General features: G+C 32.3%; 53 protein-coding genes and 3 pseudogenes (2 of these 56 running past the window's edge). 25 read left to right on the forward strand and 31 right to left on the reverse strand.

Annotation, left to right across the window (positions count from 1 at the left end; all coding sequences use genetic code 11):
- A protein-coding gene (locus tag CSP5_RS04550) for a hypothetical protein (RefSeq protein ID WP_148689742.1) crosses the window boundary here: on the forward strand, positions 1-437 show its 3' portion. It extends 214 nt beyond the left edge of the window; the window shows 437 of its 651 coding nt (coding positions 215-651); the start codon falls outside the window, past its left edge; the stop codon is at positions 435-437.
- Between the two features lie 15 nt (positions 438-452).
- Here the strand turns inward: CSP5_RS04550 and CSP5_RS04555 are convergent, their stop codons facing one another.
- The 5 genes from CSP5_RS04555 to CSP5_RS04570 all read right to left on the reverse strand — a co-directional run bounded on the left by CSP5_RS04555 (position 453) and on the right by CSP5_RS04570 (position 3,667).
- The gene (locus tag CSP5_RS04555; RefSeq protein ID WP_148689743.1) at positions 453-869 is read right to left on the reverse strand and encodes a hypothetical protein; all 417 of its coding nucleotides are present in this window, start codon (positions 867-869) and stop codon (positions 453-455) included.
- A 2-nt stretch (positions 870-871) separates the two neighbouring features.
- Positions 872-1,096: a type II toxin-antitoxin system CcdA family antitoxin gene (locus CSP5_RS04560; RefSeq protein ID WP_148689744.1), complete on the reverse strand. Its 225-nt coding sequence runs from the start codon at positions 1,094-1,096 to the stop codon at positions 872-874.
- Between the two features lie 152 nt (positions 1,097-1,248).
- Positions 1,249-1,536, reverse strand: a complete 288-nt coding sequence (locus CSP5_RS09865; RefSeq protein ID WP_197685812.1) for a hypothetical protein — start codon at positions 1,534-1,536, stop codon at positions 1,249-1,251.
- Positions 1,537-1,608: 72 nt separating this feature from the next.
- Positions 1,609-2,484 (reverse strand): NRAMP family divalent metal transporter, encoded by an 876-nt coding sequence (locus CSP5_RS04565; RefSeq protein WP_197685813.1) that lies wholly within the window; start codon positions 2,482-2,484, stop codon positions 1,609-1,611.
- Between the two features lie 163 nt (positions 2,485-2,647).
- Complete coding sequence (locus tag CSP5_RS04570; RefSeq protein WP_148689745.1) at positions 2,648-3,667, reverse strand: SLAC1 family transporter; 1,020 nt, start codon at positions 3,665-3,667, stop codon at positions 2,648-2,650.
- A gap of 183 nt (positions 3,668-3,850) precedes the next feature.
- On the opposite strand from CSP5_RS04570, the gene CSP5_RS04575 reads away from it, so the two are divergent.
- From CSP5_RS04575 to CSP5_RS04590, 4 genes are all read left to right on the forward strand, one after another.
- Entirely contained in the window at positions 3,851-4,789 is a 939-nt protein-coding gene (locus tag CSP5_RS04575) for a hypothetical protein (RefSeq protein WP_148689746.1), read from the forward strand.
- A 40-nt stretch (positions 4,790-4,829) separates the two neighbouring features.
- Positions 4,830-5,768, forward strand: coding sequence for a hypothetical protein (locus CSP5_RS04580; RefSeq protein WP_148689747.1), 939 nt, complete (start codon positions 4,830-4,832; stop codon positions 5,766-5,768).
- 72 nt (positions 5,769-5,840) lie between these two features.
- Positions 5,841-6,779 (forward strand): hypothetical protein, encoded by a 939-nt coding sequence (locus CSP5_RS04585; RefSeq protein WP_148689748.1) that lies wholly within the window; start codon positions 5,841-5,843, stop codon positions 6,777-6,779.
- A gap of 84 nt (positions 6,780-6,863) precedes the next feature.
- Positions 6,864-8,645, forward strand: coding sequence for a DNA/RNA helicase domain-containing protein (locus CSP5_RS04590; protein ID WP_148689749.1), 1,782 nt, complete (start codon positions 6,864-6,866; stop codon positions 8,643-8,645).
- A 326-nt stretch (positions 8,646-8,971) separates the two neighbouring features.
- On the opposite strand, the gene CSP5_RS04595 is transcribed toward CSP5_RS04590, so the two are convergent.
- Both CSP5_RS04595 and CSP5_RS04600 read right to left on the reverse strand, forming a co-directional pair.
- The gene (locus CSP5_RS04595) at positions 8,972-9,484 is read right to left on the reverse strand and encodes a hypothetical protein (RefSeq protein ID WP_148689750.1); all 513 of its coding nucleotides are present in this window, start codon (positions 9,482-9,484) and stop codon (positions 8,972-8,974) included.
- 105 nt (positions 9,485-9,589) lie between these two features.
- Positions 9,590-11,254 carry an AAA family ATPase gene (locus CSP5_RS04600; protein WP_148689751.1) on the reverse strand — a complete coding sequence of 555 codons (1,665 nt, stop codon included), beginning with the start codon at positions 11,252-11,254 and terminating at the stop codon, positions 9,590-9,592.
- Positions 11,255-11,819: 565 nt separating this feature from the next.
- Between CSP5_RS04600 and CSP5_RS04605 the strand changes: the two genes are divergently transcribed.
- The gene (locus tag CSP5_RS04605) at positions 11,820-13,079 is read left to right on the forward strand and encodes an ATP-binding protein (RefSeq protein WP_148689752.1); all 1,260 of its coding nucleotides are present in this window, start codon (positions 11,820-11,822) and stop codon (positions 13,077-13,079) included.
- Between the two features lie 519 nt (positions 13,080-13,598).
- Here CSP5_RS04605 and CSP5_RS04610 read toward each other — a convergent pair.
- Complete coding sequence (locus tag CSP5_RS04610; RefSeq protein ID WP_148689753.1) at positions 13,599-13,790, reverse strand: hypothetical protein; 192 nt, start codon at positions 13,788-13,790, stop codon at positions 13,599-13,601.
- Between the two features lie 73 nt (positions 13,791-13,863).
- Between CSP5_RS04610 and CSP5_RS04615 the strand changes: the two genes are divergently transcribed.
- The 6 genes from CSP5_RS04615 (at position 13,864) to CSP5_RS04640 (ending at position 18,592) form a co-directional block, all read left to right on the forward strand.
- A complete protein-coding gene (locus CSP5_RS04615; RefSeq protein ID WP_148689754.1) occupies positions 13,864-14,361 on the forward strand; it encodes a zinc ribbon domain-containing protein in 498 nt (165 codons plus the stop codon).
- 95 nt (positions 14,362-14,456) lie between these two features.
- Positions 14,457-14,783, forward strand: a complete 327-nt coding sequence (locus tag CSP5_RS04620) for a hypothetical protein (protein WP_148689755.1) — start codon at positions 14,457-14,459, stop codon at positions 14,781-14,783.
- Between the two features lie 753 nt (positions 14,784-15,536).
- Positions 15,537-15,770, forward strand: a complete 234-nt coding sequence (locus CSP5_RS04625) for a hypothetical protein (RefSeq protein WP_148689756.1) — start codon at positions 15,537-15,539, stop codon at positions 15,768-15,770.
- A gap of 51 nt (positions 15,771-15,821) precedes the next feature.
- Positions 15,822-16,385, forward strand: a complete 564-nt coding sequence (locus tag CSP5_RS04630) for a hypothetical protein (protein WP_148689757.1) — start codon at positions 15,822-15,824, stop codon at positions 16,383-16,385.
- Positions 16,386-16,497: 112 nt separating this feature from the next.
- Positions 16,498-16,944, forward strand: coding sequence for an ATP-binding cassette domain-containing protein (locus CSP5_RS04635; RefSeq protein WP_277868678.1), 447 nt, complete (start codon positions 16,498-16,500; stop codon positions 16,942-16,944).
- Between the two features lie 442 nt (positions 16,945-17,386).
- Positions 17,387-18,592: an ATP-binding protein gene (locus CSP5_RS04640; protein ID WP_148689759.1), complete on the forward strand. Its 1,206-nt coding sequence runs from the start codon at positions 17,387-17,389 to the stop codon at positions 18,590-18,592.
- Between the two features lie 1,049 nt (positions 18,593-19,641).
- On the opposite strand, the gene CSP5_RS04645 is transcribed toward CSP5_RS04640, so the two are convergent.
- Entirely contained in the window at positions 19,642-20,514 is an 873-nt protein-coding gene (locus CSP5_RS04645) for an FkbM family methyltransferase (protein ID WP_083705274.1), read from the reverse strand.
- Between the two features lie 251 nt (positions 20,515-20,765).
- Positions 20,766-21,083, reverse strand: a pseudogene (locus CSP5_RS04650) (IS1634 family transposase); the annotation flags it as partial.
- A 127-nt stretch (positions 21,084-21,210) separates the two neighbouring features.
- Here CSP5_RS04650 and CSP5_RS04655 point away from each other — a divergent pair.
- On the forward strand, positions 21,211-21,483 hold the full coding sequence (locus CSP5_RS04655; RefSeq protein ID WP_077076246.1) for a transposase: 273 nt from the start codon (positions 21,211-21,213) through the stop codon (positions 21,481-21,483).
- 2 nt (positions 21,484-21,485) lie between these two features.
- Positions 21,486-22,286 carry an IS3 family transposase gene (locus CSP5_RS04660; protein WP_241810738.1) on the forward strand — a complete coding sequence of 267 codons (801 nt, stop codon included), beginning with the start codon at positions 21,486-21,488 and terminating at the stop codon, positions 22,284-22,286.
- A gap of 164 nt (positions 22,287-22,450) precedes the next feature.
- Here the strand turns inward: CSP5_RS04660 and CSP5_RS04665 are convergent.
- The 8 genes and pseudogenes from CSP5_RS04665 to CSP5_RS09730 all read right to left on the reverse strand — a co-directional run.
- A pseudogene (locus tag CSP5_RS04665) lies at positions 22,451-23,492 on the reverse strand (transposase); the annotation flags it as partial.
- A 269-nt stretch (positions 23,493-23,761) separates the two neighbouring features.
- The gene (locus tag CSP5_RS04670) at positions 23,762-24,577 is read right to left on the reverse strand and encodes a hypothetical protein (protein WP_145983950.1); all 816 of its coding nucleotides are present in this window, start codon (positions 24,575-24,577) and stop codon (positions 23,762-23,764) included.
- A 612-nt stretch (positions 24,578-25,189) separates the two neighbouring features.
- Positions 25,190-26,521, reverse strand: a complete 1,332-nt coding sequence (locus CSP5_RS04675; protein ID WP_145983951.1) for a hypothetical protein — start codon at positions 26,519-26,521, stop codon at positions 25,190-25,192.
- 422 nt (positions 26,522-26,943) lie between these two features.
- Complete coding sequence (locus tag CSP5_RS04680) at positions 26,944-28,968, reverse strand: DUF2079 domain-containing protein (protein ID WP_145983952.1); 2,025 nt, start codon at positions 28,966-28,968, stop codon at positions 26,944-26,946.
- Between the two features lie 70 nt (positions 28,969-29,038).
- Positions 29,039-30,073 carry a glycosyltransferase family 4 protein gene (locus tag CSP5_RS04685; protein ID WP_077076251.1) on the reverse strand — a complete coding sequence of 345 codons (1,035 nt, stop codon included), beginning with the start codon at positions 30,071-30,073 and terminating at the stop codon, positions 29,039-29,041.
- Positions 30,066-31,229 (reverse strand): glycosyltransferase family 4 protein, encoded by a 1,164-nt coding sequence (locus tag CSP5_RS04690; RefSeq protein WP_077076252.1) that lies wholly within the window; start codon positions 31,227-31,229, stop codon positions 30,066-30,068. The genes CSP5_RS04685 and CSP5_RS04690 overlap by 8 nt, the downstream gene beginning before the upstream one ends.
- 518 nt (positions 31,230-31,747) lie before the next feature.
- Positions 31,748-32,191 (reverse strand): transposase, encoded by a 444-nt coding sequence (locus CSP5_RS04695; protein ID WP_241810739.1) that lies wholly within the window; start codon positions 32,189-32,191, stop codon positions 31,748-31,750.
- Positions 32,181-32,375, reverse strand: coding sequence for a hypothetical protein (locus CSP5_RS09730; RefSeq protein ID WP_171970442.1), 195 nt, complete (start codon positions 32,373-32,375; stop codon positions 32,181-32,183). The genes CSP5_RS04695 and CSP5_RS09730 overlap by 11 nt, the downstream gene beginning before the upstream one ends.
- A 167-nt stretch (positions 32,376-32,542) precedes the next feature.
- Here CSP5_RS09730 and CSP5_RS04700 point away from each other — a divergent pair, with 167 nt between their 5' ends.
- Complete coding sequence (locus CSP5_RS04700) at positions 32,543-33,364, forward strand: glycosyltransferase family A protein (protein ID WP_077076254.1); 822 nt, start codon at positions 32,543-32,545, stop codon at positions 33,362-33,364.
- Positions 33,365-34,866: 1,502 nt separating this feature from the next.
- Here the strand turns inward: CSP5_RS04700 and CSP5_RS04705 are convergent.
- A complete protein-coding gene (locus CSP5_RS04705) occupies positions 34,867-35,631 on the reverse strand; it encodes an FkbM family methyltransferase (protein WP_077076255.1) in 765 nt (254 codons plus the stop codon).
- A 1,002-nt stretch (positions 35,632-36,633) separates the two neighbouring features.
- Here CSP5_RS04705 and CSP5_RS04710 point away from each other — a divergent pair.
- The gene (locus tag CSP5_RS04710; RefSeq protein ID WP_077076257.1) at positions 36,634-37,008 is read left to right on the forward strand and encodes a hypothetical protein; all 375 of its coding nucleotides are present in this window, start codon (positions 36,634-36,636) and stop codon (positions 37,006-37,008) included.
- A gap of 440 nt (positions 37,009-37,448) precedes the next feature.
- Positions 37,449-38,348, forward strand: a complete 900-nt coding sequence (locus CSP5_RS04715; RefSeq protein ID WP_077076258.1) for an NAD-dependent epimerase/dehydratase family protein — start codon at positions 37,449-37,451, stop codon at positions 38,346-38,348.
- A gap of 245 nt (positions 38,349-38,593) precedes the next feature.
- On the opposite strand, the gene CSP5_RS04720 is transcribed toward CSP5_RS04715, so the two are convergent.
- From CSP5_RS04720 to CSP5_RS04730, 3 genes are read right to left on the reverse strand one after another with little or no spacing between them, the layout of a single operon-like run.
- Positions 38,594-39,670, reverse strand: coding sequence for a glycosyltransferase family 4 protein (locus CSP5_RS04720; protein WP_077076259.1), 1,077 nt, complete (start codon positions 39,668-39,670; stop codon positions 38,594-38,596).
- Positions 39,671-39,720: 50 nt separating this feature from the next.
- Positions 39,721-40,722: a GHMP family kinase ATP-binding protein gene (locus CSP5_RS04725; protein ID WP_083705278.1), complete on the reverse strand. Its 1,002-nt coding sequence runs from the start codon at positions 40,720-40,722 to the stop codon at positions 39,721-39,723.
- 13 nt (positions 40,723-40,735) lie between these two features.
- Complete coding sequence (locus CSP5_RS04730; RefSeq protein WP_145983953.1) at positions 40,736-41,299, reverse strand: D-sedoheptulose-7-phosphate isomerase; 564 nt, start codon at positions 41,297-41,299, stop codon at positions 40,736-40,738.
- A 99-nt stretch (positions 41,300-41,398) separates the two neighbouring features.
- On the opposite strand from CSP5_RS04730, the gene CSP5_RS04735 reads away from it, so the two are divergent.
- On the forward strand, positions 41,399-41,845 hold the full coding sequence (locus CSP5_RS04735; RefSeq protein WP_077076260.1) for a D-glycero-alpha-D-manno-heptose-1,7-bisphosphate 7-phosphatase: 447 nt from the start codon (positions 41,399-41,401) through the stop codon (positions 41,843-41,845).
- Positions 41,846-42,105: 260 nt separating this feature from the next.
- On the opposite strand, the gene CSP5_RS04740 is transcribed toward CSP5_RS04735, so the two are convergent.
- From CSP5_RS04740 to CSP5_RS04760, 5 genes and pseudogenes are all read right to left on the reverse strand, one after another.
- Positions 42,106-42,387, reverse strand: coding sequence for a hypothetical protein (locus CSP5_RS04740; RefSeq protein ID WP_077076261.1), 282 nt, complete (start codon positions 42,385-42,387; stop codon positions 42,106-42,108).
- A 33-nt stretch (positions 42,388-42,420) separates the two neighbouring features.
- Positions 42,421-42,744, reverse strand: a complete 324-nt coding sequence (locus CSP5_RS04745) for a hypothetical protein (protein ID WP_077076262.1) — start codon at positions 42,742-42,744, stop codon at positions 42,421-42,423.
- Between the two features lie 60 nt (positions 42,745-42,804).
- A complete protein-coding gene (locus CSP5_RS09895) occupies positions 42,805-43,224 on the reverse strand; it encodes a hypothetical protein (RefSeq protein ID WP_077076263.1) in 420 nt (139 codons plus the stop codon).
- A 1,636-nt stretch (positions 43,225-44,860) separates the two neighbouring features.
- On the reverse strand, positions 44,861-45,721 hold the full coding sequence (locus tag CSP5_RS04755) for an FkbM family methyltransferase (RefSeq protein WP_077076264.1): 861 nt from the start codon (positions 45,719-45,721) through the stop codon (positions 44,861-44,863).
- 63 nt (positions 45,722-45,784) lie between these two features.
- Positions 45,785-46,907: pseudogene (locus CSP5_RS04760) on the reverse strand (IS256 family transposase).
- Positions 46,908-47,393: 486 nt separating this feature from the next.
- Between CSP5_RS04760 and CSP5_RS04765 the strand changes: the two are divergent.
- Complete coding sequence (locus CSP5_RS04765) at positions 47,394-47,699, forward strand: hypothetical protein (RefSeq protein ID WP_148689761.1); 306 nt, start codon at positions 47,394-47,396, stop codon at positions 47,697-47,699.
- Positions 47,700-47,809: 110 nt separating this feature from the next.
- On the opposite strand, the gene CSP5_RS04770 is transcribed toward CSP5_RS04765, so the two are convergent.
- Positions 47,810-48,643 carry a hypothetical protein gene (locus CSP5_RS04770; protein WP_077076266.1) on the reverse strand — a complete coding sequence of 278 codons (834 nt, stop codon included), beginning with the start codon at positions 48,641-48,643 and terminating at the stop codon, positions 47,810-47,812.
- A 517-nt stretch (positions 48,644-49,160) separates the two neighbouring features.
- On the opposite strand from CSP5_RS04770, the gene CSP5_RS09735 reads away from it, so the two are divergent.
- The 5 genes from CSP5_RS09735 to CSP5_RS04790 all read left to right on the forward strand — a co-directional run bounded on the left by CSP5_RS09735 (position 49,161) and on the right by CSP5_RS04790 (position 52,827).
- Entirely contained in the window at positions 49,161-49,331 is a 171-nt protein-coding gene (locus CSP5_RS09735; protein WP_206744746.1) for a hypothetical protein, read from the forward strand.
- The gene (locus CSP5_RS04775) at positions 49,321-49,734 is read left to right on the forward strand and encodes a transposase (RefSeq protein WP_077076267.1); all 414 of its coding nucleotides are present in this window, start codon (positions 49,321-49,323) and stop codon (positions 49,732-49,734) included. Before CSP5_RS09735 ends, CSP5_RS04775 begins: the two co-directional genes overlap by 11 nt.
- A 1,156-nt stretch (positions 49,735-50,890) precedes the next feature.
- Complete coding sequence (locus CSP5_RS04780) at positions 50,891-51,358, forward strand: helix-turn-helix domain-containing protein (protein ID WP_077076268.1); 468 nt, start codon at positions 50,891-50,893, stop codon at positions 51,356-51,358.
- Between the two features lie 87 nt (positions 51,359-51,445).
- Positions 51,446-52,012: a hypothetical protein gene (locus CSP5_RS04785; protein ID WP_145983955.1), complete on the forward strand. Its 567-nt coding sequence runs from the start codon at positions 51,446-51,448 to the stop codon at positions 52,010-52,012.
- A 302-nt stretch (positions 52,013-52,314) separates the two neighbouring features.
- The gene (locus tag CSP5_RS04790; protein ID WP_077076270.1) at positions 52,315-52,827 is read left to right on the forward strand and encodes a hypothetical protein; all 513 of its coding nucleotides are present in this window, start codon (positions 52,315-52,317) and stop codon (positions 52,825-52,827) included.
- Between the two features lie 334 nt (positions 52,828-53,161).
- Here the strand turns inward: CSP5_RS04790 and CSP5_RS09740 are convergent, their stop codons facing one another.
- Positions 53,162-53,335 (reverse strand): hypothetical protein, encoded by a 174-nt coding sequence (locus CSP5_RS09740; protein ID WP_171970444.1) that lies wholly within the window; start codon positions 53,333-53,335, stop codon positions 53,162-53,164.
- A 337-nt stretch (positions 53,336-53,672) separates the two neighbouring features.
- Positions 53,673-54,155, reverse strand: a complete 483-nt coding sequence (locus tag CSP5_RS04795; protein ID WP_077076271.1) for a hypothetical protein — start codon at positions 54,153-54,155, stop codon at positions 53,673-53,675.
- 312 nt (positions 54,156-54,467) lie between these two features.
- Between CSP5_RS04795 and CSP5_RS04800 the strand changes: the two genes are divergently transcribed.
- On the forward strand, positions 54,468-56,618 hold the full coding sequence (locus CSP5_RS04800; RefSeq protein WP_145983956.1) for a PKD domain-containing protein: 2,151 nt from the start codon (positions 54,468-54,470) through the stop codon (positions 56,616-56,618).
- A gap of 138 nt (positions 56,619-56,756) precedes the next feature.
- Here the strand turns inward: CSP5_RS04800 and CSP5_RS04805 are convergent, their stop codons facing one another.
- Positions 56,757-57,671 carry the 3' portion of a glycosyltransferase gene (locus tag CSP5_RS04805; protein ID WP_077076274.1) on the reverse strand. 153 nt of this gene lie beyond the right edge of the window, so only the last 915 of its 1,068 coding nucleotides appear in the window; the start codon falls outside the window, past its right edge — the gene reads right to left on this strand; its stop codon occupies positions 56,757-56,759.

The raw sequence follows: 57,671 nt of genomic DNA on the forward strand, positions 1-57,671 counted from the left end.
TATTTGGATTGAGTTTTTCTTCAGTTGGGCTGGTTTATATACATTCAGAATTGATGTTCAGTCAGAAATATGTTATTAATGCCTATGGACTTGGGCTGATACGTGGGGAAAAAATATATTATTATCATTCATTTAACCAGTTACAATCCTCAATTATCGTGCACACTGTGAAGGGGAATCTTGATTATTATTCTGTTTTCTTTTTGCCCATTGATTTGAAATTAAAATTACCAGGGAATTTAGATCAAATAAGTCTTGAAATGCTAAAGAATCTATTACATGAAGCACGAAAAAACAGTGATAATAGATTTACTTTGAAAACATTAAAGCGTTACTACACTTTTCCTTATCTAGATTTGAATTTGGCCATAGAAGTTAGGAAGTATTATATCAGGATGTATGAAGGCTGGTCAGTGCCTTACAAATATTTTACCTGAAATTGTATAACAAATTCAGATATCTTCAACGGTCTTAGCAGTTATATCCAGTTCAACAGCAGCCTTAGAAATCCTCTGGCTATCTGTAATTAGAATGAGCTTATTTTCCTTTGCAGCCCACAAATAACTTACTTCCTTAAAATTAAGTTTTTTGTAAATTGCAATGTTTAGCATTGTTTTAAAATCATCCCAGAGAACAGGGACGATTTCTACACTTTTGAGTATATCAATAAGGTCATCACCAAGAGATGTAATTCTTGCTTTTTCATCTTCCGCTTCTTCCATTGAGCACCTGTTAGAAATCAGATCTCCAATCTCACTGTAACATGACTCTATGATACAGGAATTTTCTATAAAATCAATTGCACTATCAGGCTTTATTAAAAAAATTTTAATAAGTGATGCCCCATCAATTAGGTATTTCTTTTCCATTCCTATTTATCCCTCTTTGCGTTTTTATTTACCATAAGGAAATCACTGGGTGACTCATTCCTGAACCTCTCTGACAGATCCCTTATTTTTTTGACCAGAATTTCTCTTTGGATACTTGATACCTCCTCTTCCAGGGATTTTCTTATAACTTCTGACAGGTTAACATTGAGCCTTTTTAATTCCTCATATAAGCTATCATCGATCCTAACACTTATAATTTGAGTCATCGTTTTTTGTATACGTAATACGTACTTTAACGTTGTTAAACGTCATTTCTTTGTTAATATTTTTAACAGATAACTAAAAACTGTTTCTAAGGCCTGATAATTTATGAAGAATCTAGTTAGTAATGGACTGGATATATGTTAGTTGTATGTGTCTATATAATTGCTATTATTCCAAAGATCGGGACGAAAATTAGACTTGACCAGTAGGCCATTTCTCTTATACCAGATGAAGAATATTCTCTCATGATGTTTCTGTTTCTTGCTATCATCCCCATTAGTACACCCGGACCTATAAGCACAAAGACAAATATCACGAGAAGATAAAGAACGCTACTAATTAGATAGGATTTTGGTAGAATCAGAGCTATAATTACAGCAGGCAGACTTTCCATAATATATATCAAGGATGATTTTTCCCTCCCTATTCCCAGTGCTTCCATGAACCCCCATGCACTGCCCATAGATATGACGACAAGAACTAAAAAAGCGGCTCCTATGAGACCAATACCAAATCAATAGGGTGAATATACGCCGGCAATGGCAGTTAAGCCACCAGCCAGCTGGGATATTGACGCAAAATTCATATTTGGGCCAATACCACTCATCACCATTTCCACTACTACCATTAACATTTCTGATACTACTGCTCCAAGAAGCGTTTCAAGTCTCATTGATTTCATAGCAGTTTTTGTAAATTTGTCTCTCACTATATTGCTATTGATTTCCGTGCTATTATTGATCTGAAACTTCTTCCTGGTGTGAATAACCTTTTCTGCTGTTGCTGATGCCTGAAAAAAGAGCATAAATGGCATTATGACTGCGTCAACATTTACAGCTAGCATAAATAGAAATGTTGGAGATGGGACAAAATACAGTGGACTATATGGCTCTATTCCTCGAACTGTAAGTGCAGCAATGAAGGCAACAATTAGCATACCTGAAATTACGAGAAGAATGGATTCAGTTAGTCCATACTTTCTGTGTATGACCACTGCTATATGAATCACATAAAAAACTGGCAGCGAAAACAGTATGGGGATATTGAATAGAGATAATCCTACTGCAATTCCAAGATATTCAATAACATACGTAACAATGTCGGTTAGGACCATTGGAACTGTTGCAATCAAGGTAAGTGAGTGCGAATAATTATTCCTGATTACCTCCCCTAACCCCATTTCAGTAGCAACTCCAATTCTGCCGGAACTTTCCTGGACTAAATAAAGTGGGATTACCAGAACAATAGTAAACCATATTAATCCGTACTTGAATAATGCACCCGTTTCAGCAGCTCCAAGCGTGCTGCTGGCATCCATGTCGGCTATCATAACCAGCCATGCTGGCCCAAAAAATTTAAAAATATTTCTTACTCTTATCATGTGACTCATTTTACCAGCCAGGGATAAGAGAAATCTGGATAATCCCAGAGAAATATTGATCAAGCACAAGTATGATTGTCATTTTATCACGTAAGGACTCCCTTACAGTATAGGGCAATACTTAAGTTTTCCTTAATTAAAAAATTTTTCATATGCAGAGGAAAGAATTTGATTACTCTGACATAATCTCTGAATGTTCGGTGAAATTTTGTTTTTCGCTTTGAAGAACATATAATATGAATTCCATAATGATACCTATGAGCACTAATATGGCCAGAAAAGTAAAAAAATATGACAAATCATCAAAGAATTGAACATGATATATTTCTGACATTGAATAGTAACCGATAGAATCAACCCCTAAAGGAAATAATGCTCCCCATGATGAAATTTTATATTTTTTATTAAACAATCCATTTTTAATTTTTACAATAAATACAATGAACATGAACAGAGCTATGAAGATTGAAGCTATTATATCAACGGTTGCCATATAATGAAAAATATAACCTATTGTCATTTGGATAATATCATATACGGGAGTTCCCAATATTGAATATCCAAGTAGTGAAAGAATTCCAGAATAAATCATGTAATAACCATTTATATCTTGAATATGCACTGGTCTTTTATGGTTGTATATCAACGAATAAGTAATGACTAAAATAGTACCTATTTGTGATATTATTACCAGAAGAAACTCTAAACTTACGAAAATGAATGGAATCTGATTCTGTGTAACACCGATCAAAATGGAAAAACTCAAGAAAGAAATAAGAGGCAAAAACAGCAAATAGTTTTCCTTTTCTTTATTATGAAAATTAAGTGTAAGCAGATATAATGAAATAAACAATATTGTAACTCCAAGCAAGACAATAACAATGACCAAGGGGTATATGGATATGTGAGATTCATATAGTCGAGTGAACAGTACTGAGGTACCAGCTATGAATGTAAATGCCTGCATTACAGTTTTAGAGCTATATTTAAATATGTTACCCTTTAAGAGAAATAATTTCAATAAAAAGGATCCTATTAAACCAATATATATGGATATAGATAAAAACATTAATAAATAAGAAAGAGCCATCATTCCGAGATGAAAAAGAGCATCTGATAGTATACCTGTTCCCATTACCGAAGCAAAGGAAGAATTTGGTAATGTTGAAAGATTTTTTTTAAATCCTTTCATTATGTTAAGATATCACAGAAGTTGTTATAAGACTTCTTTATTAGGTACTAAAAATATGAAGGCATGTTGTATATAAAAATTTTAATAGCTATTGAAACAACAATTTATAAATATGAATCTAATAATCTTAAGATTCAGAATTATATCATAGTATAACTAAGTTGAATTTGCAGGATTGATAATTTGCGTATAGAGAAGTTAAACTGGAAAAACTGGAAAAAGTGTACCATTGCAATAAAGGTAGATAGTGGTATTTTTAAACTTCTTGGGAGTAATATGGGTAAGATTCAGGCCTTTGTCTTTAATGAAGGAATGAAATCATTCGTGCAGCTTTATTTTGATGATAAAACGATAAGTTCAGGGGGAATCAGCAGAATTCTATCCAGAAAGGACGTTGTAAGATCAGATGGTTATATTTCCATATCAGAGGAACTGCAATCTTCAGATGCTGCAAAACTTATTTTTGATCTTACTGAGATGCCCTCTGTTCTAATAGAACAAACATATGTTATAGGTAATGAGATTTATTTTATCTTCCGCTTTCACAATTCATTTCTCTCTAAAATAAGCAGTTTGCTTACCGATTATATCGCAGAAGATCTGAAGGTTAGGATAGTCGAGCTAGTGAATGCAGACAGTATAATAGACGCAGTAAATAATATTAAAAAAAATACAGAGGTATTGGTGGTTCAGATATCCACTCTCATAACCAAAGGGAGGAGTACGCTTGAATTTGTTAGGAGTAACTATCCGGATATTCTATCAATGCCTGAAACGAGAAGCCGTGACGACAATGGCTATAGAGTGATAATATTCTCCAAAAAAGAGCTCAACATGAAAGGTATGAATCCTATTTCGTTAAAAGAAGGACTGTACGAGGGGAGGCTGATTGACCCATATCTAGTTAAAAAGAGAAAGCTAACAAATGATTCGAGAATACCAAGATTTGGAGCGTTTTATTATATTAATGAAAACAGGTTAGTTGATACTACATTTATACCAAAAGAAATGGCACAAAACTATATTAGAACATACTTTGAGGCCATTGGTGACCTGGATACTTACAAAGCTATAATAGAGGTTTTCTCGGAGGCAAATGACGAAGTTTGGAAGCAGATTTAAGGAGATTTATAGTTGAACTTCAGTGAAAGGAGGTTTTGGTATGGACTTCAGTCTTATGGATGGAAAAGTTGAGTGTGGCGTTAGCTTAAGCATTAAGTTAAAGGGTGAATTATTCAATCTCATGAAAAATGCTGATGAAAGGATAGAGACATTTCTTTATGAGGATCACGAAGAACTTTTCATCAATCTTTATTTTAGCAAGTTTTCAAACAATTTGGGAAAATATAACTTCATCCTATCTCATAGAAACTTAAAGGAATCTGAATCATTTTTTACAATATCTGCAAAAATAGAGAATCCAACTCATTTTGATTTCGTGAAGAAAATTCTAAATTTTCCATCTGTAATTGTAGCCGGAACTTTCATGAAGCGGGATACTCTTTTCATACTGTACAGGTATCACGAAAATTATAAAGAAGAGATGAACTCATTACTGAATCTTTATATTGTGGAGCATGAAGGTATTGCAATTTCAGAAATAAGGAAATCCTATTCATTTAGAGACAGGATGATGAGAATTAATAAATTGTTCCCACTTGCAGTTTTGCAAACCTCAAGTAAATACATTTCCAATAAACTGATCTCCTATATTTACAAGAATTCACCAGGATTTGTGGCAGAATTAGAAGGGAGAGGACTTACATCAGATGGAGTCAGGGCCTTAATATATTCTAATAGGAATTTGAATTTCAAAGGATTGATCGAGATTTCCAGAAATCAAAATATTTACGAGGCAAGGCATTATGAAAGTCTTTTTGTGGAAAGAAGAAGACTTGCCAATATGGAACGAATCCCAAGGATCGCCATTCTGTTTAGTGTTAAGGATGATAGAGCCTATATAACTTCGTTCCTGCCAGTGGAGGAAATGGATAACTATATGAGGATCTATTCAAAAACAGTAAATAAGGAATCAAGTTATGAACCTAACATTGAAGTGCTTTCTAAAATGAGGGAGGATATATGGAACTGGCTGGAATAATCGGGAGTAAATTTGGGGAATATTTCACTTATATTCTGTATGGCGAGATGTTTCATTTGTGGGTGAGATAGTATGAACTTCAACACAATTGATCATAAGATTGATCGCAGATGTTTAATCAGTATTCGTGGAGAAGATGAGATATTTGAAATAATGAAGGAAAATATGCAAAAATATAATGTTTTTCTATATAAAAATGAGGGTAAAATGTTCCTACAGGTTTACATTGAAAAGAAGTCTTTTGCTCCCAGATTTTTTTCAATGATCAAACTTATATCAACATTCAGGGAAACTGAAAATTATTACAGCGTAATGGTGGATATTACAGAAAACAGTGGTGTTGGAATTATAAAAGAACTTCTTTCTATTAGATCAATTACACTTGGTGAAACCTATCTTCTTGGAAATAGGATATATCTCACTTTCAAGTATCATCATGATTATTCAATTTCTCTTACAACAACACTTATAAAATGGATCGATAGGAAAGAAAATATTCGGTTAGAAAACATCAGGCATTCCAGAACTTTTATTGAAGGGATGACTCTCCTGGTTAAATCCCTACCACTTACAGTAATACAGACATCTACCATAATGCCTGAGGGTCATGGACCGCTCTATGAAATTGCCAGACAATATCCTGAAACAGTAACAGAAGTAGACGTCCGAAGTATGTCAATCACATCGATAAAATGCCTATCCTATGCACAGCAGAAAATAGAAATTCCTGATATAAGTACAGTTTCAAATAGAGATTTTATTTATGAAACTATTGAACTGTCTGGTAGCCTTATGGATCGTGTTTTGAAACTAAACGAACTGAGGATACCAAGGCTGGCGACAATGCTTGAACTTAAGAATGGAAGACTGTTTAATACAACAATTGTTCCTTCAGAAAATTCTGATGAATATATAGGTATTTACAGCAAATTTATGAAGAATGTATCACAGTATGATCCACGTATTGAAATATACAGCAATATAAATGAAAAAGTGTGGTCGATGCTATAACAACTATTGGTATGATTGCACTGTAAGTTCTTTATTTTATTTAATGGTAGGAAAATATATTATACTATTATATTGTGTTATTTTGTGAACAATTCATTATTTTATACTAACAACCTTGGGAGTCTTGAATTAAATTACGTAATAGATGAACTCAGAAGAAACTATGCACTTAAATACAGAGACCAGCCAGATATTAAACAGACTAACGCATGGAAGGGAAGCATTAAGGCATTAAAACAGTACATAAATCCAGGAACATGGGTATTTATGGAGTACGGTTTCCCCATAGGTTTGGAGAGGGTAGATTTTTTGATTGCCAGAAAGGGTCATGCATTTATTGTGGAATCCAAGGGATGGAATAACTACAGGAAAATTAATGAAATAGTCTCAATGGGAGATAATCAGGAAGTTGTCAATCCATGCTACCAGATGGAGAATTATGTTGCAAAGATGAGAAATTTTCACACTTCATCCAGCTTGATTTCCTTTGATGGTTTCGTTTATATGTATAATACAAAGGATGGGAAAGAATGCAAAATTCTGTATAATGGCAGAGAGGTTGAAAGTGAATTACAAATACTTCCTGTGGAAGTTTCCTCACAAGAAGAGGTGGATGCCATTGAGAACGGCACATTTAGAACAAGCAGAGAATTGATCGATTTTATTTCCGCAAATAGAGATCATATAATGGAAGATGTATCAAGAAAATTCCTGAATGCTGGATTTGGTCTTTCAGAGGAACAGGCAATAATAGTAGAAAAAATAATGAATAGTATCAGGAAAGGAGAGAAAAAGAAGTATTTCATAAGCGGAGGAATGGGTTCGGGAAAAACACTTATGGCCATAAACCTTCTATTCATGGCATTAAGTGAAGGATATCAGGCACTTCTTGCTTATAGAAATAACAGGCTCATCAATACGTTAAGAAGGGTATTCGGTCCATCATATTCGTCATTGCTGTGCTTTTATTCCATGGGATTCAATGGACACTTTAAGGGTCTGGGCGAGGAAAACTTTGATCCTGAAAGACTTCAGCTTCAGAAACTACTTATATATGATGAGGCACAGCGTATGACTATGGATGTAATTAGGAAGACTCTATCCTATGATAAAACTTCAGTTTATTTCTTTGACGAGAATCAAATTTTGATTGATGATGAATCTGGTGGAAAGGCTGTATTCAAATCTGAAGCTGAAAGATCAGGCACTGAGTTTGAATTCATATCCTTGAGCGGTTTTTTTAGGATGATAGACGGTGATAAATATGGTAGTTTTGTTGATGGTCTTTTCTCTAAAAGTAATTATTCTAATCCTGGTGAATATGACCTGAGACTGTTTGACAACATTAATAATATGATTGATGACCTGAAACGTAAAGAGGAGAACGGGAATACAAGAATAGCCTTACTTGCATCATACACATTCAGTGATGGCAGGAAGGAAAAGAGGAGAGTTATTAATCCTGAAATAAAGTGGCTTATGGATCCAAAGACAGAGTACCCACAGTACTGGATGGGAATCCATGAAAACCCTTTCAAATACTGTGCTTCAATATATGGTTCCCAGGGATTTGAAACAGATTATGTTGGTCTGATATGGGGTGAGGACCTTGTGTGGAGAGGTAAATGGGTTGTGCAGCCAGAAAAAATTACCGATACAATAGGTGGGAGATCATCATTAAAAAGTGTTTGCAGAAACAACCCTGACAGGGGAAGGGAGATGCTATTCAATAGATACAGGATTTTACTTACAAGAGGAATGAAAGGTACTTCTGTTTATTTTGAGGATAGGGAAACATATGAGCATGTAAGATCAATTTTGAGTCAGAGTGTTAACATTGTGTCATCCAGAGGGATTATAAAATAGGAAAAATTTCTTTTTAAAACAAGTGAGATTGCGAACAAGGTTAAGCAATTTAGATCAAACTTGAAAATTACAGATGAAGATGACCTGCCAAATGATATTAAAAAAAATATACACTCATCTGATAAAAATAAGGAAAAGAATATATTATGGATTATGCTGAGTAAACCTATAGTACCTAAGGCCTACTGTGTGGTTTTTCTAAACTATATTGAGTATGCAAGAAGAACTGATGATAATTCTAAAGCTCAAAAAGGGAAATTTAATCAACCTTTCTCAGTCTAATAATTTTTAGTGATTCTTTAAAAGGCCATTTAGACTTAATGATATTATTTTGGGAAGTATTCTCCTTTCTCAAGTATTACCTTTAATGGAACATTAACCGTACTTGACCCAATATTTACCTGTAGTATTCGCGTAGTCAGATTACTTAGAAAAGGTTTTATAATATCTTCATTTTTAAAGACTAAAACGTATTCGAACTCTACATTTAGACCTAGGTTTAACAGATTGTTCAATCCTAGTTTGCCTTCTTCTATCTTTTTCCCTAAAAAAAGATCAATGGTTGGTTGAAGTTTACCTTTGATTCTATTTATTAGTTGTTTCAATTGATTATCCTTAAGAGAAGCGTTAACTCCTTTCATTTCGAATATAATGACTTTATTTTTCTTACTTCGATAAATTAGAGCTAGATCAGCATGTGGGGTACTTTTCCCAAAACAGACCTCCTCCAGGTTCATAAGAGATACAAAGTTTTCTACCTTTTTAATTGTAACACTACAATTACAGTCCTTAAAATTAGTTGAATAAGATCTTGCGTCATGATTTAATGTTCCACTCATAATTTCAATCACTCATCATTCTGTTCCTTCTACTAAGGTTACTGTCCAGTCTAGCAACTTCATAAGAACTTCATCTGTTATACCTGGTATTCCATTCTCAAACTCCTAGAGATTAATTTTCTTTACCCCCTTTATCCTATCAACAAAGTATGAATCAAATTCACATTCCTGTAAAGATTTGGAAACCTGTTTGGCCAAGTCACTTATTTCAATCTTATCACTCCCTTTTCTTTCAACATTCATTACATTGTCAATTAAAGTCTGTATCTTTTCTGGATTCGGTTTATACTTGTGGAGTAAATAAAAAACCTGACCTATGATGCTACTATGAGTCGAAAATACAATTCTTTTTCCCATTGAAGACAATACAATCAGCGTTAGTGCCATTATAACTTGAGATGAAGGATGTAATTGAGATTCAGGTTCCTCTATTATTAGTAGTCCATTCTTCATAGACTTCGCCAGAAGGAGTATACCAGACACCTCACTAGCCATTGCTGAAGCGTATTTTAGATCGACCTTAACATTCATATTGTCCGTATAAAACAAACGTTTTGTTAGTTCATCATATGATAAGTTACCTTGAAGAACTGTGAATGTATCAAATGGGAAATCTTTTTCGATGGAAACCATCTTCTCTGAAAAATCTATCCAATCAATAAAAGCCCTATATATGTACTCTGTAGAATCGTACAATAAATCATTATTTTCAAAGATGTTATAATTCTTAAAATAGCGATGAGAAATAATAAGAGGGGTTTTTCCAAAAGGTACAAAACGAACTTCACTAATGCTTGAAGAGAATTCTATTAAGGAATGCATATGAGCTAGGAAATAATCTACCATTGCCATAGAAATGCTCTTTGAGAAAGCTTTCGGAATCTCCCTAATCTCAAATAGACTGTATTTCGAAATTTTAACATTTCTAACTTGTGATACTATGCTTTTCGTCAATTGATTTAAGTTAATCTCATCTTTATGGTGAACTTTAGCATTTTTATCAATAGGTCCCACAAAAGTATTTCTCAGTAAAATATTAGCGGTAACCTTTACTTTGATGTTAACACTTGATACTGCTAACATTGAGTATTCAACACTCATCTTAAAACTATCCTGAATTCTTGGAGTTAAATAAAGCATCCCAGAAGAGCCAAATTTTCCGGCGATCGAATCATAAGTTAAATTTCCAATTTCTGTTTTAAGAATATTATATAGATTATCATCATTTATATTAAAACTTTTAATAGACCTAACGCCAATAATGGAAGAGATAAATCTGACGATGGTATTTTCCAAATTTTTATTGATAGACTCTATACTAATCGGAATTGTAATCTCTTCGCTAATAGTATATGATAATCCATCACCTGAATTTTCTAAGTTAAGTTCTGGTATAATTTCGTTAATTGTTCCAAATAGAACTTTATTGAGTGATTCTTGATTATTCAATGGAATTTTTTCTTTGTTGACGACATTTGAAACTCTATCCATAATTTCTAAAACATCATTAAAGGTTTTAGCTAAATTATTTAGACTATTTCCAATGTGACTAATTAATAGATCATTTAGATAAGTTTGACAGTAAACTTTCATTAAATCTCTCATTTTTAGATCTAACACAGAAAGCGTACTATAGAGTGATCTTAAAATAAATGATTTTCCTGAATTTGGGCGGCCATATAATATTGTAATGTTAGAGTTTTTAATGGAACCTTTCTTTTTTATAGGACCTATGTTTTTGAATGTAAATGTTAAATCTTCATTCTTCATCTTATTAAATTACCAGATTGATATGTAAATATAGGTTAAAACTATTTTTATTCCGAGCAAATATTCCAAAATCCGATCGTGGATTGGAATGGACATAATTTAATGAAAATTTTTCATAAATAGTCTAATGTGCTCATTACAAATGAGAAATAGTTTTCATTATTAGTGTGAAGATTGAAATAAGAATGCAAAGGACACATTAAGAAGGATAGTCAAAGAGGAGAGTCTGAAATTATTCCCAAACAGGCGGCCAAAAAATGGAGATTTTTGATCTAACCAATGCCATAATTTTATCAGGAAAGTGGATGACGCTAAATACATATTACAACAACACCTGTTCATTAGTTGAATAGAATTTTAAGCAAATATTTGATGACGATAAAACAGAAAACTTTACGGTATATGAAAAAGACGATGAGTAAACATCGAATTATGGGGCTAACCTCCAAAATTGTAACGATTACATGCAAGTTTTTTGTAATAGTGCCTATTATAATGGTCAATATTCTTGAATTTTGCTTATTATAATAATCAACTATTAGTATATGAAAGACTTAACTAAAGTATGTTAACCAAGAGTAATCTTATAAACGTAATTCTGGACCAGCGAGAAGAGTTAAAGAATTCTACCAATATAGTTGAGAGAGAGTTAAAATTTAAATTGACAGTGTCCCCCAGATCCAATGCTGTATTGGTCAAAGGATTGAGAAGATGCGGTAAGAGCACACTCTTAAAACAGTTTATGGAAACAAATTTTGGCGAAAATTTCTATTATTTCAATTTTGATGACGATAGGGTTTTCGGCTTTACTTCTGATAACTTTCAATTGCTCTATGAAAGCATGATTGAGATCTATGGAGATTTGCAAAATTTTTTTCTTGACGAGATACAGAATGTTAAGGGTTGGGAATTATTTATAAATAGAATGCTTAGGATTGGCAAGAAGGTTTACATTACCGGTTCAAATGCCAATCTCTTAAGTAAGGAGATCGGAACTCATCTCACTGGTAGACATATTGATATGGAGCTTTTTCCCTTTTCTTTCAAAGAATTTCTTACTAGTTTTGCGTTAAATGTCCCGGATAAGGATCAATTAACTACCATTGAGAAAGGAAAGTTTGTGGAAAAATTCAACCAATATCTAATTAATGGAGGTATGCCGGAATATGTTATTTCAGGAAACAAGAGTACCATAAATCAACTGGTTCCTGATATAATTCAGAGGGATATTATAAACAGATATAGCATTAGGAAAACATCCGAGTTCAAATCATTAATCATTTTCTTAATTGAGAACATATCTAATGAGATATCTTTCCGTTCAATTTCAAGATCACTAAACATAAGCAGTGAAACAACAGTCAGGAAATATACAGAATATATAAGCGATACTTACCTAATATTCCTATTGGAGAGATATACCAAAAAGATTAAAACGATATCAATCAATCCAAAGAAAGTATATTGTGTTGACAATGGCCTAATAACAGCAAACTCCCTTGAAAACAAAGGTAGACTAATCGAAAATCTGGTTGCTGTTTATCTAAGAAGGAATGAATTGAGAATATATTATTACAAAAGCAAGGATTCAAAGGAAGTGGACTTTGTAATTCCAGACCTCAGAGTAGGAATTCAGGTTTGTTATGAACTGAATAATGAAAATGAAAAAAGAGAATTTAGGGGATTGATAAGGGCAGCAATAGACCTTTCATTAGAGAAATTATTCATTATCACAAATTACCAAGAAGAAATAAGAGTAGTAAATGGATATAAAATTCTAATAATTCCCTGCTGGAAGTTTATGCTCTTTAATGTATTTCTTTAACAGTATTTGGGTTATTTTCTGGTAAGAGTGACCAAAAATCGATGGAAATTAGAAAAATTTCACCTCAATAAATTTTTATCATTAGAATTCCTACAATTTTTAATCTGTCAATGCCTAAAACTCAACAGATTGACCTAAAATTCATTATTTGGGCTATCTCTTATTCTATTCCTTGTATTTTTAATGAATTGAAAATTTTTATCTTCTCTTTTCTCAACCAATCATCTATAAGAACTGTTTCGTGTCAGATTGCAGTTTAAATAATTTAGAGTTCCTAGCATTTTTAAAGACAATTAACTTAATTGACACTTAAAATCCAATTATACGTGAAAACTATTGAAAGGAAGTTGACACAAGAAGAGATAGAAAAGGATGTTGAATTCTTTATGTAAATAGACCCACTTAGATAACTAATCTACGACCTATTGGACAAAATTTAATTTTTATTTTTTTAGACTTGTACCCTTACTTCCCTGTAATACTCAGATATCTACATTATTAGTTATGGAGAGTTGTAATTCAGTATGGGTAAGTTGCTTCAGGAGGTAAAGATATTCCAGGAGAGAGAGAATATAGAGATGGCATAGCAAACAGTCCCAGAGAACTTAATGCTTCCATTAAATTTGCCAGAGGACAATAAAATATCCTCCATTTAATAGGATAGAAAAGTGTGAATTTAATTGCTGTCTTTATTTTAATTCGTGCATTCATATTTGAAGGAGTTTATTCTTTAAACATACTATAAGAGCGTAAGTTTAAGAACGAAAATATCATAGGAATTCTAATGAATACTGAAATTAAAAATCTCTTATCACTTGGCCTTTATATTTCAGCGGCACTGATAATTATTTCTGCAATATTCCATTTAATTGTGGGACTATTTGTAGGGTCTTTTGGGGCAGGGTTTTTAACTTTTTATAGCAGTCCCCTCCTGCTTTCTTTTGTTTTTCTGTTTATTTTTTTAACTATTATTGGTTTAGCGATTGGTTTTTCTATCCTGAATATGGGTAGAAAGTTGAGAATTGACACAGAATCCTTTAACTGGACTAGACTCATAATTATTTCAGTGGTCGCAATTATAATCGCAAATGGTTTTCTCATAGGGGCTTTGTTGGCACTTGTAATTGGTATAGTTGGTTACGCTGACTCCAGGAACCTTTTGAATTTACCATCCCTAGAAGGAGGTTTAGTAGGTAAACGAGTTTGTCAAAAGTGTGGTTTTGTTAATTCAGGAACTGCCAAGTTTTGTTCCTCTTGCGGAAATCAATTCAACATAGATTGAATATGTTTGTGTCATATTCCTTTCGGGAATTCATGGAATGATTTATTGAACTTTATATCAAAAACGCATTATACTTTTTAAGATAATTAACTTAATTGACACCTAAAATCCCATTATATCAGAAAACTATAGAAAGGAAGTTAAAACTGAAAGTAATAGAAAAGGATCTGGAGTTCTTCATGGAGATAGGTCCACTGGGAAAAAGAATCTATCACAGATTAGATAAAATTTTATTTTTTTTGAATTTTGATATTGATGATGTTAATAACATACACAAAGTGATTTGTAACAAATACAAGGTATCAGGAGGTTATAATACATCTGAAAGTAATTTACATTCAATTTTAGAAGAGATAAAAGATAGTAGTTACAATGCAAATCTAAATTTTGATATTTATTTTATGGCAGCTACCCTTATTTGAAGGTATTATAGGAAAACATCCATATTTAGATGGAAATTAAAAAACTGCTATTGCAACCCTGCAAGAATATATTTACTTGAATGACACGTTATTTTTAGTATCTTTGGGAACTATAGGATTTGCCATTAAAGTTAGAAGGAGGTATTTTTAGGTTTTACTGCAAAGAAAGATTCTACTGGTTAAATTAGTTATGATTAACGAGTCTCACTGAGTATATGTTATATATCGCGGAAAAAAACCATTTGTAATAGCCGAAGTTGTCCAATCAAAGGGCCATAACATCCATATTAACAAAATGACTTAAATAATCTTCATGTTAATTTTAAAAACTCACAGTATCCATTTGTGAGTCGTTGTCATTTCATTATTTATTTCTAATGAGTCTTTTTTGGATTTTTGTCTAAAATAATTCAAATAACGCAATTTGTGTGTATTTAAGATCTATAATATTTTCTAAAGTTAATGAAAATAAGGTTGAATTTACTTATGATATGGAAGCCAAATATTTGCAATCAAACAGAGGTAAATACAAATAAAAAATTCAGATAGACTACCAATTTTCTTATATAAATATTAGAGGGCTAAATTATTTCTTAACAGAAATTAATATAGGAAATGAGTAAAATCGTGTGGGCCGACGGTTTTATTTTTTACGAATGTTCTCTTTTTTAATGATATATCTTCTTTAAACTACCATTTCTTCATCTTTCCTTTTCTTATCAATACTAAGTTCCATGCTCTGAAACTATTCCTTTGAAACAAACGGACCATACATCTGCATGGGAGTTTTCTGATAATTTAGATCAAACAGGCGTTAAGCCGTATGCAGTATGCTACGAAGTATCTGCTCTATCCACTGGTTCTTTTCCAAATGGAATGGATTCTATTTGTGTAAATGATCAAGAACAAGTTGCCCATACTGGATGGTTTTACTCTAAAGATTACAACTGGTATTCATTTGTTTATAATGTAGACTTCGCTCAATGAAATGCGCCTAAGTAAAAGTTATAAATAATAAATATTAATAGAGGAAAGAGAATGGATAAAAGAAGGAAAACCATAATTTCAATCCTAGTATCCCTTATTTTGGTAACATCGGGGGTGGTCTACTACACTTCATTTGTGAATGAACATTCCAAATCACAAATAGGATTGGATTTCTCTCTTAAGACAATAGAAATAAATGAACAGAGTATGTTACAAATTAACATTTCTGCTGTTATAAATTCCACCAATTACCTTACAAAGTATTCATTTAATGAAAACAACTATGTAGAAGGAATAGATCTTGTATATTTGGGAAACAATACCACTTATGCAAATCATCTCTTGAATATGTCACTAAATACTTCAAACTTCGCTGCCTTTTCGAATTTAGAAGCTTTCGATCATTTTCTAATTACAAATAAAAAAACAAGTTGTAGTTCTCTCTGGAACGAAACAGTTTTTAATATTTCTAGATCTTCATTTGAGGTTGCCCCATATGGTTATTATATCCCCTCAGTTCAATTAGTTGTCTCAGGTTCAGTTATTCCCTGTGTTTTGAGCGTAACAAAATGTTTAGTCTTATTAACTAATAACGGAATTGAATTAGTGGGGTGAATGGTTGATACATAACGATTCAGCTGGGTCACCTATTATTACTATTGACAATATAGAAATTGGTTTTGGAATTTTCAGAAAAAGAAAAATTCTAAAGTGAATAAATCTTGAAATAGCGAAGGGAAAATGTATAGTATTAATGGGAGAAAACGGTGTTGGCAAGACTACCTTAATCAGAATAATTTGCGGATTGCTAAGTCAAGATCAGGGAAAAATTAGTTCCAAAGGTAAAATTTCATACTTGCCAGAAGTGTCCTTCATATATCCATATTTAACAGCCCGCGAATCCATAGATTTATTTTCAAATTTCGGGAATGTAATGTATGATACCGATTTGTTATTAGATATGCTTAAGTTGCCAAAGGATTCCAAAACTCTATCAAAAGACTATTCCAAAGGAACAAAAAGAAAGACTTCAATGGGAATGGTGATGTCAACAGAATCTGATCTATTTGTAATGGATGAGCACATTATGAACCTGGGCATTATTTCTGTGACAATGTTACTACATTTTTCATTTCTAACAATGTTAATTTTTCAAATTATTGGGTCGAATTAGATGTAAATACCACTTCTTTTGTATATTTCAAATCTGTACTAAATAGTACTTCTAATTGCTGTAACTACCCACCATTGTGCAATTGTAGTACTGAGGAAAATGGTGGAGAATTCCTTATGATAAGCAATCTAAATATGTATATTCAACCAGAGGCAAATGGCAGATAAAAATACAAATAGATTACGAAGGTTCACTAACGGTCTTTTTTATATATGTATGGAGGTGATAAATTATTTCTGAACACTTATTAGTTTAATATGTAAGTCACTTTTAAGCAACAGCCTGAGACCAAAAGCCATAATTTTTGACTGATATCCTCACTTTAGATGATACCCCTTCTTTTAACCACGTTTGATTGAAGTATTTATTGTATGCATTACAAATGAGAAATAGTTTTCATTCTTATTGAGAAGATTAAAATAAGAATAAAACATGTTAAATTGTGATCTTAAAGGACACACTAAGAAGGATAGTAAATGAACAGAGACAGCAGATAGTTTCGAAACAGAACAGTGTAAAGAGAGAGATTCTAGATCAAATACCTCTTGATCTGCATTATGCCATAATCATATCAGGAATAAGGAGAGTGGGAAAAAGCACACTACTTCAGCAGCTGTTAACTAAATTACCAGACTTTTATTATTTCAATTTTGAGGATTCAAGGCTTATTAATTTTGAGCCTGCAGATTTTGAAAAATTAAATCAGATTATGGCTGAAGAGTATGGAACATCTAAATTTTATATATTTGACGAAATCCAGAATATAAAAGGCTGGGAGGTTTTTGTAAGATCAATGTTAGACAATGGGAAGCAATTTTTTATCACTGGATCTAACGCTTCACTGCTAAGTCGAGAACTTGGAACCAGGTTGACAGGGAGACACATAAATATTGAACTGTTTCCATTTTCTTTTACGGAATGGTTGAGTTTTTTTAAAAAAGAAAGAGCGCTAAAGACATTTAATGATTACTTTCAAAACGGAGGTTTACCACAGTATCTAAAGTATGGCCAGAATTCAATTCTTCAGGAACTTCTTCTTGATGTATTATACAGGGATATAGTTGCCAGGCACAATATAAGAGATGCGAAATCACTTCAGGAGCTCGCTTTATATCTACTTGGGAACGTGTCAAATGAATTTTCATATAACACTTTGAAGAAACTGTTTAACTTCGGCTCAGTAAACACTCCTATTTCGTATATATCCTATATGGAGGATAGCTATCTCCTTTTCACAGTACAAAAATTTGATTACTCCTTAAAAAAACAGGCAGTTAATGAAAAAAAGATTTACGCAATTGACAACGGTCTTGTCTTATGTAATTCCACATCGCTGTCATCTGAGAAGGGAAGAATGCTAGAAAATCTGGTGTTCATAACACTTCATAGAAAATACCATGACATTTACTATTTCAAGGGGAAAAGAGAATGTGATTTTGTTGTAATGGAAAATAAGAAAATCAATATGGTAATTCAGGTGTGTTACGAATTAACAGATGACAATAAGGATAGAGAGGTAGAAGGTCTTGTGGAGGCCATGTCATTTTTCAAACTTGAGAAAGGGCTCATATTAACTTATAACCAGGAAGATGAGTTTTATGTGGTAAAGAAGTATGTAGACGTTAAACCCATTTGGAAATGGTTGTAATATGGTGAATATCTTACAGTTAATGTATTACTGAGTAAGATAGACAAGTATTGTCATGCTTAATAATGATGATTAAAATAGATTACAATTACAAAAGACAAAAAGGAGTGTACATATTTTTATCTTTCTCGAGTTAGAAGATTTATATAACGATAATAGTCAAACAAATGTGATTATAATATTTATAAAATGAAAACTAAAATAGAATAAGATAACCAAAGCATCATACATAATATTCTAATAAACATAAACTAAATTCTGAATTACCACAAAGGTGATGCCAAGTTGTATTGACTTCAAATTGCCGTAGTAGAGTATAATATTGCAATATCTCAAAAATTGGCACGTATTATAGATAAACAAAATACTCTATGCTAGCAATGGAATTTCCTTATGTATATTATATATCTTCCAGAGATCTTAATCCGAGTAAGGATAATTCAACCAAAGTAAAAGCTTTCAGAACATTATAGTTGAGCATAGATCGATAGATAAAAAAATTTCTATACAGCAATTAAGGGATTAGCACTGCTATACTCTATATTTGTAAATATTGATACAGAATAATGTTGTAATACATTTTAGTATGACGGTGTATGTATGATATAAATGTTCGAGACCAATGTAATTAAAATAATCTTCTACTCACTGTAATATTAGACTGCATTAAACAATTGAATTACATCTGTGCTGCTATTGTCATAAAAACCTCTATCCATCAATCTATTCATACCTATCCTGGTACTGTACATAGAGAAGGTAACATTTAAGATCATTCTCAATGACTAATATCATTACAGAAATAATTGAATGGTCTTAAATCGTTTTTAAATTTGTCATCAATAATAAACATTACAGGGATCCTTGTATTTGATCATCTGATAAGAAATTAGTTACCATAAGACAATACTGTAATAACATCAATGTGGCCAAGTAGCAGTTCATTACTCTAACCTGTATTTCACTATGTTTTACATCGGTTATACTATCTCTCAAAAACGCTGTATAATAATAGTTATACAGTATTATTTGGAGTAATCACGATTTAATTATTTGCGATATGCAGTTAAAATGCCTACTTCTTTCGAATGATCATACCTTACATCAAATCCATGTCTTTTGAGCAAATCTGGTAAAAATTTGATTCCATCATGAAATTCAAGAATTATATTATTAATAATTGAAATATCACTCTCTTCTATATTTTGGAATACCTCATATTCACACCCTTCGCAGTCCATCTTTAAAAGATCAACTTTCGTTAAATTGTATTGGTATATTATATCCTTCAAAGAGATAGAATCTACTAGTATTCTTGAATCGAAATTTATACCAATTCCTTTTACAGTTTTTGATTGATTTATAGAGTTAGCATTAGGATTTTTGGAGGAAACGTTCAGATAAACGCTACCCGATTTACTTGAACATGCTGCATTAATTATGTGCACTTTGCTTGTTAGATTGTTTACCATAACATTATATACAGCTAACTCGTATGATTCTTTCATTGGTTCTAAACCATAAACTTCATTTGCTCCGTTAATAGCAAAATATATGCAAGAATCTGCTGTTGAGGCTCCAATATCTATTACCATAGAATTTTTAAAGTTTTGTGGGTATGTATTTTTTTCGAAAATCTCGAAAATGTGGCCAAAGTCAAATCCCTCTCTCAGACGGCACTTAAGTTTAACACCACTCAAATTTTTTAAAACTACAAATGTGTTGTCAAATTCAAGAATTTCCCACTCTAAGCTTAGCAGATTTATAAGTCCATAGGGATCTTTTACATCATAAAGATTTTGCCCAGTGCGCAAAAAAATTGCTGTCTCCTTGCCTTTAATCATCATAAAAATTATTGACACCCAATTTTTAGTGAATTTCCTAATTGAGAGGACAGTTGATACTTTTGATTTAATTGTCATTAATCTTAAATTATCTGTATTGATATAAACCTTTGTGAGGAGGCGTTTCTCTACTTTAAGTAATCTGTAAAATTAATTAGTATAATTTTTGTTTCACGTATGGAGGCAATCATTTCATACAATCGCATGGTAATATTAAACATTGAGCCTAGAGAAAAGCAAAAAGGGATAACCGAAATAGTAAGTTGTTTAATTGGGAGATCCCCTAATAATTTAACAAAAATTTTACTCAATTAAAACCTAACCTACCATTATTTACGAAATATGTCCAGATCAATCATCAAATCTGACACCAGTTCTTTCGCTTTTTTCGTTATTTCACTCATGATATCTGCACTTTCCATTCTGTAAATCTTTATCCTTGGAAGTATGAGTAGAACATCCCACACACTGTATCTTCCATCTATCATGTTCAGTATTTGAAAGTGAAGATACAGTGATAGCATATTAAGAAACATGTATGTAAAAAGCATGTGATCATCTCTTAGATATGATCTATCTGCCTCAAGATCGTTCTTGTAAACATTGAATGCGTATTCCACGTATTCACGCTGTTTGTACAGTCTGTATTGATGTGCTCCGTTTATCGTTTGGACACTTATAAGAGAGATAATATACTGTTAAAGGTATATAAGGGGGAATCCAGAGAGGGTTTTGCAAATCTCCTGCACATTTCCCATGAAATAGGTGATGCACATGACTGAGAAATTTACAGTTGAGCAGAAGGAACGGATTGTAATTGAATCATTTATAGCAACAAACATTGCTGAACTGTGCAGAAGGCATGATGTATCTGTTGCACAGTTCCACAGATTGAAGGAACGCTTCCTTGAAGGTGGAAGGGAGGGATTTGGAGAATCATCAAAGGGAGATGAATACCAGAAGGAGATTGACGATCTCAAGAGGCTTGTTGGTGATCAGGCACTTGCAATAGATGCTTTAAAAAAAAGTCGACATGGGAGGAAATAGCCATGGCCATTGAAATTCTCAGGAAAGAAATCCCAGTTGCAAGGATATCAAGGGCGATGCATATCCAAAGATCATCCAACTACTACAGAAAGACAGAGGGATCAGGAAAGAGGAAGTCAAGGATTTCAGAGAATATGGAAGCTGAGATCATCAGGTTATCAGCAGATCGAACAACCTACGGTTACAGGAGAATATGGGCACTTCTTAGGAATTCCGGCATTCATGTGAACATAAAGACTGTCAGATGGATCATGAGAAGAAATAGCCTTGCACTTCCATATGCAAAGCACAGGAACCGCACCAGAAGAAAGGATCTCACAAAGCCCGAGAACATAAACATTCTCTGGGAAACAGACATCCATTATGTGAGCACAGTTCATGATGGAATGGTATATCTTATGTCCATCAAGGATTGTTACAGCAAGAAATGGATTTCCTATGAATTTTCAAAAACATGCACAGCAAAGAACTGCATTAAAGCAGCTGAGAAGGCCTATGCAGACAGGTTTCCCAATGGCGGAATGCACAATATCATTCTTAGAACTGACAATGGACCGCGTTATATATCCAGGGAGTTCAGGGAATCCATGAAATTGCTTGGAATAAGATCGGAATACATACAGAAGCACACTCCTGAGGACAATGGAGATATTGAATCGTTCCACAATTCACTGAAGACGGATTACATCTGGGTTAACGATCTGAAAACAATTCAGGACGCAGAGAATCTGATGGAATATGCATTTAATGATTATAATAGTGTGAGACCACATTCATCCATTGAATATCTTCCACCGGATTAGTTTGAAAGGAGACTGATTGAAGATGAAGGCTTCAGGGATAAATTCCTGGAAGAGAGAAAAAGAAAGGAGGAGAAAAGAATGAAAAACAGAATTGTAAGAAAAAGGAGGTTGAAGGAAAATGTCTCATTGGAAGACGGAATATCTGTCCAAAATTAAGGGGCTCAGATCATGTATATTCTCTCAGGTTCCTCCCTGAGATCCGAAAGAAAATATAATTTTCCAAAATTGATCTGGTTTTCATCATACTCTCTTTTGCTTCTCCTGTTTTTGCTTATTCTGATCAAATAATCCTTCTCCTCTTCACTCTTGAGAACAGGATCCTCAAATATGTAAACATCATCATTCCGTTGCCAGTATTTCACAGGTTTACCATCATACATGAAAACACCCATGAAATGATCCTGATTTTGTATGATCTTTGAGTTTCTTCTCAGTGGAATGATATAGCTCAGATGTTTCTTCCTTAATTTCCCTATATTATCTGCAGAGAAGAATCCCTTATCTGCAACAATAACACATCTCTCAACACCAGCCATTTCAATGGTCTTTGACATGGCGGAAACATCCCTTATGGATCCTGGAAGTATCCTAACAAAGGTAGGCACCGTTCTTGTTGATGAAAATAGCATCATTATGTTGATCTGTGGTATGTGTATATTCCTTGAATTATGTCCAGGTTCAAGGAATGATATATTCTCTGATCTTGAGAATATGGCCGTTGAACCCATGAGCATATATTCACCCTTTTCTGTGAGTCTTTTCATGACTCTTATACTCTGATCCTCTGGAAGGGATGAAAGCATTCTGGATAATGAATCCGGTGACATGCTTTCATCTATTATCCTGCAGAGATATGTCTTCTCATACAGGTAGTGCACAGACTTCATTGGAAGAGGCTGTATGTTTCTTAGGATCACATATGATATGATCCGACCCCACATTGTAGGATATATATCCTTCAGTACAAGTATGACTGTCTTCTCTGCTATTCCATATAACAGAGCTATGTTTCCGTATTCATAATCAGATCTAACCATTCCCATGGATCTTGTCTTCACTATACCATCATGGGTTACAACTCCAAGATACTGGCCAGTGATCTTGTCAGCCCTTCTTCTTTTCCCTATTCCATCTGCTGGTCATCTCATAGGCATAATAATGATCTCCAGATTTCCTTATCTCTACACCCTCTTTCTTGTATTTCATCACCCAGTCTGGAAGAACAACTATATTACATAGTACAAGTAATATGTATATAGATCTTTCCTAGTAGTGAATAAATTCAACTACTGTGGTGTTTCATTGAGAATGAGATATGAGAATCTGTTCTTTCTATTACACAAAAAACGAGGAGATAGTGATTAAACTCTTGAAAACTACAAATCCTCCTATTAATCTGCCAGATATAATGCCAAGAGTAATATCTAAGGAAATTGATGCAAGATTATTTTTAATTATAGTCTTTTAAGATTTTTTTAAGTGCTACCATTTACATTAAAAACATTTTTTTTATTATCCCACTTCCAATTTAGATACGTAAGACCAGCAATACTTCTTACTGCCCTCAGATTTCCTGTATCGAGTGTACTTCCTATTAAATCGCCGATTTTGTAGTCAATAATCATTGTCCTTGCGTTTTCAATTTTAATCCGGATGGATAGATCAGTGTCTTCTGCAGCATTTATGAACGTTTCATCATAAATAGATCCACCTACTTTCGATATCCATAGAGAACTAAATATTCCAAAATCCTGAATCTCTAAGTACTGATAACCATTCTTGAAAAGTTTTGAAAACTTCCCAGATATAGGAGAAATTAAATATCTGATTAAAAACTTTTTATACATTTTTAATGCAGTTCTCCCACAATTCTTATTCATTATTAAACTATAAACAAAAAATAAAATATTAGGACGTGAAATCTTCTCTGAAGAAGAATGATATTTTGATGGTTGCGTAAATATAACGTCGTATTTTTTTTCGTTCAATGCTAAGAGTTGTTCCTGAAGTAGTTTAGCTGTATCAATTTTCACCATATCGTCGTTAGATACAATGATCCATTTTGGATCATACTCCAGTGATTTCTTAATCCCTACATTGCAGTTATGAGCAAAATTGAAATAATAGTCTTTACCACTTTCAACAAAGACTATATGTAACCCTTTGAATATGTTTTCCCTGCATTCTCTTGCAAATTTTCCATTGAAATCAATAGTTGGTACTATTACGATAACGTCTTTGTTACCATCAACCTCATGTATATTTGATACACCTTTTGGTCTCTCATTCATCCACCTTATCAGTTGGTCTCGGTTTTCGAATCCTTCGTAGAATTCGATGATTTTATTAAGTTTATCGCTGCTAAAGTAATTGTTTCGATAATCTACAATGCTAAAGAATACTCCTTGCTGATTATATTCTACTGGACAGTGAAGAAGACTACTATTAGAGATTTTACTAAACTTCATTCTACTACAAGATTTTTAATAACTATAAATAGTTGCATACAGTCAAATTTCGTTAGGATTTTAAATTAGAATAATTTTTTATTCATTTAAATGCAATCCATGGATTTTTAAATATAATCTTTTTTGATTTATTATGACTATATGAATGGTAACTTGGTATCGAAAGAAGATTTTTAATTTGAACATTAGATGGTATTAAATCAAATTTAATGAAAATGTAATCATTCATTGTGATATATTGCATACGATCCCATGTTAATAGAAAACATTGAACCTTGAGCAAGGCAAAGGTAGATTAAACAAATTACCAGTGGGCGAAATGCAAATGGTACAAACTATTATTGTATTTAATATAGAGAGGTCTAAGACTATAAAAAAGAATTTGATATACTGAGTTAATTATAAAAAGAATCAATACAAGCCAAGAAAATTTGTTCACTTCCTTCTTTTCTTAGTTGATAAATAAATGATTGAACCGAACATTGCCGCGGAAAATACCGTTAAAATTTCAACATATTGATATTTAAAATTACTAGTCCTAGGAGAAAGAGTAACATTTATAGATAATAATCTACCAGATGACAAAGTTATATTTTTAAAAAATTTGTAATATCCATTACCTATGGCCTTGATACTATAATTCCCTGGAAAGAGCGATAAATTGAAGACCTCTGATTGAAGAAGACCATTGTTATTGTATATCCATCCGGATACAGGGATAATCCTCCCTTTTAAGATCAGAGAAGAATACCATGGCGTCAAAATTATTTTAAGAAAGGCAAATTCATCGAATTTAACAGGTATAATTATGCTACTTCCATTCAAATTTAAATGACCTATACGGCTTACTGGATAATACATAGTTGAGTTCCCTACTACATAAGAATATTCTCCCTTTTGAAGGTTGATTGAGAATTCAGATTGAGTTGTTAAAAATGTTTCCGTATTCCCATGCCCAGTTACATTTATGTACCAGTTATTATTACGAGGCAGGTTTATAGATCTAAATATGACAGTATATGTATTTTGTATCGTACCTATGGCAAACGCTGGCATTATATTACTAGGTGGGATCGTTCTTATGACGATCCATGAGTAATTTGCGTATCTTTCAAAGTATGATCCACCAATGCAGTACATAAAATTTGAATAATCTGAAGCATTAATTGATGGTGTATTAGTTCCAGAAAATACAAGATTGTTCAATGTTCCATATGCTAAATTTTTGTCAAGACTATCATTTATTCCAATTACATTATAACCATAGTTTATTAAGCCAGTGTTAATACTCGGTCCCCTATTTTCTGTTGCAAATGTAAATTCTGTCCCATTAACGAACCAAAAATTTGTTGAACTTTCTTCCTGACCTTTTAGTTTGTAGTCAAAGGACTGTCTTATATTAGTATGCCCGTTCTTGGAAACTTGCATATTTGTAAGAATACCTGTATTATTACTATAAGTTCCAGAAACTTTTATTTTCGCATAGTGGGCAGTTTCACCGGAAATGTAAAGCCCGTCATTAACTGTGTAATTTGTATTCAAATTAACAAAGCCATTAGGCAATGAAGTTCCTGAAAAGTCCCATGCTCTGGGAACTTTAGGCGTTCCAAATACAAGAGGAGCGTTGAAGAACGAAACACTATATCCAAGGAAGCTGTAATTTCCAAATAGAGATAAATTTTTAGGACCGATGTTAATCCATATAGTAAGATTTAAGCTGAAAATTAGTCTGAGCCATATATTGGCGATATTCCCTATAATATTCATTATCCAAGCATAAATTTTTGACCCATTACCATAAGTGAAATATAAATTGCTAAATTTCGAATTGATTTGAGGAATCTTTGATCTATTTAACTGAATAAGTTGCTGGTAAATATAGCCTTTTTGGAAATATCGAATTGAACTATTAAAAGTGATGGGTACTGTGTAATTGCATTCCTTTTGATTGGACGAAATTTTAAAATTACTTACATTGACTGCACCAAAATTGGTTTTGTTATTAAAGTGAGTAATGTACTCTCGATTTTCAATTTTTGATGATAGATTTAAATTTTTTCCATGAACATTATAATAAACTGTAAAAGCAGAGAAAATAAGAAGAAAAACTACTAATATAGAAAACACCCTTTTATTTTTCACACTAATGAAATACATAAAATTTATTACTCGTTTAACCATTTTTGAAACTACCATTTATAAGATACCTCTTTTTCATTAATTCCTTTAAAAGCTATTTTTCCTGTAAATCCATTACTTTTTATAATGAAATAATAATACCCGGTATTCAAATTGATATTGTTTATCACCTGATTAAAGGAAATATCATGACATTCTTTAGCTAAATTATTATGTATATTAATGTATTTTTCAGATACATCAGTTCCATTAAGCATTACAGTTACAGATATATTACCGTATGATTCTGGATATGAAATAAAATTCAATGTGTCATTATAAGTTCCAGGATAATAGTTTGTTCCGCCGTACCACAAAGTTGAGCCAGCAGAGATGTTTGAAAAAATTAATGAATTACTTTTGGCAATATTTGCTGTTGGTGAATCTCCTAGAGTTACGCCAATATAACGATTCATTGGAATATACAATGCTGGTGGGTAAGTATAATTTCTTTCAAGAGCAATTGTCCCATTTGCCTCTGCCATAATCCCATATTTACCAGAAAGTAACATAATGTCCATTATCTGCACAATACTTTGGTATCCAGATTTTACAAACGAGACAGCATTAGTTATTGTCGAAATTGCATAATCCATGGGGACATAGACAATATGACCTCCGGAAGCGATAAATGGAAAAGTATTATTTACTGCATCTCTGAGTGTTATATTTAAAAACACCGGCGAAGGGGCACCCATGACAAATTGCCCAACGTGATAGGGGCCACCAACTAAAGCTCTTGGATAAACTTCAGGTATGTTGTTAGGTGCCAAAACATAAGGATTTGATCTAGGTATCATTCCCGTTTCCTCCTTCAGATATGTATATGTATTAAAATTGTCATATGGATTATCTCTATACCAATTAATATACCCATTGTCATTTACGTAAGGACTCCACGGCTGGAAAACAAGGGAAAAAAGAACCAAAAATATTAAAATAGATAGCACAGTTTTAGTTGTTTGGTTTGTTCTTACTCGATTGTAGATTTTCCTTAATCTCTTTTGTGGTATTGTTAGTTTGTAATCAGCATCATTTCGGCGAGATATAACATCAATGAGTCCAAGGAAGAGAAAAGGAACCAACATAGAAAGATACTGATCAGTATATATATCGGGAAAAAAGTAAATGGGATTTCTTGCTATAAACATTAACGCAGAAAATGGAATGAGAAAAAGAATCCATCTTTTAGAAAACAACGGCAGAAAAAAAAGTGGAGCTAGAATCATTACAAAGGTTATTGAAACACTACCTAGTTGATACGCTCCAGTGGAAGCGTTAGCATGAATTAAAGATGCAGATACATGACCACCTATAAAAGAAATACTATATCCAAAAATTAGAGCTGAAACTGAAAAAACAAAAAGCATTAAAAGGTAAATCAACTTTTTGTTGTCTGCATTTTTATTTCTCTTGTAAATATAGGATACTAGTTCATAAAAGGCAAAAAGGGCAACGAAAATACCGTATGGCCATTTGATTAGGGCGGTGATCATAAAAAAAGTTAACGATGCTTTTCGGTAACCATATAGGTAAAGCATATAAGATATAACAAAGAAAAATGGGAAGAAGGCTTGATTGTGTACATCAAACCAATTTATTCCAGCTATAGGAAAATATAAGAAATAAGATATGCTAATAAGAAGTGATAAAACTGGGGAAATGTTAAACTTACGAGAAATAAAGTAAAGAGGCAACGCAGTAGCCCATATAAAAAACGTTTGAACAATCAGAATAATCTTAAGTCCTCCAAACAAAGATAATGGACTTAGGAAATAAGGGATAATCGAAACATAAAAAATATTATACAATAAAACTTTAAAAGTAGGGTTTGTGTGAAGAGGTAGCCAAATGCTTTCAGCGAAAGTGCCAAGATCAAAGACTGCACTGTAAACATGATAAAGCCTAAATAAAGCCAAATAAGACCAACCTGCAACATTTACTATGTAAACTACCACAAGTATTGATATATATCTAATATCTCTTTTATCGTTACAAAAAAGAAATCTTAATTTTCTAGATAGCGTGGAATTCATTTCTTTAATAAGAGACGTAATTAAATATATTATAAAATCTTTATCGCTATTACAAAAATTATGTATACAATCATAAGAAAACCTTTTTATAAACCTCAATGGTTTGTTTAACAATGGATTCGGGCCGTAGGCACAATACGTCTTTGTATGCTTTAATTAAATCAATATTTCTCCACTCTTCATTCTCTATAACACTTTTGAGATTATTTTGATCCCAGAGACATGTGTTTCCCTTTGTTATATTTGGAATATCTCCTTTAAAACATAAAACAGGAATTTTCAATGCCTTGGCTTTTGCAATAGGTATTCCAAAACCTTCAAACTCAGACGTAGAAAGATAAACATCAAATTTTGCCATAACTTCAGCTGCTTCTGAATCTTGAAGGAAGCCATAATATTTTATCCTTGGATCGTCGTTAATTTGATCTCCGAACGGAAATCCTGAACCATATATATGAAGTTCTAGTTCCATTGATTTAATTTTCTTGAAAGTTTCTATAAATTTTAATAGCATCCGTGATTTATTCCAGTTGAAATTGTTCACATAACCTATGACTACTTTACTGTTTTTTTTATCATTTAACTTAGATGAGAAATATTGTTCTTCAATTATTGGACCTTGAACTGTTATCTTTTCCTTTTTTATAGCATAACAATCCTCTAATCTGTTAGAAATTTCATCGGTTCTTGCGAAGATGTGGTCATATGTTGGAATAAAATCAAAGCACTTTCTTTTAAATAAATTATCAATTCTTAAAAGAAAACTTTGATCAAATTTTTTGATAAACGGATAAAAATCATGAACAGTAACTATTCTTCGTTCTGAATATTTTGAAAAATTTATTAATGGAACTGTACCGCACAGATCATTTGGGTGCATTACATGAATGTATTTTTTTTCTATAAATTGCTTTGATTTGAAAAGAAAGAGATTCCTTGCTAAAAATCTAGAAATACCTGGAAAATAATTATTTGAAGCTTGATATATGTCCAAACTATCTATGTCAATTAGTTTCGAAAGATCTTCTCTAAATGTATAATTCATATCTGGAACTCCTTCTCCATTCCTAGCGAATGACGTCCCAACAAGTAGTATTTTATTCATGAAAACTCACTTTGTATTCTTCTGCAATTCTACTGAAAAATATAAGTTGCTGTTTCGCTATAAAGTTATATGAATAACTGTCAACACATTCCTTTGCCTTCATCGTCTTTTCCATAACGGTTCCATAATTATCAAGTATCTGCTTGACGGTATCTGCACAGAGTTGAATGTTTCCAACCTTGACGGGAAAATAGTTACCCCTGAGATAATAATACGCTGGAAGTGAATATGCCACAACTGGAGTGCCCATACTTGCAGCTTCCATAACACTTATTGCCCAACCCTCTTCATAACTTAGAAAAAGAAAAACTTTGGAATTTCTAAGTAACTCATACTTTTCGTTTTCTAATATAAAACCTTTTAATATTATGTTTTTTGCAAGGTCTAATTTCTTAATTATTTTTTTAATTTTGTTAACATACTTTTCTTCACCTCTTCCAGCTAGAATTACTTTAAGAGGCATAGAATATTTTTTGATCAAAATTTCTACCACCTTGATAATATCCATAACGCCCTTATGATTTTCGATTCTCCCGATATAAGTAATATCATAAAGACCTCGAGGCTTTTCAAGTGGCGGTTGACTGTTTACTACTTTTGGAATCGCATCAAAATCTGGGAATACTTTCATACTATGCTTGGTTAATGTTCTTGGGTTGTCCAAAAAAATAGGAATTTTAAAATGATTAAGAAAAGCAAGTAGCACTGTAATATACGATACATTTAAGAAAACTCTAAATGTTCCACGTCTATAAGGATGAATTAAAATACTTGGAGTTATATGATGAATATAGACTGTTAAAGGCCTTTTATATTTATGTGACAATCGAAATGCCAAAATGAAATCCATTGGATAGGGCGAGACAGACAGAATAATATCATTTTTACTTATATCACTGAATTTATCCGCTCTCAAGAACATTGCTTTAATAGTTGCCCTAAAAACTGATAAAAAAGAAAATTCTTCTCCCATTATAGATTTTACAGAGGATATTTTTATACCAGATGATTCCCAGCATGGAATTAGATTTTTAAAATGAATATTACCACCTCCACTTGAGTGATATTTAAATCCTACCAAACCTATCCTATTTATACCATTTATTTTCTCATTGGGAGGTTCTAATTCTTTTGATTTGGATATTTTCTCTCTCATTAAATTTTGATATTGGATCGATAACAAAAACCTTTCCAATTAATATACGTGCCTCATTTGCGCTTGCCCGCCATGATAATCGCATATACTCTATTTTATACTTTTTAAAAACTATTCCAAATGCACTATCTTATACCTGAAACGACCTAATAATAATAGAGGTTTTCTAAATTTCCATCTCTTTTCTACGTATATAACAAAACGTAACTTGATTAATAGAAAATATAACAATTTCAACCATTTACTTTCAGAATTATACTTTTTTTCCTCTACTTCTCCTTAAATTTTCTTTAAAAATTGATAGCTCACACTATCCATTAGTTATCTTCAACCCATGTATATTATAAGCAAAACATGCAAACATGACCTTTACTCTTACTCTACGTATAAGGGTAACCATTATATGTGAAAAATGGAATACCCTATTAATAATAGAATATGGACATTCAACAAGTGATCCTTTGTACCATCTATTCCCCTTGGATAATGTCCAAAGTATCCCTTATCCCTGTATACTGTTATTCCTCTTTTGGAATATCAATGGTTGTGTCATGATCCTTTACTGTTGACACAGCATAGGATCTTATCATTGGAACAGGAATGTTATCATCAACAATGGTATGACCCTTATATCCAAAAAATTTTTTACTGTTATTCTTTGTGAATGAACCATCCTTTGATCTTCTTGTTTTACCTTCTGATCTTGTTTCTTCATGTTTCACATGTCCAAGATCTGATGTGATGAATGTTGCATCCTGTGCTGATCCCTTCTTTACCCTTATTCCTTTCAGTTCAAGCTGTCTCTGTAATTCATTCCATATGATCCGTTCCTTTCCTGCTTTTGATAATCTTTCTATGAATAACCATATGGTTCTTGCATCAGGATACTGATCAGGATAGTCAAGAAAGTTCATGAATGATATTCTATCCATTATGAGTGTCTCTGCCTGTTCATAAACCATGTTGAACATGCTCTGTAAGAACAGTACTTTCACCATGGTTTTTACAGGTATCATTATGATACAGATCATTCAATAATAGTGTGAATGCATCCCAGTCTATGGCATTCTTTACAAATATTAATGGATCATTTATCTTCATTGAGTTGTATTTTCCTTTAATTGCATGATCAAGTAAATCACTCATACAGTAACATGCGTGTTTCATGAATAAATGTTACGGTGTTTGTTGGGAGGTTATTAGAAATCCTCAATAGTATATTATATGTGATATATATATATTAATGGTACGGGTCAGCCACAAATATCAGTACACATAAAAGATTTTATTCCTTACAATCATAACCTCATTGGATGATTTCGATAGAGCTTATATCTAAAGGCGAGCAATCATTAATTGAAGTATTAGAATCAATCAAAAATCAATCTTATAGGGACTATGAGATAATATGTGCTAATAGTTCAAATAATATTAATATAAAAAAAATGCTACTAGAATATAATTGTAAGGTAATAGATTTGCCTACTAATTCGCTTGCTTTATTTGCCAGATATATTGCTCATAAGTGTGCAAATGGAGATAGATCATTATTATTAGATAGCACCCGACCTTTACGAAACAATGCTTTGGAATTATTATACAAAAACTATTATAATCATGATATGGTTATTTTAAGGGAGGACAGTTTAGGTAAAGGTTTTTGGGTTAATCAAGCTAAAATGTTGAGGTATATAAGTGAATTGCAGCTTAGTAGATTAAATAAAGAATCACTTGCATTTTTATTACCTAGGTTTTACAGCTCAAAACTGCTGTCAGAAGCTTTTAATGCTATAATAAAAAATTCTGGAAAGCTGTTTGATCAAATTAGTTACGGTGAGCATCATATCATATTTGACGAATGCAAGAAATTATCAGATAAGTTAGAAGTTACATCTGAGATATTACTTTCTCATTATGAAGACTCTTCGTTAAAAAAAATAATTAGAAAATATTACTGGTATGGAAAGTCACAAAGAACATTAAGAGGTTTAAGTGGAAGTGCAGCTAGTAAATTATCAACACACCATAGAAGAAATGTAAAATTTAGTATGAGATTGAAAACCATACCGATAAATTCAGCCCGAAGCATACCATTCATTTTAGGATACATATTTGGAAGGGATAAAGATAAATAGTACACCTTTCATTATTAATCTAAACCTAAAAAGTTCATGTACGTAATCTACTCGTTTCAAATATTATCATTGATCAACTTATAATGCATTTTAACGTGTTATACTCCACATAAATTTCTCAGCAAATTTTCTACAATTTTGAACTAATAGGTACTCATTCTTTATTGCTTTTAATATTCTATCACCAAATTCATTAATATCACCTACAAGAACCCATCAAAACCATTCCTAATCTTATAAACCAGACTTGAAACCTTATATGCCACTCTGGGCGTTCAAGAATCCGCGGAGTATTTTATAGACAAAACCTGCTTTAGGTAACTAAAAAATGTAAATTTATCCCTCATTCTCTTATTAGTTTTGCTAATTCTTCCTGAATCACCTTTTCTACAAAATAAATATTAGAATTTTTAATCATCGTTTCCACTTTTATTTAATCTCATATTAGTTCCTCAACAGTGGCTACGTATTTCAAATTGATAATCTTAGTAAAGTGGCGTGTCTCATATTTCATCAACTAACGATTTTCTTAATCTCCCTTGACTTTTCCCTGATAATATATTTGATATTACCATGTGATTGTGTGAAATTATCCAAAGGCCAATTGCTTAATCAAATGATCTGTTACGTGTATACCATATATTCTCACGATATAATATTGCCTCTAATATGGACAATGTGTGTTATTTTTCCTATCTCAAGGGATAAAGACAAGCATGTTCCTTTCCAATACTTCTTCTTATATTTCTGTTAACTGTTAATGTACCAGATCTGATGCCCATTTTTTATTCCTGTCAGTTACCGGCATGGAATGTGTATTATCAAAAAAAATTAATCATATATTTCTCATGCATCATATGCTGAATTAGCAAGTATGTATGACAAGTTTCTAACAGATTCACTGAGATTATGTGAAACTCTTGCATATTGTAGTATATTTCTCTATGTTTTATCGAACATCTGTATTGCATATCACGAAATGTGAGACCCTCATTTACAATAAAAAATTAGTCAACTTTTCAATGATTCTTTAAGAAGAATTATGGGGTTATGCAACAGGGGAAACATAATATCATTACTAAATAAATTCTGAATAGCAATTTTTATGTTTAAAAACTGATCTATAACGGTTTTTTGTGGGTTGAAACACATAGGAAAATATTGAAAGCTATCACGAAGATTTATACTCTGACTATATATGCTCAGTTCTATAGTAAAATATTTTCTCTTTTGGAAATTTAGAAAAGAATTTTCAATTTTGACCTATTAATAAAACCTCATTATTTCGTAATGTAAAGCTGTCTTAATTTAATCAAAGACTTTGAATAGTGCTAGAATATAGCTTTTATTTCTAATTCTCTCTTTCACATTCCATAAGATCTGTTTAGATATCCTCTTGTCCTTAATATCTCAATATGGAATAATCAAACTTAGGCGCAGAATAGTTTTTACATAATTTCTACATTTCATTACTTCAATCTAATTTTTTTTAAAATTAAATATTAGGCAGTTATGTTTGGCTTAAAGAAAAGGCCTACAACCAACTCATCAGACTTAGAAATATCGATACCGGATGATATTTTCGCAAGTCCCGGATTCTCTCCCGTACTTTTAAATGCTTTCCATAAACGATAAGCATCGGTTGGATGTAGAACTACCTTTTTAAATGCATTTAAGATATATTCGTTTCTCTCAACCCGCTTGAACTCAAAACCCTGACTACTCATATAAGGAATGAGTTCACTTGAGAAACCATCATGAATTTGAATGGCAAGATAATCAAAGTTTTTGATTATATCGATGCTTAATGGAATTACAAATCGTTCTGCCCCCTCGATATCCATCTTCATATAATGGATTGAATTTACTGGAACTTTGAGATTTTCAATAATATTTTGTAACGTATCTGCTTTGGATTCGAAATTTTTTCCCTTAAATGAAAGAGAGAGTTTTTCCTTTTTATCTGAGACTGCACTATTTATTGGTATAACGTTGCCACATTTATTTTTCTTTATATTGTACTGTAATGTTTTAAAATCCTCTGGAGAGGGCTCTATTGCAATTACCTTGCCTTCATTCCCGACAATTTTCGAAGCTATTACTGCAAATTCACCAATACCCGCACCTACATCCACCACAATACCTCCTTTCTTAATTTTTTGGATTCTGTATACATTTAACACATAACTTTCTATAATAGCAGCTAAGTCATGAGGGTCGTTATACTGCAGATTGAAATTACCAAATTTTATTCTGGAATCACTCATTCAAACCTCTCCTTTGCTTTATCAAACATTTTAATAGTTTTGCCCTCTTAAATGTTTTTATACTTATTTCACGACGCGGGTTGGTTTACTCTTAAATTCTTCCACTTCTGAAGTTAGATTGAAAAAAACTTGTTTCTTATGGCTATGGTATCACTGCCTGAAATTGCAATTTCAGTATCTTGAATTAAAATATTTCGGCTTTCTTTAATTTTCTTATCCAATTTTGTTACCTTTTCGAACAGTTTAGCATTTAGTGCTTATTGCTTATTCCTAAGTTCATGTTATGTGTTAATTTAGATTCATACTTTTAGTATGAGATACTAAGGGGATCCTATGAATGCATTTTATCATTCAAGCCTGGGAATTTGAAGGATAAGAGAATATCACAACAAGCCATTTGCAAAATTTAAACAAGAATAACGAGTGAATGGCATATAAATATCTAAGTTTTAAGTTCAACATTAGGTGGAGTGGAAAATACAGAAAAAAGACTGAATGAAACTGTCGCTGAAAATAATTAGAAGATAAAATCACAGAGCAAATAAATTGAGAATAATATGGGGATAATAGCCAGACAAAATTTGAACAAAAATAATAAAGAAGTGTATTACACAATTCAATTGCCATCTGTCATTTACTTTATAGTGTTGTAATACTACACTTTCATTGCAATCTCCCATGCATTCTAACCATTTCCATTTAACCTAATCCCTCCTCACATGATTCTTTTTAATCCTAAGAAATATATTTCCACGATCAACCGATTCCTTCCGTTCATCCTTGGGATGTTTTTCGGATTTCTCAGATCTGTAATAAATGACAGGAGCGTCAAGATCCTCATGACAAATTGAGGTATGGGCATATATTCATCAGCATCAATCATGTCAGAAATCGATATCATATCCAGATTCAGGCCAAAGTAGAAGCTTACATCATATGCTGGATTGTTTCAAGACAGAATCAATCGGGATCATCAGATATAAGAAGGACATATAACAAAACATGGCCCTTTTACTGCTCCGTTTCATAATGATCAATGCTGCATGTAGTGTAATAAAATACTCAAATAGGATGAAGAGGAAATACCTTGGCATTGTTAAGAGACTTTGGAAGAACCGTGCTATAATTGCAATCGTACGAATACTTCTGGATATCATATATACAATATCCACAAATAGAAAAGAATTCATTTCTAAGATCGCTCAACTTAGAGAAAAAAAGATGAATATAATGAGATCAAGAACAATAAGGAAATCTAAGATCATCACAGTGAAAAAGTGCGTAAATGATCTCAGTGAAGTTCAGAAGAAGAACAGGAAGAGAACTGGAGATGAAGGAAAATTAAGTAAGGCGGATACGATTACATTAACGTTATAGAACTTTTTACTTAGAGGACACCCAATTAAAAAAAAGTGTTTCATCAACTATGAAAATATATCCCAGTTTCGATAATGCCTAAGAACCAAAAATAAATGGGTTGTATATTTTCATTTTTTATCTTGTGAAAATATATTGAGTTCTAATCTTAGGAATCTTAAGAATTTTTTATAATGTTTTTAAACACGGTCATAGGTATAGCCAGAATTAAATTCATTTGTCTGGGTAAATAGCTCGTGTGAATACTCTTGAAGAAAATAAATTTTTAAATTTTATGAGTATCGTCACTTATTAATATTTTTTAATTATAGATATGATATCGTCATAAAATTATAATTTACAATGTGGGAAATGATAACTGAAAGTTAATCAAAGTGCATTAAGCAGGAGAATTCGCAACTTCAAAAAAAGTTAATAGCAGAGGTTAATATCTGTAATTAATGAGTAATCATTATTTAATAACAGGTGGAGAAGGCTTTATCGGACGTAATCTCAAGGAATTCCTCATAAAAAATAACAATACTGTAAAGACCTTAGATATAAATGGTAATCCAGATTATTTAATTTCAGTTACAGACTTCGATAAGATCATGGATATTAAAGAAGAGTTTGATGGTATCTTCCACCTGGCTGCAACAACATCTCCACCAGAATTTGATGAGAACCCCTTATCTGGATTCAATGTAAATGCCAATGGAACCCTTAACGTTCTGGAATTCGCAAGAATTAAGAATATTCCAAGAGTTGTTCTTGCTTCATCATCAGCAACCTATGGTAATAGCACATCTATTTCTGTTGAGAGTGAACTTCCTGATCGTTATTCAAATCTGTACCCTGTAACAAAGATCCTTGATGAGTATCTAGCAAGGTTCTATTCTGTCAGAAAGGATGTGGAATGTATTTCTCTTAGATATTTTAACACATATGGTCCTGGAGAAAACAGCAAGAGCCAGTACGCAAGTGTAATATGGAGATTTATAAAGTCATTTCACAAACATGAAAGACCTGTAATCTATGGAGATGGTAACCAGAAAAGGGATTTCATATATATAGATGATAACGTGAAAGGAACATATCTTACCATGGAGAAAGGAGTACCAGGTGAATCATACAATATTGGATCTGGTAATAGCAATACATTCAACAGAATATATAAAATCGTAAAGGAACAGATGAATTCTGATCTAGAGGCTGAGTATATAAAGAATCCTCTCAAGAGTTATCAGTTTTTTACACAGGCAGATATGTCAAAGGCAAAAAAGGATCTTGGATTTGTTCCAGAATATGATATCACTGCTGGAGTGAAGAAGATGCTAAGTTGTGGTGTTTATGCTCTGTAGAGTCACCATTACAAGAGTCCCTATTTTCATTGAAAATAAATGAACGTAAATGTTCAATTTTTCAAAATACTTTTAATTCTGAATTTTAAAATCGTTTCATTTACTTTTTACAACGTTAAATGCATCCATTGGAACTATTGCCTCTAAATTTTTGTACTAGTTTTAGGTTATTTACCAAGATTTTTTAAAAATGACAAATCTTACTCAAATAAAAATTTAAACGCTTGAAGAGTTGATGTAAATGATTAACTAATTTTTTCAATATTGCCCAACAATTCACGCCACATATCAGCAGTTTTCTCCCATGTGAAATTTTCAGCGAATTTTCTAGAATTATTAATAAATAGATTCTCATTTTTAATAATATATAATATTTTGTTACTGAATTCGCTTATATCATCTACCAAAAAGCCGTTTAGATTATCTTTTAAGGTGTCTATCACCCCTGGAACCCTAAAGGCAACTGTCGGGGTACCAGAAGCAGAAGATTCAATTATAGACAAACCCCATCCCTCGGTAATAGAAAAATGTAAATTTACCCATGATTTTTTAATTAACCCGGCTAATTCGTCTTGATCTACTCTACCAGTAAAAAAAATATTATAATTTTTAGTTTTAGCTTCTTCCCTTATTTGTTGTAATAGTTTTCCGTCACCTGTAATAACAATTTTTAGATGGTTTATATTGGTCTTTAATTGCTCATAAACATTCAAAATGTATTCAGGCCGTTTATATCTCCTAAACCCTCCAAAATAAATAAGTTGCACACTTTTAGACTTTTTACCAGGTGAAAATAAGTTCAGATCTACACCCGGAGGGATTCTCACTATATTTTTCTTATCAAGTCCTAATCTTATAAGATCTTCTTCTGAGCTACTAGATTCGGTTACAATTTTAATATTCCTGTAGATAAAAGGGTATAACTTTTCTAAAATAGTTATGATTTTAGCTAGAATAATATCAACTTGTCCTGGTAAAGATCTTGCGTGGAGATGCCTAAAAAAGACAAAGTTATTTCTTTTAAGAAATACAGGGGAAATCCATGGAACCCCATGAGCCAAATCGTTTATAATCGCATCAAAACTGTTTTTAATGAGAAAAATTGGTAAAAACGCATGGGTAGTAAAATTGTTACCTTTCCTAATGATTTTTATACCGTCAATTATTTCTTCATCAAGTGACCCTTTCCACCTTGGGCAATATATAGTTACTTTATTTCCCTTCTCAACTAGTCTCTTCGCTACCTCATATATTGTTCTTTCGGCCCCTCCAGCCCTCGGATGTTTAGGGTCTCTATGATTTAACCATAAAATGTTTAACATGTTCTAATACCATACAAGTTGATGATGATCTTATTAAGTTTTTCATTTCCTCATTCAAGATATACCACCCTTGATCCTAGATTTTCAATATTAATTCTATGTCTCTCAAGAACATTCAATGCGTCCATAACATAATTTTGCCTTTCCAGTGGAGTTAAAAACAAAAGAAATCCTCCTCCACCTGCTCCAATCAACTTTCCACCAACTGCACCTGCATTGATTGCTTGCAAATACCAGTTATCAATCAAATCCTGACTTATCTTTTTACTAAGACTTTTCTTGATATTCCAGTTCTCATTCATAAATTTACCCAGCATATTGAAATCATAATTCTCTAAACTTTCTTTTGTCTCTTTTGCGATATCTCTCATCTTATCATATCCTGATTTGTTAATATTAATCCCTTTTGACTGATCTTTATGAATATCAACAGACTTTCGCTCCACACCCGTATAAAACATCATTAACTGATCATTGAGCTCGCTTAACTTTTCACCCTTAATATTAATTCGCTTGAGTTTAACATTCTCATTCCTCTCAAACTCCATGAACTGGACTCCACCAAAGGCTGCAATATATTGATCCTGTTTACCGCCGGGTTCTCCAAGTATATTTCTTTCAATTTTAACAGCCTCATCCGCTAGCTGCCTTGGAGAAACTGTTTCCCCAATCCATGTATGTAATGCGTTAAGTAGCCCAACAAGAAATGAGCTGCTGGATCCAAGTCCAGTTCCCCCAGATGGCACCTCTGTAATGCTCACAATTTGTATTCCAGTGCTAATATCTAAAAGTTTCATTGCCTCCCTTACCGTAGGATGCTGGATTTCGTTAACACTTTTCAGTCCATTCTCCGTCTTTGAATAACTTACCCTTATCTCATCTTTCCTGAAGTTCCTTGACACAGATATGTATATGTACCTGTCAATTGCTGCAGACACAACAGCTCCGGGTCCATAATTTCTGTAATACTGCGGAAGATCTGTGCCACCACCGGTAAATGTTATCCTCAACGGTGTTTTGGTTGTTACAATTCTTAAATCTCCTGAACTCATTTTTATCAATTCCTTACAAAGAATCCTCAACAATCTTAGATATTATATGACCAATGGCAATTGTGCTTTCCTGAATAAAGGATGTTCTATCACTATCAATACGTATAAGATTATTCTCCTCAAGGATATCTTTCATCTTTCCTCCCTTGCTTCCTGTGATTCCAAACACACTGCATCCGATTTCCTTAGCCTTATCAACTGCTGATATCACGTTAACGGAGTTGCCACTTGTACTCAGTGCTATAATAATATCACCCTTCTTCGCAAATGCTTCCAGCTGCCTTGAAAATATCTTATCATAGGAGTAATCATTGCCAATTGCTGTTACGGAGGAGCTGTTGCCATGGAGAATCATCGCAGGTAAAGGTTTTCTTTCTCTTTCAAATCTTCCCACAAACTCTGCCGCAATGTGCTGTGCATCTGCGGCACTTCCCCCATTCCCAAAAATGATCAGTTTATTACCGTTCTTAAAGGCCGATGATAAGGATTCCCCAAGAAAGGAAATCTTTTCAATGTCCAGAGAATTTCTTACTCTTGATCCTTCTTCCAGATAATTTTTGATTTGCTGTAAATCCATAATCTGTGAAAACAAACTATCTTATTACTGTTTCCTCAATTTTGCTGAAAGAATAAGGATGTTTAAATAAGTAATAACCATAATTAAAGGTAATATCCAATGGCTAGAAAAGCACTCTTTATTGACAGGGACGGAACCATAAACAGGGACTGCCCATACTGCCATGATCTTAAGGATCTGTATGTTTATGATGATGCTGTTCAGATCATGAAGGAATATGAAGAAAAGGGATATCTAATCATAATCATAACAAACCAGTCAGGAATTAACAGGGGTTATTTTACAGAAAATGAATTTCATTTATTCCAGAATGAATTGCTTAAAAGACTGAAAGATAAAGGTGTAAATGTTGACAAAACATATTACTGCCCCCATAGACCTGAGGAGAACTGCAACTGCAGGAAGCCTAATATTGGAATGATCCAGAAGGCCATGGAAGATTTTGATATAGATATCAAAAATTCTGTAATAATGGGCGACAGGGATGATATGGAAGGAGAGATGGGGAGAAAGCTAAGAATAGAATACATTATATTGAAAAGGTAACATATACTACTTTTAGACGTTGAAATATGATATTATAAAAATCACACCTTCTTGTTGGCTAACTAATGTTCCAAATATAACAAATTTCCCCAATCAGCTTAAACACAAAATAAAAAGCAGTTTTAGCAATATTATACAAAATTCAAGAAAAACGGAATTGTCAAAAAATAAACTGACATTACATTGTGAAGGCATTGTTCAAAATCATCATTCGAAAGGGAGACATCAAAATCTTAAATCAATTTAAAATCATGCGAAATTTAAATAAGACCAATTCTTGAAACTATTTCCCTAGCTATGGTAAACGTAAGGAAATCCTCAGAAATCATATTATTTATTTCTGACAGCGATATTTCCTCGAATCTTTTAAAGTAGGTTAAATCCATTTCTATTTGCTCATTTGACTTTTCAAAATATGGCTTGTAAATTTCCATATTTTCTGATGAACATGCCATAGAAAAGTCTTCCATGACGCTCTGAGAATAGTCATTATAAAAAATCTTTCCATAAACTCCTTCGTTTGGCGTACCAACAGAAATCATCCATCTCCTTTCAAGATTACCATAATATTTTCTCTAGGAAGCCCTGATTAAACTTTCAAATTCAGAATATGAGATATTTGTTATGGTAAATAATTGATTTCCATTAACTGCAACTATTTTTCTTCCATGCATCTCGAGGACGCAGGTTTGACAGTATGCGATTGTTGCACTATAGCAAGATGATTTTATGGCACGCCTGATGCTGTCAATGTTTACGCTTTGATCAATAATATTTAATGTTACACCATCAAAATTAATGCGTCCAGATTTAATCAGATCATCAACTGCAAGTCTTACTTCATTCGTCTCTTCATAACCACCTAAGTACTGGAAAATGTTTGCAGTCTCTTTCTCCATGCTGATGGTGCTTCTAGGTGCTGAACGAAATACCTCAATATTTAGTTGCGCCGCATCGTCTTACTCTAAATTATCTATCAACATTAAAAAACCATTACGAAATAAAAAATCCTTCATTTCTTGAGGATCGAGTTCTTCGGATATGCTTATTACTCTTTTAGTTTTGTTAATTAAAACTTTGCTACCATACTTATTTTGAAGGAAGTATTCAAGGGCATCCATTGTTTGAATGTTAATCCGGAAATCAAATATTCCCATTCTTACAGGTTTCATTTTTTCTTCAATTTTTTTCCTCTCCTCTTCCTCTTCTGTTTTTTCCATTTCCGTCTCTGCTTCATTAAGCTTAATGAGTGCCTGATTGAATTTTATATCATCCTTTAATCCTTTTTCTATGGCATGCCGGACGCTTTGAACCGATTCAATTTGTAACTCATTTTCTATTTCCTTGTATGAATATCCTTTATTGTATAAATCAAGCATCTTTTGAAGGTCATATTGTTTACCTCTACCCGTAGTGAACAGCTAAATTAGAATAACAAAATATATAAATTTTTCTTAAACTTTAACACTAATGATTTTTCAGCAAAATGATGCCTGGATGATTTATTGAATTTCTTTTGCGTCATTCCCCTCTTATGTTGAATTATTTTTGCATTTCTTTTTTCATAATTGCATTACTACTGCATTAAACTTGTATTATAATTGAATTATAATTGCATTACTTCCAAAACAATAAGAAAAAAAATAATCTTAATATGGTTCAATATTTGCCATTAAAATGCCAAAATGTATGGCTTTATCTTAGTAGAATCTGCAAAGTTGGCTTTTTGATCTAAGATTTTTTTTAAAATCTAATTATAGGGACAAAGTGATGTTTAAAAATTCTATATTTATTTAGCTCATCTATATTGAATATCGCATATGAATTCTAATAACCATGAGCAAAACAAATGTCTATCTAAATATATAGAACAATGATAAGTGTTTGTTATTTATATCTTTTTTAAACCTGTCTTAACTCTTTCGAAGTATATTATTAATCATCATTCATTTCATCCTGTAAAATCATAGGATTGTTTAGTAAACTTCTAGATTAGGAGGAACCATAAACATTAAGGAAGTAAGGTTAGATCACCTGAAAGAGGGAGTTGATATCTCTATGGATTTCCATATGGGACCTAGAATTACATGGCACGTCTGCGATATGTTTTATAATGCACATGATACAAAACAACATATATGGAGGCACCTTAACATCTTCCAATATCCCAAATATTGGGTGCAAGTGAACCAAGGATAAGATGCAATGAGCATGGAGTGAAGACCGTTGATCTCCCATGGGCAATAAAAGGAAAGGGAACGCCTATTGTCTTTAAAATCCACAGATCTAAAGACATCGCGTACCTATCATTTTAAGATTACACTTCAGCAATTATGGCCTGTGATACTTCTATTGCTGTGAAATATCTGAAGAAATGAAATATCCTAGACGTCCAGATTACGTATGTGGACGTCATAAAGCTGGGAAACCCTATGGTATGCACATTGACTATATATTAGAAATAATAAAATCAAGAATACGGAGACAGGATCACATATCCGGTGGCAAGAAGTTGAGGTGAAACTAGATGAAAATTGAAGAGAAGTGTTCCAATTTCTGGTGGAGCAGATCAACAGTGTTAACAGAATTTTATCAACCTTAACTTGTGGATTTAGGTGCTTTTAACTCTTTATCTCTGTTTTGATTTTGTAGAAGGCTTGTTGTTATATTCCCTTCTCCTTAACATCTTTAGACTTTAATGGTAAAATCTAGTTATAGAACACCCGGATATTATAACATTCAAGGTATGAATTTACATCAGCAACAGTAATCTAAGTTTCGTCAAGGTTGATTGATTCCCTCCTAACTTATCCAATCATATCTGTAATAGTTTATTTCCCGTGTAGTATTCTCTCATTGTCGTAATCATACAAGATATCCTTAAATCCCTTACACTCTTAACCTTAATATATTCTAAAGATTGAGAAAAAAAGTTGTATAGTTATTAGCTTCTCTTTTCATTTATATCTAACTCACGCCATAGATCACTTCTCGTAGCGTAGATATACCCTGTATTCATATTTGGTTTTCTGCATTAGGATTGTATGAATTCCTTGGTTCAGTATATTCTACATAAAAACTACAATTTCTTAGCTTTTTAACAAGATTTTCACATCCATAGTGATATTCAATTTGAATCATCTCTATGTTATTAAGAACTTTATCATCTTCCTCTAACAATGCATATTCACAGCCTTCGCAGTCCATCTTTAATATACCGTTCTTAATATTATATTTATCAATCAAAGTTTTTAAAGAAAATATAGGTATATTTTTTCCTTTTACTGAAGAAATTAGGGTTGATCCATTAGAAGAAAATTTTCCCTGATCTATAATGATATTAGAATCCTTTCCATATCCAGCATTTAACAATATTATGTTATTAACGCTATTTAATTTTACGTTCTTTTCTGCAAATGAAAATGCATATGGATAGGGTTCAAGTCCTATAACACGCTTAGCACCATTTATAGAAAAATAAAGTGCTGAATCTCCTATATTCATTCCAATATCTATTACATCTCTATCCTTAACGTTCAGAAATTTATATTCTTCATAAAAGAAAACTGCATCCGGATCTGAATATCTTGCAGGGTCTAATAAGATTGGGACTTCTTTGTATTTAAATGATATTCCATCATTTGTTAATTTTATTTCTGATATGTTACTGTTTTTTATATTGTTTAGTCTAACAAATGCCGTGACTCTCCCATATGGTACCGTAAGTTCTTCCCCGTCCCTAAGAAACACACTGAAATTTACATCTTTGATATGGCTAGTCTTACGTTTTGCGTATAACGTAAAAAGAATGCCAATGTAATTTCTATATTGTTTTTTTATAAGAAAAAAAGTATTTATCAGTTCTTTTGTATGCATTTAATCTTCATGGTCTGATAATATAATATCTTTACTGTAAATTCTAATGACCCTTTACTATCCTTAATCAACCTCCATATTTATGTATTTCCTTGTTAACCACTCATCATTGATGTTCATTGCTATTGAAACAACCAGTCTTATCAATGAATCACTATTGGGAAATGCACCTATCTTTCTTGTTCTTCTCTTCAATTCCCTGTTGAATCTCTCTGTTACATTGTTTGTATGCAATTTCCTGCTATGTTCTCCTGGGAATGATATGTATGAGTACAGGGAATCATACCATTTATAGAACATATCAATGGACTTATCAAGCCTTAACTCCTCCATTCTATCTATGGCTATTTTAAACAGTGATTCATCCATTAAGGCCTCTGATACTATCCTGGATATACTCTTCCACTGTTCCTTTCCTACAGTCTTCCTTAAATTTTTTATGAAGTGAAAGTGGCAGTACTGCCATAATGATTCAGGGAATGATTCCCTTACTGCCTTCATTATTCCCTTATGTCCGTCTGATATTACGAGCTTTATTCCTGTTAATCCCCTTTTCCTGTAATTTAAAGAAGAAGTTGTTCCAGTCCATTTCATCCTCTGAACTGTATATATCCATTGATAATATCTGCCTTATTCCATTGCTGTTTTCACCAATTGATGTGTATAGTGCCATTGATTTGTATTTGCCATTCTCTCTGACCTTAAAGTAAGTAGCATATATGTACAGGTATACTATTTTATCATCTATTCTATTCTCAAGGAACTCCTTTACCCTAGTATCAAGATCCTTATTCAACGATGATACATACTCTGGTGATACATTTACTCCCAGGCTGTTTATTATACTGTTAACAGATCTTGTTGATACGCCATTGATGTACGATTCTACTATTACAGAATTCAATGTCTTTTAAACAGTAGAGTATCTATCAAATATCACGGTTTCAAATGTACCTGACCTTATGTCAGGCTTATCCATTATTGGTTCACCATCCACAGTCTTCAGCTTTCTCTTCTTGTATCCATTCCTGTAACCTGTTCTTTGATTAATCCTTTCATATCTTTCAGCATTCAACTGTTCAATGGCCTCCTCATTCATTACATTGTTTAAAAACCAGGTAATGAACTCCTTCTTACCCTCTGTCCTATCATTTATGAAAAGCTTTATTAGTTCTTCTACACTCATTAATTAATTCTTTGTATTTGTCATTTTGTTTACCTCACTATGATATTGCAAAGAGTAATTTTGAATTTACAGTGAAGGTTTTCTAATTTCCTCTCTACTTTCGCTTGAAGAAAATAAGTTTTAATATTTGTGTGGAAAATAATATGGAAGTTAGAAAACCTCACATATTTTTCAACTTCAATAGTAAAATAATAAATGTCAACTTTTTACATCGATCACAATGGAAATATAATGAAGTTTATAGGAACTATATGAAATGAATAAGTCTTAAAATTACAGTTTCATCAAATTATCTATAGTTGTAACTTATTTCACATAATGAGTTCAAGTAAAATCCTAAATAATAGCCGTCTTTACTGTCACACAAAATAGCCAAAGAAGGAGATTTTCTTCAGTCTCGTAGAGTACCGCAACAACTATTTTACAAGTGATGATCCTGATAAAATTATTGAATTCTATAAGTAGTTGGATAACCGTGAAGAACTAATGAAGTGGATGAGAGAAAGGCCAAAAGGATTTTCCACTATACATGAAGTTGAGAGAGAGAAAGATATTGTTGTCGTAATACCCACAGCTGATTTCAACGGGAAGTTTGCAATAGATTGCAGAGAAAGTATATTCAAAGGTTTGCACATCATTTTTGTAGAAAGTAGTGGAAGAGGAGATTTTTACTTTAGCATTGCGCACAATTTCAATATCGGTATTAAGAAGGCGATGAAGTATAATCCAAAGTGGGTTGTTGTTTCTAATGATGATATGCATAAAATTGATGATTTGAATAAATTGCACTGAAGGTACAATATTACAATAACATTAGGATAACGACTTCAGCACATTGACCTACGCAACAAAAAAATTGAATACCGAAACAAATTAAATTTTATATCCTTTTTATGAAGGATTCAATCATACTCAGATTCATCAAATATTGCGAAATTAAACCTCTCAGCGTTTTTCCTCAAGATATCAGGTATGATAGATAAATCAACTTTTTTGAGAATTGCCGCAGGCCAGATTTTCTTATATCCCCTGTAATCAAAGGTTGATTGCACATTCTTTAAAAAATCTTTATAAGAACCTAGACTGGGGTCAGAGTTAATTGCTGCATTAATATGAATGCGCCATTTCTTTGCCATTGCATCAGGTTTCCTAACAGTACTAGTATGCCAAACTTCAAAATTTTTATTTGTGGAGGGATCATAATATGGCTTGAATTCTCTCTTTTTAAAGATCTTTCTTAATACATCATTAACAAAGTTACCAAATACGAAATTTGCTGCATATGGAGGTGTTACCCCAGCCGCCCCGGCCCTACCAATCGGCCTATTCCCATAGTGAATTCTATAATAGAACTTAGGGAAAACGTTAACTATCTCAGTTTCTAGATTACCAAAAAAATCCCTCTCACTAATGGCATATGCTTTTTTCCTGTCCAGATTCGTTGTATCTATTCTTTTTGGCACAAATTCATCCGTGTCTAGCATTACTTTCCAATCTGTGTTCAATAGTTTCTGTGCCTTTTCTTTTCCTCTTAAAAAAAAATCCTCATTAGTTCTGTCAGGTATCGAAGGTTCTTTTATAATAGTAACATTAGAAGGGGGATCAATTTCCATTTCACCGTATATAACTAGGGCCAGTTGATCAAAATACTTAGAGTTCCATTCCAGCCACAAATCGACAGGATATCCCAATTCCTTCCAATCATTAATCGTAAATGCATAGGCACCAATTGTCATGATAATTATTTGTTTATTTATTTAATGTTTATAAATATTAGCTATTAGAGATAGTGTACAGAATCTTGTGTAACCATAAATCATGATTGCAAAATTCATACAAAGAAAATGATGCCTCCTTGAATATTGAACACAAACAAGGAGGCATATGTATATGGAAAACCATGGCCAGAAGAATGGATATTATAACAGATCCATGATGGCAAGGATTGGAAAATAAAGGAACTGAATGTACCTAGAGATAGAGAAGGATCATTCAAAATATCTATATTCGAACCATATTTCAGATCCATAGGAATAGAAAGAACTCATAATGGCACTTTACTCTAAGAGTATATCCACAGGGAATAGTGCTAAAATAATGAAGATAATATTTCAGAATAGATATTTAAAATCAACCATATCAGCAATAACTTAAGCCACACATGAAGAGGTAAAAAGATTCCAGGAGAGATCTCTTGATCGAAGATATATTGCCATATTCCTTGGTGGATTATTCTTTTTCATGAGAAGAGACATGGTAGAAAAAGAACCTTTCAAAATTGTCATGGGGATAAGGGAACCTCCATTATTCATAGCAGATGGTATACCAAAATTTGATGAGGAAATAAGAAAGATATTTCCAGGATCTGATTTCCAGTTATGCACCATTCATGCATCAAGAAATCTTGAATCAGATGCAGAATAATCGGATAAGGAATGAAATAGATCGTGATCTAAAAGATATATTAAGATCAGGCACAAAGGATTCTGCAATTGAAAGATTTACTCACTTCAAAAGCAAATGGTCATCAAAGTATCCAAGGCCTGTGTACAATCTGGAGAAGAAGCTTGGATATTTGTTCACTTACTTTCAGTATCCTGAAAGTATCAGGGGATCACTTCACTCATCGAACATAATAAAGAGGATGAACAAGGAGATTAGAAGAAGAATAAAGGTTATAGATGCACTACCAAGTGAAAGTTCAGTAATGAAGATCATATATCTAAAAGTGGCTGAACTGAATGAAGGATGGTTCAATAGAGTGATAAAGGGATACTGTAAATGTAAGGATGAGAACACAGATGTGTTCAGGGAGAGGTATCCTTGATATTACACTTACTTCCGGACACTATCATTAAACTGATTAACGTTTACTAACTATGTCAATTAATATACACACTTAAACAGAATTTTAATAAATAATTTGTCAAATCCAAAATAATTATCCAGAAAATCATAACTATTTTTTGTCTTCTTTAGTCTCCAGAATGTATTAAATATGGGTAGCATTTTGATCCTTAAAATTTTTAACTTCCTTTAAATACTTATATGTCAGATTTTATAATATCAATACATAAGGTTAAAACTGCCAATTTTGTACTCAACAGAAGAGTTTGTAAGGGCTAAGAACTTTATTTTTTTTAATGTTGTTCAATATCTTATACTAATTTAAAACAAATTTAAAGTTTAACTTTTCCTGCGCCTGATAAAACTGTATTATCAACCTTTAAGGAAAATCCTTAAGATGGCTGCTTAAGTACCAATGAAACAATTAATGCCGTTATAACCGTAATTCCATCTATGCATGGTCTTATGTTTCCTTATGCTTTTATTGATAATGCCTTAAAGTCTTTATGTGTTGATTACAGAGTATGCATACTAAACCTGTTCTACCATTGCCTAATAGAATATGGATATATCAGTATTTGTCCGTAGGATTCTTCAATTTTATCATAATTCTTGTTCCAAAGAATCTGGTTTGTCAGAATCCATTTTCGTTTCCTGTTTGACAATCTCCTTATGTCTTATTTATCATCTTACAATAACGTTTGTGGTAAATTCCGATTCGATCCGTGTAACTTTCCATAATAACATAACCAATTATACAATTACTGTCTTCGTGTGATTCTGAATATTGTTTATACAAACCCTTCTATTTCTTCACCTAATCAATTCGGTTCTATATACAAGTTTAATGTAATCCGCTGATATTAAACAGTTTAACTCCACTTTAAGGTTATTTTAACAATTTTTCAAATTAAAAATAAATGTTTTTAAATAAATAGAAGACCTCATTAATTTTTTGCAATGAAAATAAAATATGCGATCTAGCATTTACAAAATGTCGTTAGATAAATTCAAAAACCTACAATAAGTATTTATAATAGTGTGCAAAATTGATTTATGCAGGAAAAATAAACTTTAAATCATAATTTTAAATCATATTTAGGTAAATTTGGTATTGTTCTAAAACATATAAGATCATGAATTACGAAATAATAATTCAAATTATTACGGGACACCTAAATGGAAAGTCTTTGAGAGAGATTGCCGCTGAACTGGATATATCGAAGGATGCCGCAGCGAATGTCATAAAGGATTGGAAAAATGGAAAGATTAATTTTCTTCAAAATGCCATTCCTGAGGAAAGTTTCATAATAGATCTTGCCAAGTATCTGAAAAAGGCCGGCATTACCTTTGAGGAAATACAGATGGCTCTAGTCCAGATAGAAGAATGGAAGGATATGGCTTTTGACACTGAACAAATAGCATCCATCTTCAGGGCATTCCATGGCATAGATCCCAATGATATACAGGATATAGTCGGCACAGTTACAAGAATGAAGGCCGGGGGAATAAACTATAGTGAACTGGATTCTCAGGTTACAGAGCTTCAACAGGAAAGAGAAAAACTCCACAGGGAAATTAAAGAATGGGAGGATATGATCTGATCACTGGAATCAGATATAAAGAGAAAAGAACCAACGATCACTTATCTGGATAAACAGATTGAATTGAGAAATTCTAACATTAGTTCATTGAAGAAAACAGAAGATGAACATAAGGACAGGATCTCCCTTTCAGAAAAAATCTGGGAAAAATGTGAAAAACTGGGTATCAATCTGAATAGTCTGGATTCATTCATGAGTTATGCCTTGAATCTAGAATATAAGATTGATGATGTAAAGTATGCCAGTTCCCTCAAAAACTATCTGGATACAAATAACAAGAAAGGGGATATACTGCTAAAACTAAATAAAAAACTGAATTATATTCAATCGATTGGCTGGAATATAGAATCAGTGATTGATGTAGCAGAATCATTAAGAAGTACAAAACGTAATAAAGAGGAAATCAAAAGTGACCTATCAGATCTGGAGGGGGCACTCAAATCAATCAATGGTCAAATTTTATTGAAACAGACTGAAGCAAACTTATTTGCAAACCAAACAGATAAACAGAGTTCAATTATTGATAAGTTGATTGGGACCATTCGAATTTTAGAAAATAGAAAATCGAAATTAGAGGGAGAGATTAAGGATGAAAGTCAAATCCTTGAAAATATTAAAGAGGAGCAGAAGGCCATTGAAAAACGGAGGGAATAAGCAGAACAATATGTTTTAGTTGGTAGTGCAATTTTATATTTCATAAAGGGTGATGATCTTGGTGGGATATTATACGAGATATTTAATTCAAATGGAATAATCAAATCTTACAAAAATTTTGAAAATAAGCTTAGAAGCTCCTTTTTTAATTCAATTATTGAATTATCAAAGGGTGAAATTGCCATTATTGAGTATACAGATAAAAAAACCATGAAGATTATAGACGGAAGGGAATACGAAAATGCTCAGGAAGTTATAAAGAAGGCAAAGCAGGTAGAGATTCAAAAGAGGAAATAGAGAAAATGATCGACATGTATGGTCACGATCACCAGTCCTTCATAGAGGATGTTTTTACAGGAAAAGCAGACATATCTTTAAAATTCTCAGCCTTTTTTATAAAGAAATTTGAAGCTGTTATGAATGAGAACATTAACAAGACTCTTCATCAAATTTTAAATTCATTCTATAGAACACATTTTGGAGATAGTTTACCAGTTGAAATACAGTTAAATGGAAAGGTTGAAACAGGATCGATAAAATATCATTCGGTCGTAGATGCTCTATTAAATAACTATAGATCCGTTACTGTTGAAATTCCAGAAAATTCTTCCAAGGTTGAGGTACCCATATGTAGGGCTATCAAGTTCCTTCTGATGGATATACTGGATGAGGAGAAGGGAAATGTGACAAGGACTAAATTACGGAAGATCTACAGTTTAAGCAAAACAACCAAAGCAGTCAGAGATGTTTCAAATGCAATTGGTAGCTTTACGATATCACCTGTATTTAATCCAAAAAAGAGAATTAATCATTAAACCATTTTAAACAATTATTGCTTTCTTACTTATAGTGGTTTTTCTACTCCATTATGGATTTAAGGGATCTTCTTAATTTTCCCTGATGATTTGTTCTCCTAACATGAAAATGTAATTCTATCAATCAAGTTTCTAAGTTTTAATGCCAAATATTTAGATCATCTTTATGATTAACATAATTCATCGTGGAAAACATTCAACATAGGGTCACTAAAAGGTCTAACAGAAATCATGTATTAAAAATTGTTCAACTAAGCTACAAAGTTGCTTTCAAATTTGCCTTATTTTGCCTTGTTCTCCATAAAATTCTAATAATCTATATATTGAATTTAGTTTATATTTTTTTTCTCGCAAACAATTGTCCTTTATCTAATAAATATCCTTTTATCTGGCCATGGTTTTCCATGAGAAATACATCCCTTTCTGTATTCATCAGATCCTCAAGGAATTCCTTCATATCTCTTCTTGCCACTTCCGTTACAATTTTATCAATGTCTTCTATATACATATGCCTCCTTGGTTGTGTTATGGCGACATCATAATTACTATTACGGATATACCAGATATTTTCGCAATGCAGTATCTCTTCCAGAATGGAAAAAGTTCTCTCAATCTCCTATCTCAATCTGTATCTTGATTTATTGCTCTTCCTTATGATTATGCCCTGCTTCCTGGTGAATGTGAGATTATTTTCATCAAAGCCCTTCTTTTGTTTGTATCTATCACTGGAAGGGCATGTGTGTACTCAAAGACATAATCATATATGAGAGGGATCATATGCTGCATGAATGAGTATGTATTCATGGTCTCGTATGGAATCTATCATCTCTATGGCCACTGTGATATCATGAATGGATGCAGTTGTTATATTCAAGGATAGCAGTAGAATCTAAATCCTGAGACATATGTACCTTCCTTCCATATTGAAAGCCCTTCATCCCGTAACCCCATGAACTATCAGGATCTTTATAGTTGTGGGATTTTCTCATTCTCTTTGAGGTGGAATCCCTGCATGTTTTTACAATGAAGCTATCTATGACAGCGTTTTCGTTGCTTGTGTCAATGATACAGGCATTGATCTCATGCCACTCCATTCTGATTACCCTGTATAAAAGTGTGGGGAAATTTGGAATCACATGTATTCTGAGTAGATCCAGTAGTTCTCGATGGTTGTTGAAGAATTTTCTGGAAGATCTGTAAGAAATGCCATAAATCTTTAGGATCACAAGGATCTTAACAATAACCCTGTTCGAGAACTTCTTCACCCTTTCCTCAGAAACAATCTTTTCCAGCATTTCCATGATCAGTGGGATATGGTTCGTGCCCATATCTCATTATTATTTTAAGATTGATAATGCTTGATAATTGTCGAACATTTAATCGATCCTAGAACACTCTAAGTATATAATTACGAATTTCCATATTCAAGATAATTGGGGAAATTTTCCTTTCACAAGTAATATGATGGCGTTCTTGAAAGAATCTTATTTAAATCCTTTATGAAGAGCATCCTTAGTCTCGTTTAAATTGGATATTTACCTCATTTGTTTCAACGGTGTGTAATTAATAAATTATTGACATAATTCATAACGTTCAATCTGAAAAATTATTATATACTCTTTTAAAATAAACAAAATGAATTGAGTCGGAGTATTAAGGATAAGGAACATATTGGGAAATGGGTATTTATCTTCGTAATTATTTGCTATTTTGCAATTGCACCATTTACGTCCTTTGCTTATGATGAAGCTTTTTATTTTCAGTATTTTCGTTGGTTATATCTTTATTCTGTGCAACCCTATTATCTATGGGTTTTCGGAGCTTTCTATAATGCCATTAATGTAGGATCTCTTGGATTCAACTTACCTTTTTACTTACTTGGATTAGATAATGTAATAATTCAGCAATTTTCTACTAAGTTACCTTTTATTATGGCCGCAATAATTACTTCGTTAGCCATCAATAGAACTGTTAGTTCCTTAAGAACAGGCGATAAAATAAAACTAAATCCTGCAGTCATGTTCCTACTGTTACCAATTACCATTTTTGACGTGGCTATTTTTGGCAATCCATTGATAATAGCAATCATGTTCCTTTCACTTAGTTTATTAAGTTTAGTGAAAAACAGAATGTATTTTGCATCCATGTTTTTAGGTATTGCTGCAGCAACATATCTTTATCCAGTTTTTTTTATCCTACCACTTTTAAAATTAGTTAAATATAAAAAAAATAGAAATTCTATGCTATTTGCATTTTTGATTTTTCTCTTAACCCTTGGGATTGGGCAGTTTCTACCCGTACTAATTTCTTTACTTACCTCTACACCAATTTCATCTACCGTACTCGCCCCATTATTAGACCTAAATTCATCCATAACGGTTACATCAAGCCTTCCTTCAGCCTGGGGGCCATATTACATTATCTATGCCACGCTCCACATAGAAATGAGTACTCACATCATAGAATACATTTATTTCTTAACTATGCTTTTACCTGTATCTGTCTTTTTAATTACGAGGAAAGAACCGACTATCGAGAGATTTATAAACTTTTTATTTTTGGATAGTTTGATGTTTGTAATTTTCTCTATAACTGCCACCCCTCAATATCTTTTGGCAATTGCTCCCTTTGCAGTTTATTTTTATTATTTAAAAAATCCTAGCTATTTTATTCAGATTTTGTCAATAGTAACTTTTTTAGATGTTTTGATATTGTTTAATAATTTGCCATTATTGTATTTCTTTTCAAATGTAGATCCATCCTTAGTTTATTCATACAATTATTTTAGACTGGACAAACTTGATATTCTCCTCCTTTCTCTAATTTATATTATATTCTTGTTTTTTACTTTAATTTATTACTTTAGAAATTATTTGGATAGCGAAACTACATTATCATTAATTGATAAAATATCTAAGAACAAAAACAGAATTAATAAAACAAATGGTGTTATAAGACGTGGAATTGTTTTACTTTCAATAATTTTGATTGTGACTCTAGTGATTGTGACTCCTCTCATAAGTAGTGCACCAAATAGTATGTATTTTACAAAGCAAGCAGACTCCGAAAGCGTAAGTTCTTCCCTTGGAGTTAGCGTGAAGAATGTTACAACGTATAATTTAGATTTCGCCGGAAACTATAACCTTTTGAATACATACACCAAAGAAAACAGTAAATATTTTCTTTCTATTCCTAATTATAAATTAAATTCGAGTTGTTTTGCTTATAGAAATGTATCGTTTCCAAATAAAAATAGTACCCTTTTCTCAGTTATAATCAATTCTACAGCAAATCCAGTCATCGTCGGAGAACCAGTAACTTTTGTTTCTCATGTATATAATGGCATATCACCATATCAGTATGCTTGGTATGGTGGAGGCAATAAAGAAACGCAAAATGAAACATCTATTTTCTACTCTCCTGGAGATTGGTCTGTTGAAGTTGAAGTAACAGATGGCAATGGACAAAAAATTATAACTAACTACACAGAAGTAGTTAAGGATGACTATAATGTGGAATTTAATTCTCACTATTTGAAAGGATTTATTGCTTCCAATTCATACAATGTTATTATCAATTCTTCCTACATACATAATAATAATCAGGTTACATTTATTGGCAATTTTCAGAAAAATAAAACCGTTACTCTTTCCCTTTCTATGACCTGCAATGTACCAGACAATGTAATATTAAATCATACGCTATATGTACTTATTGGCTTTATTTCTACCTCTATAAGCATTTGTTCTTTTTTTTACGTTTTTAAAAAATTAAGGACCAAGGATCTTTAATTTATTAGATAAATGATGGTCATTTTGTATTAATTTAATGGCCCTCAAAATAAGACAGTTCCTGCTTCCAAATATAACACTGACTAAATATATTTTGATTTTAAAGAAATTTAAACAGAACAATTTACAGTAAAATTCTTAATTTAAAACGTCCCCATACAACTTTATATAAAGTTCCATTGAATTATTAGGATTGAAAAGTTCTTTTCTAATTTGAATCTCTTTCTGAATCAATGAAACGAAATCCTTGGAACTTATTTTATTTACTATATCTATGACCTCCTCTCTGAGATTTTTTTCTTCAATTATGATTGCACAATCTCCTAAAATTTCTCTATTAATATCCAAGTTTCTGCAAATAACTGGTAAATCACTTCCCAATGCTTCAAGTAATGGCAGTCCAAGTCCTTCATTATCAGAGAGATGAACATATGCATCGGATGCATTAAAGTATAATGGATAATCTTCATCATCTACTTTACCCATGTTTATGCAATTCACAGAGTTTATCGGGTGACCTATCTTTATCATTTTACACTTGCTTGGCAACAGGTCTGAAAAAATCTTAATTAGATCAGTTCTCTTATTCTGTCTATTATTACCGACTGATAGAAAATATAGATAATCCTCTTCTAGACCCAATTTATTTCGAGTATCTCTCTTATCTCTTTTCGTGAAATAATCATTCACTATCCAACGGTTTATCAAAATAGAATTAAGACCGGTTTTTTCTTCAATTTGCTTTTTTACTACCTGGCTCATACATATTATTCGGGTTGCCTTTTTTGATAAAATTATTGTTGACCTATATTTTCTAAATCTCTCAAATGCATTTAGAAGATTTTTTATTGAAAGATTTGCACTTGTAAATACCTTATCATGAATAAGATCATGAATTGTTATTATTCCGGGTCTTTTTTTTAACGCAAAAAAATCAGTCCCTACATAGTGGAATAAGTAATCTTTATATCGATCATCATTGATTAATTTTTTATAATTTTTCTTTATTGTAGTTGGTCTTAGCAATAATCTGTACTCTCTACGTAAGTAGTC

The organism is Cuniculiplasma divulgatum (genome assembly GCF_900083515.1).
Classification (GTDB): Archaea; Thermoplasmatota; Thermoplasmata; order Thermoplasmatales; family Thermoplasmataceae; genus Cuniculiplasma; species Cuniculiplasma divulgatum.

Excerpts from the sequence above, each read along its gene's own strand:
- CSP5_RS09895 (WP_077076263.1), bottom strand. The coding sequence starts at position 43,224 with ATGCTTGATTTATACAATAAAGGATATTCATACAAGGAAATAGAAAAT.
- CSP5_RS04630 (WP_148689757.1), top strand. The coding sequence starts at position 15,822 with ATGGATAAAAGAAGGAAAACCATAATTTCAATCCTAGTATCCCTTATT.
- CSP5_RS04555 (WP_148689743.1), bottom strand. The coding sequence starts at position 869 with ATGGAAAAGAAATACCTAATTGATGGGGCATCACTTATTAAAATTTTT.
- CSP5_RS04605 (WP_148689752.1), top strand. The coding sequence starts at position 11,820 with ATGTTAACCAAGAGTAATCTTATAAACGTAATTCTGGACCAGCGAGAA.
- CSP5_RS04775 (WP_077076267.1), top strand. The coding sequence starts at position 49,321 with ATGCAGAATAATCGGATAAGGAATGAAATAGATCGTGATCTAAAAGAT.
- CSP5_RS04795 (WP_077076271.1), bottom strand. The coding sequence starts at position 54,155 with ATGGGCACGAACCATATCCCACTGATCATGGAAATGCTGGAAAAGATT.
- CSP5_RS04710 (WP_077076257.1), top strand. The coding sequence starts at position 36,634 with ATGGCCCTTTTACTGCTCCGTTTCATAATGATCAATGCTGCATGTAGT.
- CSP5_RS04680 (WP_145983952.1), bottom strand. The coding sequence starts at position 28,968 with ATGAATTCCACGCTATCTAGAAAATTAAGATTTCTTTTTTGTAACGAT.
- CSP5_RS04615 (WP_148689754.1), top strand. The coding sequence starts at position 13,864 with ATGAATACTGAAATTAAAAATCTCTTATCACTTGGCCTTTATATTTCA.
- CSP5_RS04770 (WP_077076266.1), bottom strand. The coding sequence starts at position 48,643 with ATGACAATTGGTGCCTATGCATTTACGATTAATGATTGGAAGGAATTG.
- CSP5_RS04745 (WP_077076262.1), bottom strand. The coding sequence starts at position 42,744 with ATGGAGAAAGAGACTGCAAACATTTTCCAGTACTTAGGTGGTTATGAA.
- CSP5_RS04670 (WP_145983950.1), bottom strand. The coding sequence starts at position 24,577 with ATGAATGAGAGACCAAAAGGTGTATCAAATATACATGAGGTTGATGGT.
- CSP5_RS04740 (WP_077076261.1), bottom strand. The coding sequence starts at position 42,387 with ATGATTTCTGTTGGTACGCCAAACGAAGGAGTTTATGGAAAGATTTTT.
- CSP5_RS04735 (WP_077076260.1), top strand. The coding sequence starts at position 41,399 with ATGGCTAGAAAAGCACTCTTTATTGACAGGGACGGAACCATAAACAGG.
- CSP5_RS04610 (WP_148689753.1), bottom strand. The coding sequence starts at position 13,790 with ATGAATGCACGAATTAAAATAAAGACAGCAATTAAATTCACACTTTTC.
- CSP5_RS04700 (WP_077076254.1), top strand. The coding sequence starts at position 32,543 with ATGATTTCGATAGAGCTTATATCTAAAGGCGAGCAATCATTAATTGAA.
- CSP5_RS04690 (WP_077076252.1), bottom strand. The coding sequence starts at position 31,229 with ATGAGAGAGAAAATATCCAAATCAAAAGAATTAGAACCTCCCAATGAG.
- CSP5_RS04655 (WP_077076246.1), top strand. The coding sequence starts at position 21,211 with ATGACTGAGAAATTTACAGTTGAGCAGAAGGAACGGATTGTAATTGAA.
- CSP5_RS04715 (WP_077076258.1), top strand. The coding sequence starts at position 37,449 with ATGAGTAATCATTATTTAATAACAGGTGGAGAAGGCTTTATCGGACGT.
- CSP5_RS04660 (WP_241810738.1), top strand. The coding sequence starts at position 21,486 with ATGGCCATTGAAATTCTCAGGAAAGAAATCCCAGTTGCAAGGATATCA.
- CSP5_RS04730 (WP_145983953.1), bottom strand. The coding sequence starts at position 41,299 with ATGGATTTACAGCAAATCAAAAATTATCTGGAAGAAGGATCAAGAGTA.
- CSP5_RS04595 (WP_148689750.1), bottom strand. The coding sequence starts at position 9,484 with ATGAGTGGAACATTAAATCATGACGCAAGATCTTATTCAACTAATTTT.
- CSP5_RS04645 (WP_083705274.1), bottom strand. The coding sequence starts at position 20,514 with ATGACAATTAAATCAAAAGTATCAACTGTCCTCTCAATTAGGAAATTC.
- CSP5_RS04685 (WP_077076251.1), bottom strand. The coding sequence starts at position 30,073 with ATGAATAAAATACTACTTGTTGGGACGTCATTCGCTAGGAATGGAGAA.
- CSP5_RS04725 (WP_083705278.1), bottom strand. The coding sequence starts at position 40,722 with ATGAGTTCAGGAGATTTAAGAATTGTAACAACCAAAACACCGTTGAGG.
- CSP5_RS04780 (WP_077076268.1), top strand. The coding sequence starts at position 50,891 with ATGAATTACGAAATAATAATTCAAATTATTACGGGACACCTAAATGGA.
- CSP5_RS04755 (WP_077076264.1), bottom strand. The coding sequence starts at position 45,721 with ATGCATACAAAAGAACTGATAAATACTTTTTTTCTTATAAAAAAACAA.
- CSP5_RS09730 (WP_171970442.1), bottom strand. The coding sequence starts at position 32,375 with ATGAGTGATTTACTTGATCATGCAATTAAAGGAAAATACAACTCAATG.
- CSP5_RS09735 (WP_206744746.1), top strand. The coding sequence starts at position 49,161 with ATGGTAGAAAAAGAACCTTTCAAAATTGTCATGGGGATAAGGGAACCT.
- CSP5_RS04705 (WP_077076255.1), bottom strand. The coding sequence starts at position 35,631 with ATGAGTGATTCCAGAATAAAATTTGGTAATTTCAATCTGCAGTATAAC.
- CSP5_RS04720 (WP_077076259.1), bottom strand. The coding sequence starts at position 39,670 with ATGTTAAACATTTTATGGTTAAATCATAGAGACCCTAAACATCCGAGG.
- CSP5_RS04790 (WP_077076270.1), top strand. The coding sequence starts at position 52,315 with ATGATCGACATGTATGGTCACGATCACCAGTCCTTCATAGAGGATGTT.
- CSP5_RS04675 (WP_145983951.1), bottom strand. The coding sequence starts at position 26,521 with ATGAATATTATAGGGAATATCGCCAATATATGGCTCAGACTAATTTTC.
- CSP5_RS04570 (WP_148689745.1), bottom strand. The coding sequence starts at position 3,667 with ATGAAAGGATTTAAAAAAAATCTTTCAACATTACCAAATTCTTCCTTT.
- CSP5_RS04560 (WP_148689744.1), bottom strand. The coding sequence starts at position 1,096 with ATGACTCAAATTATAAGTGTTAGGATCGATGATAGCTTATATGAGGAA.
- CSP5_RS04580 (WP_148689747.1), top strand. The coding sequence starts at position 4,830 with ATGGACTTCAGTCTTATGGATGGAAAAGTTGAGTGTGGCGTTAGCTTA.
- CSP5_RS09865 (WP_197685812.1), bottom strand. The coding sequence starts at position 1,536 with ATGGAAGCACTGGGAATAGGGAGGGAAAAATCATCCTTGATATATATT.
- CSP5_RS04565 (WP_197685813.1), bottom strand. The coding sequence starts at position 2,484 with ATGAGTCACATGATAAGAGTAAGAAATATTTTTAAATTTTTTGGGCCA.
- CSP5_RS04585 (WP_148689748.1), top strand. The coding sequence starts at position 5,841 with ATGAACTTCAACACAATTGATCATAAGATTGATCGCAGATGTTTAATC.
- CSP5_RS09740 (WP_171970444.1), bottom strand. The coding sequence starts at position 53,335 with ATGTATATAGAAGACATTGATAAAATTGTAACGGAAGTGGCAAGAAGA.
- CSP5_RS04765 (WP_148689761.1), top strand. The coding sequence starts at position 47,394 with ATGAAGTGGATGAGAGAAAGGCCAAAAGGATTTTCCACTATACATGAA.
- CSP5_RS04600 (WP_148689751.1), bottom strand. The coding sequence starts at position 11,254 with ATGAAGAATGAAGATTTAACATTTACATTCAAAAACATAGGTCCTATA.
- CSP5_RS04695 (WP_241810739.1), bottom strand. The coding sequence starts at position 32,191 with ATGGTTTATGAACAGGCAGAGACACTCATAATGGATAGAATATCATTC.